Annotated in this window: 38 protein-coding genes and 1 tRNA gene (1 of these 39 running past the window's edge); 10 read left to right on the forward strand and 29 right to left on the reverse strand. The window is 57.0% G+C overall.

What is annotated here, in order from left to right:
- Positions 1–45: 45 nt before the first annotated feature.
- Positions 46–122, forward strand: a tRNA-Asp gene (locus VV869_RS15725).
- Positions 123–329: 207 nt separating this feature from the next.
- On the opposite strand, the gene VV869_RS15730 is transcribed toward VV869_RS15725, so the two are convergent.
- The 15 genes from VV869_RS15730 to hemL form a co-directional block, all read right to left on the reverse strand.
- Positions 330–1,365, reverse strand: a protein-coding gene (locus VV869_RS15730; RefSeq protein WP_443147328.1) for an IS630 family transposase whose coding sequence is annotated in 2 segments (ribosomal slippage) — positions 330–899 and positions 901–1,365 — 1,035 coding nt in all. Because the reading frame shifts where the segments join, the coding sequence is not laid out codon by codon here.
- 230 nt (positions 1,366–1,595) lie between these two features.
- Positions 1,596–3,008, reverse strand: a complete 1,413-nt coding sequence (locus tag VV869_RS15735; protein ID WP_337735872.1) for a phosphoglucomutase/phosphomannomutase family protein — start codon at positions 3,006–3,008, stop codon at positions 1,596–1,598.
- An 85-nt stretch (positions 3,009–3,093) separates the two neighbouring features.
- A complete protein-coding gene (locus VV869_RS15740; RefSeq protein ID WP_337735873.1) occupies positions 3,094–5,499 on the reverse strand; it encodes a GH36-type glycosyl hydrolase domain-containing protein in 2,406 nt (801 codons plus the stop codon).
- A gap of 6 nt (positions 5,500–5,505) precedes the next feature.
- Positions 5,506–7,473: a beta-N-acetylhexosaminidase gene (locus VV869_RS15745; protein ID WP_337735874.1), complete on the reverse strand. Its 1,968-nt coding sequence runs from the start codon at positions 7,471–7,473 to the stop codon at positions 5,506–5,508.
- A 10-nt stretch (positions 7,474–7,483) separates the two neighbouring features.
- The gene (locus VV869_RS15750) at positions 7,484–8,371 is read right to left on the reverse strand and encodes a BadF/BadG/BcrA/BcrD ATPase family protein (protein WP_337735875.1); all 888 of its coding nucleotides are present in this window, start codon (positions 8,369–8,371) and stop codon (positions 7,484–7,486) included.
- Positions 8,364–10,100, reverse strand: a complete 1,737-nt coding sequence (locus VV869_RS15755) for a glycoside hydrolase family 9 protein (protein ID WP_337735876.1) — start codon at positions 10,098–10,100, stop codon at positions 8,364–8,366. Before VV869_RS15755 ends, VV869_RS15750 begins: the two co-directional genes overlap by 8 nt.
- 10 nt (positions 10,101–10,110) lie before the next feature.
- Positions 10,111–11,106 (reverse strand): ABC transporter ATP-binding protein, encoded by a 996-nt coding sequence (locus VV869_RS15760; protein WP_337735877.1) that lies wholly within the window; start codon positions 11,104–11,106, stop codon positions 10,111–10,113.
- A 27-nt stretch (positions 11,107–11,133) separates the two neighbouring features.
- Positions 11,134–12,105, reverse strand: a complete 972-nt coding sequence (locus tag VV869_RS15765) for an ABC transporter ATP-binding protein (RefSeq protein ID WP_337735878.1) — start codon at positions 12,103–12,105, stop codon at positions 11,134–11,136.
- Positions 12,105–13,130: an ABC transporter permease gene (locus VV869_RS15770; RefSeq protein ID WP_337735879.1), complete on the reverse strand. Its 1,026-nt coding sequence runs from the start codon at positions 13,128–13,130 to the stop codon at positions 12,105–12,107. Before VV869_RS15770 ends, VV869_RS15765 begins: the two co-directional genes overlap by 1 nt.
- 2 nt (positions 13,131–13,132) lie before the next feature.
- Positions 13,133–14,119: an ABC transporter permease gene (locus VV869_RS15775; protein ID WP_337735880.1), complete on the reverse strand. Its 987-nt coding sequence runs from the start codon at positions 14,117–14,119 to the stop codon at positions 13,133–13,135.
- A 136-nt stretch (positions 14,120–14,255) separates the two neighbouring features.
- Entirely contained in the window at positions 14,256–15,935 is a 1,680-nt protein-coding gene (locus tag VV869_RS15780; RefSeq protein ID WP_337735881.1) for an ABC transporter substrate-binding protein, read from the reverse strand.
- Between the two features lie 659 nt (positions 15,936–16,594).
- A complete protein-coding gene (locus VV869_RS15785; protein ID WP_337735882.1) occupies positions 16,595–19,990 on the reverse strand; it encodes a hybrid sensor histidine kinase/response regulator in 3,396 nt (1,131 codons plus the stop codon).
- Between the two features lie 325 nt (positions 19,991–20,315).
- A complete protein-coding gene (gene rsmC, locus VV869_RS15790; RefSeq protein ID WP_337735883.1) occupies positions 20,316–21,335 on the reverse strand; it encodes a 16S rRNA (guanine(1207)-N(2))-methyltransferase RsmC in 1,020 nt (339 codons plus the stop codon).
- 135 nt (positions 21,336–21,470) lie between these two features.
- Positions 21,471–22,520, reverse strand: coding sequence for an AI-2E family transporter (locus VV869_RS15795; protein WP_443147331.1), 1,050 nt, complete (start codon positions 22,518–22,520; stop codon positions 21,471–21,473).
- Positions 22,521–22,842: 322 nt separating this feature from the next.
- Complete coding sequence (gene hemL, locus VV869_RS15800; protein WP_337735885.1) at positions 22,843–24,138, reverse strand: glutamate-1-semialdehyde 2,1-aminomutase; 1,296 nt, start codon at positions 24,136–24,138, stop codon at positions 22,843–22,845.
- Positions 24,139–24,387: 249 nt separating this feature from the next.
- On the opposite strand from hemL, the gene clcA reads away from it, so the two are divergent.
- Both clcA and erpA read left to right on the forward strand, forming a co-directional pair.
- On the forward strand, positions 24,388–25,791 hold the full coding sequence (clcA, locus tag VV869_RS15805) for a H(+)/Cl(-) exchange transporter ClcA (RefSeq protein ID WP_337735886.1): 1,404 nt from the start codon (positions 24,388–24,390) through the stop codon (positions 25,789–25,791).
- 60 nt (positions 25,792–25,851) lie between these two features.
- Positions 25,852–26,193 carry an iron-sulfur cluster insertion protein ErpA gene (gene erpA, locus VV869_RS15810; RefSeq protein WP_261600936.1) on the forward strand — a complete coding sequence of 114 codons (342 nt, stop codon included), beginning with the start codon at positions 25,852–25,854 and terminating at the stop codon, positions 26,191–26,193.
- A gap of 284 nt (positions 26,194–26,477) precedes the next feature.
- Here the strand turns inward: erpA and VV869_RS15815 are convergent, their stop codons facing one another.
- Positions 26,478–27,797: a peptidoglycan DD-metalloendopeptidase family protein gene (locus VV869_RS15815; protein WP_337735887.1), complete on the reverse strand. Its 1,320-nt coding sequence runs from the start codon at positions 27,795–27,797 to the stop codon at positions 26,478–26,480.
- A gap of 129 nt (positions 27,798–27,926) precedes the next feature.
- Here VV869_RS15815 and tyrS point away from each other — a divergent pair, with 129 nt between their 5' ends.
- A complete protein-coding gene (tyrS, locus tag VV869_RS15820; RefSeq protein ID WP_337735888.1) occupies positions 27,927–29,114 on the forward strand; it encodes a tyrosine--tRNA ligase in 1,188 nt (395 codons plus the stop codon).
- A 97-nt stretch (positions 29,115–29,211) separates the two neighbouring features.
- On the opposite strand, the gene VV869_RS15825 is transcribed toward tyrS, so the two are convergent.
- From VV869_RS15825 to gltB (VV869_RS15870), 10 genes are all read right to left on the reverse strand, one after another.
- On the reverse strand, positions 29,212–30,195 hold the full coding sequence (locus tag VV869_RS15825) for a questin oxidase family protein (protein WP_337735889.1): 984 nt from the start codon (positions 30,193–30,195) through the stop codon (positions 29,212–29,214).
- Between the two features lie 62 nt (positions 30,196–30,257).
- Entirely contained in the window at positions 30,258–30,674 is a 417-nt protein-coding gene (locus VV869_RS15830) for a VOC family protein (RefSeq protein ID WP_261600933.1), read from the reverse strand.
- A 170-nt stretch (positions 30,675–30,844) separates the two neighbouring features.
- Positions 30,845–31,456 (reverse strand): TRIC cation channel family protein, encoded by a 612-nt coding sequence (locus tag VV869_RS15835; RefSeq protein WP_337735890.1) that lies wholly within the window; start codon positions 31,454–31,456, stop codon positions 30,845–30,847.
- Between the two features lie 132 nt (positions 31,457–31,588).
- Positions 31,589–32,410, reverse strand: coding sequence for a vitamin B12 ABC transporter substrate-binding protein BtuF (gene btuF, locus VV869_RS15840; RefSeq protein ID WP_443147329.1), 822 nt, complete (start codon positions 32,408–32,410; stop codon positions 31,589–31,591).
- Between the two features lie 2 nt (positions 32,411–32,412).
- Positions 32,413–33,369, reverse strand: a complete 957-nt coding sequence (locus VV869_RS15845) for a cobalamin biosynthesis family protein (RefSeq protein ID WP_337735891.1) — start codon at positions 33,367–33,369, stop codon at positions 32,413–32,415.
- Positions 33,369–34,067, reverse strand: a complete 699-nt coding sequence (gene mtnN / locus VV869_RS15850; protein WP_337735892.1) for a 5'-methylthioadenosine/S-adenosylhomocysteine nucleosidase — start codon at positions 34,065–34,067, stop codon at positions 33,369–33,371. The genes VV869_RS15845 and mtnN overlap by 1 nt, the downstream gene beginning before the upstream one ends.
- 121 nt (positions 34,068–34,188) lie before the next feature.
- Positions 34,189–35,601, reverse strand: coding sequence for an FAD-dependent oxidoreductase (locus VV869_RS15855; RefSeq protein ID WP_337735893.1), 1,413 nt, complete (start codon positions 35,599–35,601; stop codon positions 34,189–34,191).
- Positions 35,602–35,614: 13 nt separating this feature from the next.
- Positions 35,615–40,078, reverse strand: coding sequence for a glutamate synthase large subunit (gene gltB / locus VV869_RS15860; RefSeq protein WP_337735894.1), 4,464 nt, complete (start codon positions 40,076–40,078; stop codon positions 35,615–35,617).
- 425 nt (positions 40,079–40,503) lie between these two features.
- Complete coding sequence (locus VV869_RS15865) at positions 40,504–41,976, reverse strand: glutamate synthase subunit beta (RefSeq protein WP_337735895.1); 1,473 nt, start codon at positions 41,974–41,976, stop codon at positions 40,504–40,506.
- Complete coding sequence (gltB, locus tag VV869_RS15870; protein WP_337735896.1) at positions 41,969–46,516, reverse strand: glutamate synthase large subunit; 4,548 nt, start codon at positions 46,514–46,516, stop codon at positions 41,969–41,971. Before gltB (VV869_RS15870) ends, VV869_RS15865 begins: the two co-directional genes overlap by 8 nt.
- Positions 46,517–47,150: 634 nt before the next feature.
- Here gltB (VV869_RS15870) and VV869_RS15875 point away from each other — a divergent pair.
- The 4 genes from VV869_RS15875 (at position 47,151) to VV869_RS15890 (ending at position 53,096) form a co-directional block, all read left to right on the forward strand.
- On the forward strand, positions 47,151–48,083 hold the full coding sequence (locus tag VV869_RS15875) for a TIGR01212 family radical SAM protein (protein ID WP_337735897.1): 933 nt from the start codon (positions 47,151–47,153) through the stop codon (positions 48,081–48,083).
- A gap of 61 nt (positions 48,084–48,144) precedes the next feature.
- Positions 48,145–49,971 carry a GGDEF domain-containing protein gene (locus VV869_RS15880; protein WP_337735898.1) on the forward strand — a complete coding sequence of 609 codons (1,827 nt, stop codon included), beginning with the start codon at positions 48,145–48,147 and terminating at the stop codon, positions 49,969–49,971.
- 128 nt (positions 49,972–50,099) lie between these two features.
- Entirely contained in the window at positions 50,100–52,466 is a 2,367-nt protein-coding gene (arcB, locus tag VV869_RS15885; RefSeq protein WP_337735899.1) for an aerobic respiration two-component sensor histidine kinase ArcB, read from the forward strand.
- A gap of 3 nt (positions 52,467–52,469) precedes the next feature.
- Positions 52,470–53,096, forward strand: a complete 627-nt coding sequence (locus VV869_RS15890) for a hypothetical protein (protein ID WP_337735900.1) — start codon at positions 52,470–52,472, stop codon at positions 53,094–53,096.
- A gap of 107 nt (positions 53,097–53,203) precedes the next feature.
- On the opposite strand, the gene arcA is transcribed toward VV869_RS15890, so the two are convergent.
- Positions 53,204–53,923: a two-component system response regulator ArcA gene (gene arcA / locus VV869_RS15895; RefSeq protein WP_337735901.1), complete on the reverse strand. Its 720-nt coding sequence runs from the start codon at positions 53,921–53,923 to the stop codon at positions 53,204–53,206.
- Between the two features lie 397 nt (positions 53,924–54,320).
- Between arcA and VV869_RS15900 the strand changes: the two genes are divergently transcribed.
- Both VV869_RS15900 and VV869_RS15905 read left to right on the forward strand, forming a co-directional pair.
- Positions 54,321–54,725 carry a DUF3293 domain-containing protein gene (locus VV869_RS15900; RefSeq protein ID WP_337735902.1) on the forward strand — a complete coding sequence of 135 codons (405 nt, stop codon included), beginning with the start codon at positions 54,321–54,323 and terminating at the stop codon, positions 54,723–54,725.
- Positions 54,726–54,761: 36 nt separating this feature from the next.
- On the forward strand, positions 54,762–55,265 hold the full coding sequence (locus VV869_RS15905) for a putative 4-hydroxy-4-methyl-2-oxoglutarate aldolase (protein WP_337735903.1): 504 nt from the start codon (positions 54,762–54,764) through the stop codon (positions 55,263–55,265).
- A 98-nt stretch (positions 55,266–55,363) separates the two neighbouring features.
- Here VV869_RS15905 and VV869_RS15910 read toward each other — a convergent pair whose 3' ends face one another.
- Positions 55,364–55,822 (reverse strand): hypothetical protein, encoded by a 459-nt coding sequence (locus VV869_RS15910; RefSeq protein WP_337735904.1) that lies wholly within the window; start codon positions 55,820–55,822, stop codon positions 55,364–55,366.
- A 160-nt stretch (positions 55,823–55,982) separates the two neighbouring features.
- A protein-coding gene (gene aceK / locus VV869_RS15915) for a bifunctional isocitrate dehydrogenase kinase/phosphatase (protein ID WP_337735905.1) crosses the window boundary here: on the reverse strand, positions 55,983–57,671 show its 3' portion. 27 nt of this gene lie beyond the right edge of the window; only the last 1,689 of its 1,716 coding nucleotides appear in the window; the start codon falls outside the window, past its right edge — the gene reads right to left on this strand; its stop codon occupies positions 55,983–55,985.

Here is a 57,671-nt window from a genome sequence, read left to right on the forward strand (position 1 = left end):
ACTTGATTGAAGCATGAATAGTAAGACTTCGATTAGGTGCCGTGTGGAGCGGTAGTTCAGTTGGTTAGAATACCGGCCTGTCACGCCGGGGGTCGCGGGTTCGAGTCCCGTCCGCTCCGCCACTTTTACTAAGCCCGAGTCGAATGATTCGGGCTTTTTTTACATTTTACGCTCCCGAAAGTGCTACGCACTTTTTCGCGGGCCGGAATGCCGGACCATCGATTCCCGTCCGCTCCGCCACTTATACTAAGCCCAAGCAGAAATGCTTGGGCTTTTTTACGTTTAAAGATAATGTTCGCCCTGCGGTCGAATGATACCATTCTGGAAAATTAACTGGTCAGGTCAATCCATTGCCGCGAGCACATCTTTTTGACTCGCTGGGTGCATTGCAAAAACTGGTTCCATGCCGCACAAACCTTATCCACAATATCGTCATAATCTCTGAAACTTTGATTGGCTAAATAGCGCTGTCTTAACCAACGCCATACCTGCTCTATCGGATTAAGCTCAGGAGAATAGGGCGGCAGTTTGATGATGCTGACATTCTCAATTTGATTCGCCACATCATCAGTATGCCATCCCGCACCATCCATGATCACGACGGCATGCCGGCCTTTTTCAGTCACGCTTGAGATTTGCTTGAGGTGTTCGATCATGATTTCTTTGTTGACCCAAGGGACGACAATCGCTTCACCGATCCCTCGGCTTGGGCAAACAGAACCAAACAAATAGGCGTAATCAAACTGTTGCTGCCGAACAGCTCTCGGCCGTGTTCCGCGCGGTGCCCAAAGCCGTGTCGTTGTATTCTGTTGGCCAAATCTGGCTTCATCCTGGAACCAGACATCCACTTGTTCAAGGCTGAGATGACCCGGGATGTTACGGATCGTTTCCAGTAGGAAGTTTTTTAAAAGCTTCTTGCGTCGCTTGGCATTGCTTAGGATGTTTTGAGCGGGATGTTATCCATGAAAAGCCCAGATGATCGAGCAAATAGTAAATGGAATCAGGGTGATAGTGTTTACCAAACTTCTGGACGATATATGCGTGGATATCGGCCCCCGTGAGTCTGCCGCCTTGCGGGTTATGAGCTTTATCTTTGAGATATTGGCGAAGCTGTTCTTGTTGCTCGGGGGTTAAGAATGCAGGCCTACCTGTTCTTGGTTTCTCTTGAAGTCCTTCGAGGCCTTCTTCGAGAAAGGTGTGAACCCATTTGTTGACACTGGTTCTGCTGACTTTTAGAAACTTGGCAATTTGAGTGCGGGACTGGCCTTCTTTGAAGTGGGCAAGCGCGAGTAATCTCATTTTCATTTGAATGGATTTTTGCTGGCTTGCCCGCTTTTTGAAGTCGATATTCTTGAGGCTATCCATAGCGATTTGACCATTTGAAAGAGAAGCCTCGATTAGAATATATTCTTACTTAGAATGGTATGAGTTGTGTGATGCTCAGGCGCTTGATAAAGAAAAAGGGTAGCCGGGCTACCCTTGACGCAAAAACCTAAAACCAAAGGTTTGCGAAAATAACAGCTAAGCTGCTTCAACAGGACTTCACGATTCCGGCGCCCTGAAGCGGCAGTGGTGCTTCAAGGCGCCATGTTGCTTCAAACGTCCAGAAAACTTTTCAACTGTGCGACCACCTGCTCGGCCTGCTGCTGATCGGCCATTTCGGCAAACAGGCGCAGCAGCGGCTCGGTTCCGGAGAAGCGGGCCAGGGCCCAGCCGCCGTTTTCGAAATAGACCTTGGCGCCGTCGGCATAGCTGACCTTCTCGATGGCATAGCCGAAATCTGGCAGCGCTTTTTCGACATAGATCTTGTCGTACAGGCGCTGGCGCTCTTCCGGCCGGAAATGACAGTCACCTTCTGCGGTGTAGGCGTAGCCGTATTTGTCGTAAATTTCATCGAGCATTTCTGACAGCTTTTTGCCGGTGACGCTGATCATTTCTACCAGCAGGCTCGAGGCGAACACGCCGTCTTTGCCTTTGATATGGCCGCGAATCGTCAGGCCGCCGGAGCTCTCGCCGCCAATCAGGGCGTCATCAGCATCCATCTGGGCGCTGATATGCTTAAAGCCGACCGGCACTTCAAAGCTTTTCTCATGATGGGCTTCGGCGACCTTATCTAGCAGGTGGGTGGTTGCAATGTTGCGCACCACAGAGCCCTTCCAGCCTTTGTATTCCAGCAGGTAGTAATAGAGCAACAGCATGACTTCATTGGGATGAATGAAGTTGCCTTTTTCATCAATAATGCCGAGGCGATCGGCATCGCCGTCGGTCCCGATGCCGATGTCATAACCTTCGTGGGCCACTAAGTGTTTGAGCCGGTACAGGGTCGCGGCACTGGGCGAGGGCATCAGACCGCCAAAGGACGGATTCTGGCCGTCGTTGATCACATCCACATCACAGCGGGCCGTGATCAGTACCGTCTGCAGGGCGTTCTTGGCCACCCCGAACATGGGATCGATCAGCACGCGTAGCCGGGCTGTTTTGATCGCCTCAATGTCGATGAAATTGATGATGCTATCGACAAATTCATTCATCGGGTTGATGAGCTCAATCTGCCCGGTGGCTTTGGCCTGCGCAAAATCCAGATGCCGGATATCCGCATCAGTGAGCCCGGCAATTTGTGTCTCAATTTTCTCGGTGATTATTTCGTCAGCGTCTCGGCCGCCTTCGATAAACACCTTAATGCCGTTGTAGTCGGCCGGGTTGTGCGATGCGGTAATACAGGCCGAATATAGGGCGCCGATCGCCCGGGATTGGAACATCACCACCGGGGTCGGGACATACTTGTCGATAAAGCTGACGACAATGCCGTTTCCGGCCAATACTTCAGAAAACCAGACTGCGGCCTTGTCGGACAGGAAGCGTCGGTCATAGCCGATCACAAAACCCCGGTCGGTGGCTTCTTCTGCGATGATGATATTGGCAACCGCCTGGGCGACACGCCGGACATTGGCCTGGGTAAACTCTTCGCCGATCAGGGCTCGCCAGCCGCCGGTTCCAAATTTGATCATGTGGCACTCCTTTTTCTCTTGCCAAGCCTTGGCTTGAAAGATGGTTTTCAAAAAACGGGGGTGGGCAGCCCACCCCCGATCCGGGTTAGCCCATGATCACCGTGACGGTGTTGACTGAGCCAGCCGGTTGTTCCGGAATCGCGCCGTCAATCGCTTCGCCGTTCAGAGTGACCGAGACAACCCCTTTGCTGACGTGATCCGGGTTTTCGACCTTGATGTTGAAGGTCGCGCCACGCCACTGGCGGCTGACTTCGAAGCCCGGCCAGGCTGTCGGAATACATGGGTCAACCGTCAGACCATTGAAGCCCGTTTGCACGCCCAGAATGAAGTTCGTCACGGCAAAGTATGCCCAGCCAGACGTCCCCGTGAGCCATGGGTGGTTTGCACGGCCATGGTTTTCGTGGTCGCGGCCCATGATGAACTGCACGTAAGAGTAAGGTTCAGCAATACGCTTCTCGATCATGTCATTCTGGTTGTATGGGTTCAGCGCGTCATAGAACTTCATGGCACGGTCGCCACGGCCCAGTTTGGCTTCAGCCACCCAGGCCCATGGGTTTGGATGCGAGAAGATGGCGCCGTTTTCTTTCACGCCTTGGTATACGCGTGTCACGAAGCCGATGTCATCGTTCGGTGTCGCGAAAGATGGCGAGTTCAGGTGCAGACCGTACTCAGAGAACAGGTTTTCATCCACGGCATCCATTGCCTTCTCACCGCGCTCTTGAGACGCCAGGCCAGAGAGCACAGCCAACGTGTTTGACTCAAGGTGCACACGGCCTTCGGTTTGCTGTGCTGTACCGATTTTATCGCCGTCTTTTGTCAGACCCCGGATGTACCAACCGCCTTCGTCATCCCACAGGTGTTGTTCACATGCTTCACGCACGTTCGCTGCCATTTCGGTGTATTTCTCGATATCTGCAGCTTTACCTTTGTGCTTCGCCAGAGCGACGAATTCTTGCAGGGCCCAGAAGTGCAGGAAGGAAACCATCGCAGATTCGCCGCCGCCCAGGTTCAGACAGTCATTCCAGTCAGCGCGTAGACCTTTACAAATACCGGTTTGACCCACGTATTCGGCAGAGAAGTCCAGCGCTGCTTTCATGTGCTCGTAAACGGTCGCATCACCGCCATCTGCATAAGGGATCACTTCATCAAGGAAGCCTTCTTCGCCGGTTTCTTGAATGTAGTTAATGATGGTCGGTACAAGCCAGAGGTGGTCATCAGAACAGGTGTCCTTGATGCCGTGGATCTTGTCTTCGTCACTTGGTGTCGGGACGACGGTGGGTGACTTCGATGGTTTCACGTCGGCTTTCTCTGGATCGAACCAGTCCGGATCGAACAGGTGCAGACCGTAACCGGCTTTCACCTGACCCCGCAGAAGATCAACCAGACGCTTACGGGTCGAGCTTGGGTTCGAGTGAGGGACAGAGATCGCATCCTGAGCAGTATCGCGGTAGCCCAGACCGGTACGGCCACCGACTTCGATGAAGGAGGCAAAGCGAGACCACACCACACAGGTTTCAGCCTGGTACAGGGTCCATGCGTTGATCATGGTGTCCAGACCTTCGTTGGGTGTCTTCACTTGGAACTTGTGACAACGGCTGTCCCAGTGGGCTTTGATCGCCTCGAGCGCCGCATCAACTTCGGCAAAATCCTGATACTTGGCGCGCACCCGGGCGGCTTCGTGCTTGCCGATGCCGAGAATGAAGTTAAAGCGGATCTCTTCGCCCGGCTGGAGGGTAAATTGTTTATGCAGCGAGCCACACTGGTTGTAACAGGTCTGGACCTTGTTGCTGCAGCGGCCTTGCTCGACGGCAAGCGGGTTCGACTCATCCCGGTAAGGGCCGATAAAGGCGTCGCGCTGGCCATCAAAGCTGTCTGGGTCGAAGCTCGAAGCCAGGTAGTAAAAGCCGGTAAAGTCATCAGTGTTGTAATACAGATCGCACAGGATCACTCCGTCTTCGTAGGAAGTCCCGGACGAGTACAGGCTCATTTGGTGGTTCTGGTTGTCTGACTGAATGTGGCTGAACGAGAACTCGACAAACGAGAACGCCGATAGGGTGCGCGGGGTGTCACTGTCGTTCTTGATCACCACGTCCCAGATTTCAGCATCTTCCCCTTTGGGGACAAACAGGGTCTTGCGGGCTGAGATACCGTTATAGTCACACTTGAAGGTGGAGTAAGACAGGCCGTGACGCACTTCATAGGTCGCCTCTTCCAGGCTTTTGGCTACCGGTTGCCAGGAGATGGACCAGTAATCCCCGCTGACGTCATCGCGCAGGTACACGTAGTGGCCCGGACGATCGAAGCTGGCGTTGGCGCGGAATTTGGTGATCCGGTTATATTCCGGCGATTGATAAAAAGAGTAACCGCCTGCGTTGTGCGAAATCACGGTGCAGAACTTTTCGGTTCCCAGATAGTTGGTCCATGGCGCCGGGACGTCTGGGCGGGTGATGACATACTCGCGGTTGTCATTGTCAAAATAGCCGTATTTCATGGTGCATCAGTCCTTTTCATGATTTTTCTTGGCTGCAAGCGGTAACTCACAGCGACGGTAATTAATGCCGATCTGGTCGAGATAGCGAAGCTGTCCGCTGAGTCGGGCTTTGAAGTCTTGCCAGTGGCGCAGTTCCGGCCGGGTCCAGCACAGTTCGGCAATGGCCAGCAGGCGCGGGTAGATCATGTATTCGAACCGGCTTTGGGTGGTGATGTGTTCGGACCATAAGCCGGCCTGGATCCCGAGAATATGCTGGTGGACCGGATCGTCGGCCTCAAGTGAAGCCAGCGGGCGGTAGCTGTAGACGGTGTCTAACGGCAGGCTGCCGGCCCAGTTGGCCCCGGGTTCGTCGGCCGAGAAACCCTGCGCCATATCGAGATAGGTGTACTGGCCGGGCTGCATGACGACGTCGAATCCGGCCCGGGCGCTGGTCAGGCCGGCCTCTTCGCTGCGCCAGGAGAGCACGACGGTCTGCTTGCTGATTTTGTCGCCCTCGGTGGCCTCCTCCCAGCCCATCATGCGTTTGCCGTGGCTGCGCAATACTTCTTCTGCAAACCGCAGGATGTGGCCCTGAAGCTCTAGTCGATCCCGGTAGCCGCATTGTGCCATCAGGGCCTGGCTGGTCGGGCAGTCGCTCCAGGCACCTTCTGGTACTTCATCGCCGCCGATATGAACGTAAGGGCCGGGGAAGAGCTCGCACACTTCCTGGAGCACGGTCTTGAGGAAGGTGTACGTGCCCGGCAATGCCGGCGACAGGACGTTGTCCGGGTAGCACTGCATGCTGCGGTACTTGGAGCGATCTTCAGGATCGACCAGCAACTCCGGCAGCGAGCGGATTGCGGCCCGGCAGTGGCCGGGAATATCGATTTCCGGGATCAGAGTGATCCCCCGATCGCCGGCATAGGCAATCAGCTCCCGGACTTGGGCCTTGGTGTAATAGCCGCCGTAGCGCCGGTTGATGTTGAGAAACTGGGGCTTGAGCGCCTCATTGGGACCGCGCCAGGCGCCGATGTCCGTCAGGGCCGGAAAGGCCTCGATTTCCAGGCGCCAGCCCTCATCATCGGTCAGATGCCAGTGCAGATAATTGAACTTATAGCGCGCCATCTGGTTAATCAGATGCTTGAGACGACGCACCGGGTGAAAATGCCGGGCGCAGTCGACCATCATGCCCCGGTAGTGATAGTTCGGCTGATCGGAAATACTGACCGCAGGCAGCAGGTATGAGGCCTGTACGTGGTGCGCCGGTGTGGTCGGGATCAGTTGCAGCAAGCTGGCCGTGGCATGGGTAAACCCGGCGGCCGAGCCCGCCCGCAGCCAGATCGTGTTCGGCGTGACTTCCAGCAGGTAGGCCCCTTCGGTCAGGGTGTCATCGTGGTAATAGCGGATTTGCCCCTGTGGTGCGACCTGGATGTCTTCGTGCAGCAGGGTCTCCAGCTCACTTTGCAGCCAGCGCGCGCAACCTGCCGCCAGCGCGGTCGGTACTGACAGGGCGACGTCGGCATTGAGCCTGAATTCCCCGTTCAGTCGGATCAGCGAATCCGGCAGGGGAATCAGCGAAATGTCCTTGGCCGGCGGCAGCGGGATCGACAGTTGTTCGACCGGCGGCTCCAGCAGGCTCAGTGAGGTGATTTCGACCGGCAGAGGCTGCACCGGGTGAGCATCCGGCGCCGTATTGATGAAGGCATCCTGGATCCCCTGGTCGTGAAGCAGAAACGGCGTGGTCTCCAGCGCAAATTCGGTATAGAAATGACCATTGGCTGCCAGCGTCTCCGGTTGGGACGGACGCAAGACGCAATAGCTGCCGAGCTGTTCCAGTTGCCCGGCAGACAGGGTTTCAACCGGGATCCAGCGGGCAAAAGTAAAGTGCAGGGACCAGTTTTCCAGCGCCTGATCGCTGAGGTTGTGCAACGTCAGACCAAAACGAGACTGTTGCTCGTGTTGGCTGATCACGGTCAGATCAAGACGATAACTCATGGTTTGTCCTTCATAACGGGTACAGGTTGTGGGGCCCTTTGGCCATGGCCAGCGCCCCATCCATCGCATCACCCTGAGGCTCGGCCAGGCGGGCGGCAAACGGCGGCGCCAGCCAAGGCACAATCCGCTCCCCGATACTACCCATCAGGCACACCTGACCGGCGCCACGGGCAAACAGTGCCGTCAGCAACATTTCGACATCGGCGGCGGTCTGGCGAAGCATCTCAATCCCTAAGGTGTCGCCTTCGGCGGCATGGGCGAAAATAGCCGGTGAGAACTGGCCGTAATCACACGGACGGGCGGTTTTCGACCAGCTGACGATGGCATCCACATCGTGGTTGAAGTGGGCCAACACCTGCTGGGCCAGCGGGGTTTGCGGCACAATGTCGTCGACACTGAGCAGGACTTGCTGGATCAGCCGCAGCCCCATCACAGCACCGCCGCCATGATCGGAAATCGGGAACTCCCGGCCGCCGACCACCTGCTGCGCGCCGTCTTTGAGCAAGATGCCGCAGGAGCCGGTGCCAGCGATCAAAATGGCGCCTTCTTCTCCTTTCCAGGCTCCCAGACAGGCGCCGTAGGCGTCGGTATTTAAGGTGATGGCACCATACGGATGCGGCTGGGCCATAAAGTCATACCAGGCCTCTTTTTGTTCGGCGCCGGCCAGTGCCAGACCAACGGACATGGCGGCAAAATCGGCAGTGGTGAGGCCAGCCTGGGCGGCTGCGGTGGCGATGGCATCCTGAATCGAGCCCATGGCCACGGCACTGCCGAGCATGATATTGGCACTGCCGGTTTTGGCTTCGCCAAGCAGGCGGCCGTCCGGATCACAGATGCGGGCGCGGCAAGAGGTCCCGCCGCCGTCAACCCCGACGTAATAACGGATGGTGTCAGTCATGGTGTCGCTCCTTAAATTGCGTCGTTATGGCCAGCAGATACCAGCCGCCGTGGGGGATCCACTGCTCCCCCCAGCGCCAGTTCTGATCCATGTTTTGATCATGTGGTGCGGGTTTAAAGGCAATATCCCGCTCATTGTCGAATCCTGAGGTGATGCCGTTACAGACCCCGCCTTTGGCGTTGGTGAAGCCCAGTTCCGGCAGGTAGTCCGGGTTGTTGCGGCCGTGGCCGTCCAGCATCGACATATCGAACGGGTTCAGGCCCAGGATCCAGTCGGTCAGCCGGTGCCCGTAGACTTTCAGCGCCACTTTCAGGGCAGGGGCGATAGGCTGGCGCTGAGCCAGATAAGCCATGGCGCTCAGCGAGGCCAGACGGGCGTTCTCCCCCTGCCACCAGTAACCGGTTTCGTTATGGTGGGGAATGAAGAACTGGCTGCATTTCTCGCCATCCACCGGACGGACATACTGGCGCGGGTAGCCAAACGGATTGGTGACCTCGTCGGTAATGCGCAGTTCAAATTCAAGGGCCTGAGTCAACACCTGGCAGAGCCGCTGGTGGTGCTGCGGTGCCGTCTCGATGTCGAGGTACTGCATCAGACTAATGGCAGGCAGGCCGGCTTCGGCGGCATGGAAATATGGGCGGCTGCCGTCCGGCGTGGCTGACCAGAAGTGCTGTTGCTGTGCGTCCGACTGCTGGCGGGCGGCCAGTTTATCGGCCCACTGCCGGGCTTCTTCCAGGTAGCGCTCATCCTGAGTGGCCCGGTACAGCTCTACCGCAGCCAGCAGCGCGCAGTATTCATCAATAATGTTTTCCACGCCGTCATTGAGGTAATGGCGGTTCATCTCGACCAGGTGCCAGTAGCCGTGCTCTGCGGCTGCCAGACACGTGCGGCTCAGCTTGCGCTCGGCCAGACCCAGGCGCTCGGCCGTCGGGGTCAGCAACAGGCGTGCTGCCGCTGCCAATGCCGCGATACTGATGCCGCCGCCCTGACGGAATCCGGCCTGGTAATCGTGCGATTTGATCCCTTTCTGGGTGGCGTAGGCACAGATATCCCGCTTGGCGGTGGATTTGCTCCACTGGTCGAAGACCGTCATGTAAAAGTAGCCGTCCGGGTGCTGCATCCGCAGCAGGAATTCGGCGCCGAAACAGGCTTCTTCGGCCAGTCGGATCAGGGTGATATCAGCAATCCCGCTTTCGCCGTCCAGCAACTCGAAGGCTTTGAGCAGGTTCCAGACCACCATCGGGGTCTGCTGCGGGTTGAAATAGTTACTGTAAGAGAGATGGCTGAGGTATTTGCTGACATCGCCCGAGGCGTCATACCAGCCGCCATGGACATCCACGGTTTGCCCGCTGCCGAGCAGGGGGGCATTGCGATCGGCGCGGTCAAAGATCCCGCCGCAGCGCTGGGATTTAAAATAATGCAGCACATCGCTGAAGGTCCGGGTCAGCAGCAGGCCTTCGGCAATGGTAAACGGCGGGGACACCACATCGGCAAGGCGCACCTGGTACTCGCCGCATTCCGTCCATGCGCTGAAATCAACCGAGTAAGCATGGCCGGTGTGCCATTGGTCGATCGGGCCATCGACCTGGACCGGCATCTCCATCACGGGCTGGCCGTCGGTGCAGCGCAGCAGCTCCGCCGGTGCCAGCGCCAGGTTCGGGGCTGCCAGGACAATCGCCTGCTTGGCACCGAAGCGCTCATAGCCGAGATGGTTGGTGAACAACTGCATGATGGCTCCCTTAGTGTTCGTACAGGTAACAACGGACGAAGTGGTTGTCAGACAATTGGGTGACGCCCGGCAGTTGCTCGCGACACTTGTCCGTGGCGTGGGTGCAGCGGCCCGCAAACGGGCATCCGGTGCTTTCCGGGGTCCAGAGCGGGATCTCCCCTTTGTTGCCCTTGAGCTTTTCGTGGATCGATTTGCTTGGATCCGGGACGGCAGAGATCAGCAACTGGGTATACGGGTGCTGGGGATCATGGATGATTTCCTCGGTATCACCCCATTCCACCATGTGGCCGACGTACATCACGGCCAGATCCTCGGCGATATAACGGGCGGTGGCGATGTCGTGGGTAATGTAGAGCAGCGCCATGTTGCGCTCGAACTTCATCTCTTCCATCAGGTTGAGTACCCCGGCCCGGATCGACACATCCAGCATCGAGGTCGGCTCATCGGCCAGCACCACTTCGGCACCAACCGCGATGTTGCGGGCCAGGTTGACCCGCTGGCGTTGGCCGCCCGAGAGCTGGTGGGGATATTTGGCCGCGGTTTCTTTCGGTGGGATCAGGCCGACCTGCTCCAGCAGGCTGTAGACCCGCTCTTCGAGTTCTTTCTTGTTGCCTTTGCTGACCTTGTTGTGGATCAGCAGCGGCCGGGCAATATGGTGAAAAATGGTATGGGTCGGGTTCAGCGAGCCGAACGGGTCCTGCCAGACCATCTGGATCCCCTGGCGGTACTCCATCAGTTCCTGGCGCTTGGTGATCTCGCTGATATCCCGGCCGTAGTATTCGATGTGGCCGTCGGTCGGGGCGTACATCTTGGCGATCATTTTGGCGGTGGTGGATTTGCCCGAGCCGGATTCTCCCACCACGGCCAGGCCGCGGCTTTTGTACATTTTGAAAGATACGTCGTTGATCGCCCGCATCATGGGTTTTTTCAAAGAGTTGCTGTTGACCTGAAAGTCTTTGATCAGGTTCTTGCCTTCGACAATCGGCTGTCCAACGGGTGCACTCATCTTGGTCTCCTCGATTCTTGTTCTGGTTTAACTGCGTTTGGTGAACAGATGGCAGTTGGAAAAACGGTTCGGCTCGAGCTGGGTCAGCTGAGTCGGCTGACTGAAGCAAGCGTCATGCGCCTTGCTGCAACGGGCCTGGAACCGACACCCTTTCGGCACTTCCAGCAGGTTGAGCGGGTTGCCCGGGATCCCGGTCAATCGGGTTTTCGGTCCGGTCAACGGCGGGAACGAGCTGCCCAGTCCCTCGGTGTACGGGTGGAACGGGGTTTCGAGGATTTGTTTGGATGGTGCCACTTCGACCAGCTCACCCGAGTACATGATCCCGATGCGATCGGAGAACTCGACCATCAGCGAGATGTCGTGGGTAATGAACAGAATGGAGAAGCCAAACTCTTCTTTCAGGGCGTAGATCTTTTGCAGGATCTCGCGCTGGACCACCACATCCAGAGCCGTGGTCGGCTCATCCATGATGATCATTTTCGGGTTCAGGGCCAGGGCGATGGCGATCACCAGGCGCTGGCGCATGCCGCCGGAGAACTGGTGCGGATAATCCTGCAGCCGGCTCGGGTGGATATCGACAATCTCCAGCAGGCCTTCGGCCCGGCGGATCGCCTGCTGACGGGTGAAGTTGGTGTGACGCATAATCACGTCACAAAATTGCTCTTCCATGGTCAGCACCGGGTTGAGCGCATTCATCGCGCTCTGAAACACCATGGAAATCTGGCTCCAGCGGAAGGCGTTGATCTGGGCCTCGCTGAACTGAAGGATGTCGCCATGGCCGTCGAACAGCACTTCCCCGCCGGTGATAAATGCCGGCGGCTTATGCAGGCGCATCAGGGAGAAGGCGACGGTGGATTTACCGCAGCCGGATTCTCCGGCGAGACCGAAGACCTCGCCTTTGCCGATGTCGAAGCTGACGTTGTTGACGGCCCGGACGTCGCCGGCATCCGTGATGTAGTCGACGCACAGGTTGCGAATGGAGATTTGTGGATTGGTCATTATTTTTCTCCCCCTTCAAGGGCCGGCTGTGGAGCTGCAGTTGCCGGTGTTTTGTCTTTATTCTGTTGCGCCAGGTTTTTCCAGCGGCGCATGCCTTTGTGCGAGCGCAGCTGCGGGTTGGCAATTTCATCGACGGCAAAGTTCAGTAGCGCCAGGCCGATGGCGATGAAGGTCAGGGCAATACACGGTGTCAGCAGTTCCCACCAGGCACCGACCAGCATGGACGAAGAAGCCTGGACGTTGTAGAGCATGATGCCCCAGCTGATGGAGTTCGGGTCACCCAGGCCGAGGAAGGACAGGGTTGCCTCGGTCATAATGGCCAGCATGACGGAGCCGATGAAGCTGGCGCCGACAATCGAGATCAGGTTCGGCAGGATTTCCACCATGATGATCCGCCAGGAGGACTCGCCCAGCACTTCAGCGGCTTTGACGAACTCTTTTTCCCGCAGCGACAGGGTTTGTGCCCGGACCACCCGCGCGCCCCAGGCCCAGGAGGTCATTCCGATGACGATGGCGATGGTGAGCGGACCGGCCTGGCCGATAAAGGCAGCAATCACAAACAGCAGTGGCATTTGAGGGATCACCAGCATGATGTTCATGGCCGCCGACAGGATATCGTCGACCCGGCCGCCAAAGTATCCGGCAGAGACGCCCACCACGGTGGCTAAGAAGCAGACCATAAACCCGGCACCGAAGCCGACGGCCAGCGACGTGCGCGCGCCGTACAGAACCTGGGCCCAGATATCCCGACCCATGCGGGTGGTGCCGAGGGCGTGGTCGGCTTTCTTGGACATGCGCAGGGTGCGGCTGCTGTCTGCCAGGTTTTCAGCCACCCAGCCATCAGGGTTGTTTTGCGCGGCTTTCACCACAAACGCCGGGTATTCGTGCGGGTTGCCGATCCGTTTGTCCGGGGCGTGCTTGGCCAGCAGCGGGGCAAACACAGCGGCCAGTACGAACAGCACGATAATGGTGAGCCCGGCCATTGCCTTCGGGTTACTCCGGAGTAGTTTCATCAGGCCTTTCATGGTTATTTCCCTCCTTTGCGCAGACGAGGATCCAGGGCGACAATCAGCAGGTCCGCCAGGAAGTTAAAGAACAGCATAAAGAGGGTCATGATCAGCAGCTGGCCCTGCAGTACCTGGTAATCACGGGCATTGATCGCGTTCAGCAGTACGGTGCCCAGACCCGGATAGTTGAAAATCATCTCAATGATTAGCTGACCGCCAATTGCCATCCCGATGGCCATCGACAAGGCTGTTACACTCGGCAGCATGGCGTTTCGCGCCGCGTATTTGAACACCACCCGGTTCTCGTTCAGGCCTTTGCCTTTGGCCATGGTGATGTAGTCTTCGTTGAGCAGGTTGATCATGTTGTTCCGCATGTTGATCAGGAAGCCGCCAATTTGAATGATGGTGGCACAGAACAGCGGCAGCACCGCGTGGTAGGCGACATCTTTATAGAAAGCCCAGCTGGTCCAGTCCGGCGTCGTCCCTGCGGTATAGGCATAGGTCGACGGGAACCACTTGGCGCCGATGGCAAAGGTATAGAGCACCAGCATCGCGACCACCACCGGCGGGACGGCCTGGATCACCATCATGCCCGGGGAGATAAAGGCATCGTATTTACTGCCGCGTTTCCAGGCAGCGTAGATTCCGAGGGTCGAGCCGATACAGAAGGCCAGGATGACCGCCGTGCCAGCCAGGAACAGGGACCAGCCGACCGCGCCACCTAACAGGGCATTGACGGTTTGCGGGTAGGTCTGGATTGAAATCCCCAGATCCCAGGACAGGATGCTTTTGAGGTAAACCAGATATTGGTAATACAGTGGCCCATCGACGAAGCCCAGCAGCTCTTTCATCGCGGCAATCCGCTCCGGGGTCACCTGCACCGAGGCATTGGCGAACATCATGGTCACCGGGTCGCCCGGCATTGCCCGGGGAATAATAAAGTTGATCGTAATTGCCACCAGCAGGGCAATCAGATAAAAACTCAGTCGTCTCAGAAAAAATCCCATAACTCACACCTTAATCATCCAGCGTATTATCCGACCAGATTTAAGACACACCTTCCCCTGACCAGTGGCCATGTACGACAGGAGGGGGAGGTTGAAGAGGCGGTGCGCAAGGCGCGCACCGCAAATTAAGTAATAATTATGCTTTTGGTTTCAAGTCGAGGACTTGCAGCAGGCGCTCTTGCGTGTTGGTGATTGGCATCGGACGTCCTTTCGGATTCTTCTCGTTCCACCAGCCGGTAAAGCGCGCGGTGTTGTACTGCGACGTGTAGGCGCCGGACATGACCGGAATCGTCACTTGGTTCTCCGCAATAATCTTCTGAACCTTATGGGCAATCTTCAGCTGCTCATTACGATCCGCTGTTTTGTAGAAACCGTTCAGCAGCTTGTCCAGTTCCGCATTGGTCCAGTAGTGCAGCGCGAAGCGCGGCATGCCTTCATTGGACTGGAAGCGTGAGTGGTAACCGCTGTCCCAGTAGGTGTATGGGTCGGCGCCGTGGAAGTAGTTGGTATAAGCAACATCATAGGATGCATCCAGCATCGCCTGGTTGTAGACCGAGAAATCCGGGGTGCTGGCCTTGGCCTGAATCCCAACTTCCTGCAGCATTTCAACACCCAACTGAACGGTATTGTTGAAGTCGGTCCAGCCATTCGGAGACTGAATGGTCAGGCTGATTTGCTTGCCGGTCGGCGTTTCGACAAAGCCGTCGCCATCGGTATCTTTAAAGCCAGCTTTTTTCAGCAGGGCTTTGGCGTTGTCGACGTTGTAGGTCATGAACGGCTTGTACTGGTTGTACACACTATCGTCAGACCAAGCCGCGAAGGCTTTGCCCAGACCTGAAGCGTAGTCGTTCAACACACCGCCGCCGTAGAAGGCGATATCAATGATGGTTTCACGGTCAATGGCCATCGAGAAGGCACGGCGGAAGTCGATATTGTTGATCGCTTCACGGTTGCCGTCTTTTGGCGATTTGTAGTTCAGCATGAACGCCTGGGTTCCACCCGCCGGGTACCAGTATTTGTTATCCGGGCTGGCTGCGGCATAGGTGCTGTCGACATCCGGGATGAACGAGTAAGTCCAGTCAAACTTGCCGCTCAGCACTTGGCCGAGGAACTGATCATTACCGGCGATTTGCGGCAGGCGCAGACAGTCAACTTCCAGGTTGTCGTTATCCCAGTAGTTCGGGTTGCGGCACTGGGTGTACAGTTGCGGGGTGAATGTGTCGATGACGGTAAACGGACCGGTACCGACAGGGTTTTCATTGGTAAAGCGGGTTGGATCGTCAACTTTGCTCCAGACATGCTTAGCGACGACGGACACTTCGTTGATCAGGTAAGGGACGTTTGAGTTGGCTTCGGTGAGGTCAAACACTACCTTGTTGCCCGCAGCTTTGACTGACTTCAGGCGGACGTTGATCCCGGTGCGGTCCAGCTCCGGATGCTTCTTCAGCAGGTTGAAGGTGTATGCCACATCTTCAGCAGTAAAGGGCTTACCGTCAGACCATTTGACGCCTTCGCGGATTTCAAAGGTAACCTGCTTCAGATCGTCAGACATATAGTAGTCTGTCGCCAGACGCATGACCGGCTTGTTCCCCTGGAGCTCATTGAAGACAACCAGTGGCTCATAGATGAAGTCCTGCACGGTATCGAGCTGAGTTTCCAGGAACGGGTTAAAGTTACGAACAAAGGTTGGGAAGAACTTAGGGACCATGGTCAGTTCCGCACGCTCTGACGCGGTGGCGACAGGAGCGGTCAGCATGGTCGACGCTGCAGCAATCACTGCAAGCGAGAGTTTTTTCTTGTTGATATTGGCAAGCATAGCTGTTCCTTACTTGATTGCGCTTAAGTTTCACTTATGGAAAAAATCCCCGTAGGGTGCTTTGAACCTACTCCGCAATGGCAGGGTACTGCGCCGCAGCGAATGGCCTTGTAGGCTCTCAGTGCCTTAAGGAAACCCCTGATTGACAGTTCCGTCAATCTGCTATCCCGTTAAAAACGTTAAAATAAGTCGGCTCCCTGTCAAATCCGTTAAAAAAATACTGTCAGTATCATCAGTAAGGCGTGCCACCTGTGCGCTACTTCGCATTTGAGGTGCGATAGATTGCTGTGTTTTGTGAGTGGTTACTATCTTTCATTTCCTTTGTATAAAAGAACTCTTTGTGATTTGAATACGGTGTGTGATGTAACGCATGGTACCTCGGACAGGTTATTTCCCGGCGGAAATTTTATGGTGGGATTTGTTGTGATTGGCTTCTCAGAATCTGAAACAGACACGGCTTTCTCGCGCTTGGGCCGCAGGTTTAGCGGTGATTGTGCTTTTTTTGAGCGGGTTTTCTGTGCTTTATCGGGGAGAAACCCGGAGCTGTTCCGTTGGGGGTTCGGCTTAATTATCAGGCTTAAAAAATGGTTTTCCGGCTTGGCGAAAGCCCCCGGGAACGGGGGCTGCGGATACGATAGGTAGGGGGTTGGAGGGCCGGATCAGGCGCTCAGGAGCAGTTGGAGCTGCTCTTTCATCTGCTCAAGCTGATGGCGCTCTGCAGTGGTTGTCGACGTGCCATGGCAGCGCTCCAGAACGAAGTCGATGGTGTTCAGCACAGTGCGCCAGCGCGGCGATTTGGGCAGGGTTTCCTGGTGCAGGTATTTGTCCAGCGTTCGGGTCTGCAGCGTACTGCGGTCGAGATAGACTCGCCACAGACCGCTTTCTTCAGCCAATTCGAACTTGGTTTTTTGCGTCGCATCTTCCCAGTACCGGAGCGTGGCCTTCATGGTTTCGACCAGCAGGGCACGAATGGTCTCGGCTTTCTCCTGCTCTTTGCCGTCCAGGCGATCGGCCAGATGGGTAAACTCCTCACCCAGCTCGCGCAGTTGCTGCAGGTTACTGCGATCACCATCGGCGGCAAAGCCGCAGATCACTTCAATGGCATTTTCCAGCATTTCAATGCGCTGCCGGGTTGTGGGGCCGTGGTGATCGATAATCAGCATCCGTTGCAGACCGGAACTTTCCGGCAGATGAATGACATCGGTTTCAAATCCCGTTATGGCCTCGCCGCAGCGGAATAACAGGTGGCCGTGGTAATGGTGGTTGGTGTTGATCTCTTCCGGCAGATGGGTCGCCAGAAAATCATCAATGCAATGGCGCTCGAGTTGCTCCGGAGCCCGCTGCAGCAGTTTCCCGGCAGCACTGTTGGCATAGCGGATCCGACCGTCCTGGCGGACACACAGAATGGCCTCCCGGGTTGATTCGAGCAGGCCCAGCAGGCGGCTCTGGGCTTCCAGCAGGCCGGCCTCCACGGCCTCCCGGCGTTGAATTTCCTGCTCCAGCGCCTGATTTTTCTGGCGCTGGATTTCCGTCTTCCCGGCCTGAAGGTGGGCGTGGATGCGGGCGACGAGTTCTTCTTTGTTGAATGGCTTGGTCAGGTAGTCGTTGGCGCCGGATTCAAAGCCCTTGATCCGATCCTGAACCTGTCCCAGAGCCGACAGCATGATGATCGGCAGCTCAATGAGCGAATGGTGTTGCCGCAGCTGGTGGCACACTTCATAGCCGGACATTTCCGGCATCATGATGTCGAGCAGGATCAGGGCCGGCTGTTCGGTGTCGACCAGCGTCATGGCCTCACGTCCGTTGTCGGCAGTGAGAACCCGGTAGCCTTCCAGGCGCAGGAAATTATTGAGGATCTGCAGGTTGACCGGCTCGTCATCGACGACCAGTAACAATTCGCCATCCGGGTTTTCCGGCAAATCCTGGCTGTCGCAGCTGGCCGTTTCCAGGGCGGGGAGCTGGAAATGCTTGCCGGCGCTGGCCTGGCGGCTGTCGACGATATCGGTTTCCGAGGCGAGATTGAGGGTAAAGCTGAACGTTGCCCCGACCATCGGTTGGCTGCTGACATAGAGCCGACCGCCCATCAGTTCGATGAGCTGGCGACTGATGGACAAGCCGAGCCCGGCGCCCTGGCGGTACTGGCCGGATTGGGTATTGGCCTGGATCAGCGGCTCGAAGATATGCTCGAGTTGTTCCGGCGGGATCCCCTGGCCGGTGTCGATCACCTGGATCCGGACCTGGTGATCCAGCACTGTGGCGGACAGGATGATTTTGCCTTCTGAGGTGTACTTGATGGCATTGCCGACCAGATTATACAGCACTTGTTCGAGCCGTTGCTCATCTCCCAGCACCAGCGGCAAGTCATTGGGGATCTGGTTGATGATCCGGATCGGCTTGCTGCCGAGCAGGTGACTCGAAAGCTCCAGCACCAGGCGGACGGCAGATGCCAGATCGACTGCTTGCTTCTCGAGATCCAGATCGCCGTAACGCATTTTGTGGTAGTCGAGCAGATCATCGACCAGGTTGGTCAGGCGCTGGCCGCTGTTGATAACCATCTCCAGCTGGCGGCGCTGGGCGGGTTGGATCGGGCCACTGGCACCAGCCAGCAGGGATTCGGCAATCCCGACCATCCCGTGCAGCGGGGTGCGCAGTTCGTGGGAGGTGGTCGCCAGGAACTCATCTTTGAGTTTATCGGCGGTCTGGAGCTCATCATTTTGCTGGCGGATCACCTGCAGGTTATGTTCCAGCTCGGTATTTTGCTCCCGGATCAGGGTGATTTTTTCTCGGATCGAACGCTGCATGCGGGCAAAACTCACGGCCAGGCGGCCGATTTCATCCCCGCGCTCGGTACTGCTGATGGTCTGGTCCATGTCCCCGGCTGAGACTTGCTCTGCGGCCCAGGTCAGGCGCAGCAGCGGGGCGGTGATAGAGTTCGACAGCCAGTGCGAGGCGATGATCACCAGCGCGATGGCGGTGAGCATCGCCCCGGCAAAGATTTTCTCCAACTGATGAACCCGGGCAAAGGCTTCTTCTTCCGGCAGTTCAATCACCAGGGCCCAGGTGTTGCCCAGTACATCCACCGGGGCGAATGCGCTGAGCACCGGGATTTGGTTGAAGTTTAAAAAGCTGCCTACACCGCGCTCGCCATTGAGGGCCTGATCGATACTCGGGCTCGACAGGTCACTCGGCTGAGACGGGCTGCCCGGCAGACGGGCGTGATGATCGCTGCCTACTAACAGAGTCTGGACATGGCTGGCGTGGGTGCCGGTGTCGGTGATCAACCCACTGATGGACTGGTTGTTGAGCCGGAAGAAGACATAGCTGTGCAGATAGCCCTGCTGGATGATTGGGGCGGCAAACCAGGCCGCGTGTTCGCCGTCGGCACTGGCCGTGCTGAAGTCGGTAAAGACCACCGGTACTTGCTCTGGCTCACGCTGGGCCTGGCGGGTTTTATCTCGGATGGTGGTGAAGGTCTGGTGCAGCGCCGGGTATGGCGAGGCGTCCGACGCCAGGTTCAGACTGAACCGGTCCGGATTACTGGCTGAGTAGACGATGTTGCCGTCGAGATCGACCAGGAGGATATCGGTAAAGTCCGAGCGTTTGAGATATTCTGCGTAGGCCCAGTTATAGCGCTTGTACATCAGCCGGTAACGTTCGTGGCCGACATAGTTGCCGCTGTAGCTGCTGTTGTCGGTTTTGGCGGTCAGGGTCTCGGTAAAATAGCGGCGGTTGCCGACGCCTCTGATCAGGGTGTCGATATCACCCAGTTGGTGATAGGCGCCGACCAGACCGTAAAAACGACCGCCGCTGGCATTGGCCAGCTCTGAGCGGGCGAAGCTCTGGACTTCAGACTCGCGGGCGGCAAAGTAGCTGTTGAGCTGCTTTTGCTTGTTTTCCAACAGCGAGGCCAGATGGTTGGTGCTTTGCTCGATCAGATCATTGGTATGGGAGTTGAGGAAAAAGAGAGCTGACAGGGTCAACGGGGTAATACTGAGAACGAGAAAGGCCAGCATAAGGGTATGCTGAAGTCGTTTAAAACGGGCTGTTTTCTGCATGCCTGTGCCTGAAATTCACCTGATAGATACGAGACGAAGCGCGCGAAACGTGTCGCAACTTTCGTCAAAACTGAGGTTATCTGCGGCTGTTTTGACGTATTTGTCGCGGATGCCGAACACGGGCGACTTGAAAGAACAGCCAGATCCCCCCGTTATACTGAGTTTTTTTGAGTGTTCAAGGAAGTGGCGCAGGAAGCGTGTTCTGTAACACAGATTTGACAAAGTTAACGATGGGATGAGCCGTTTTTGTCCGAACTTTGCCATAAATGACGTTTTTTACAGCGGTAGGCATGAGAGGGCTGAGTATCAGCTCAGCCCCACGTGATTATTTTTTTGCAGCGTAAATATTGAATTTGTTGGTGCTGGCCAGGGTGTCGCAGTGACCCAGGCTGGCTTCGATCAGCGGCGGATATCGCAGGAAGCTGTTGGCCACAATAATCATCTGGCCATTCGGCGTCAGGTAGTTCGGCGCTTCGGCGATGAAGGTTTCCGTCGCGGCATAGAAGGTTTTCAGCCCGGCATGGAACGGCGGGTTGCTGATCAGATAATCATACGGCCCGCTTAGCGCAGCGTAGACGTCTGTCGGGGTAAAGGTTGCCTCGAGCTGGTTGACCCGGAAGGTTTCGCGGGCTGATTCAATCGCCAGGGCACTGACATCACACAGCTCCAGGTCGATGGCCGGGTTGCGGGTTTTCATCACCGCGCCGATGACCCCGGCACCACAGCCGAAGTCCAGCACTTTGCCGCTCAGCGGCGGCAGGGTTTCGAGCAGCAGCTCGGAGCCCCGGTCAAACTCGCCGTGGCTGAATACCCCCGGCAGCGAGCGAATGGTTAGCGCGGTGCCGGCGACATTGACATCATAGCTGCGGAACCAGTCACTCAGGGTGAATTCGCCTGGTGCCTTTTCACAACGGCCCCAGTAGAAACTGCAGCGCCGTGCGGAATCATATTTGTTCAGGCTGCCCAGCGACTGGAATAGCTTCTCGGCGCTGCGTACGCCACTGCGGTTCTCGCCCACGATACACACTTCCGTGCCCGGACCGAATTTGCTCAGCACCATAGTGAGCAGGTACTCGGCTTCAGCCTTGGCTTTGGGCCAGTACATCAGGACCATGTCGCACTGGATGTCGGCAGTCAGCTCGGCACCGAAATAGGCATCGATCTGGCTGTGGCGCTGCATCTGGCGGTAGTAGCCGTAGTGGGTGGTAAATACTGCCACAGCGCTGGCCACTTGGGTCAGTTCAAGCGGGAAGGTATCGGCAAGCTCGCCGATCACAAGCACGTTGCGGTTCTCAAAAAACTCAAGCTGGCGGGCAACCACCTGGCTTGCAGCAGTATAGGACATAGTGGCCTCAATATTGTGTAACTGGGGTAAGGGCGCGAATTGTTCCACAAATTATCATGGAATAAAAGATGAACAGCGCCGCGGGCGGCGCTGTTGAAGAGCTCAGATTGTTGAGCGGTAAGGGGACTCGCCGGCTCAGTGCTTGTCCTGGTGAGCCAGGAAGTCGTGAAATTCCACTTCGTAGAGCTTGAACAGTACCAGGGTGACGGCAAAGATGACCGGGCCGTAGATCAGGCCAATCAGGCCGAACAGGTGCAGGCCGCCGAGGATGGAGAGGAAGATCAACAGGGTGTTCATACCGGAGTTGCCCTGCATCAGCAATGGACGAAGGAAATTGTCGATCGAGCCGACTACGATGACGCCCCAGCCCACCAGGAACAGGCTCCACTGCCACTGGCCGACCAGCAACAGATAGAGCGCTGCCGGTAGCCAGATCAGGGCAGTGCCGACCACCGGAATGAAGGAGGCGAAGGCCATCATCGAGCCCCAGAACAATCCCGGGAAACCGGCGATCCACATGGCAAAGCCACCGGCGAACCCCTGCGCCAGGGCGGTCAGGAAAGAGCCCAGTACCGCTGATTTGGCAACTTGTTCGACTTCGCTCAGGACGGCGTCTTCCTGGCTGCGCGACAATGGGATCACGTGGCGCAGCGCCGTGACCATTTTTTTATGATCCCGCAGCAGGAAAAACAGCACAAACAGCATCAGCATGAAGCTGAGGACGAAGTTGGTGGCATCGCCCAGCAAACGGGCACTGATGTTGAGCAACTGGGCACCGAACTTGGAGGCGGCGGCCGCCACTTTCTGGAGGATGGCCTGGGCATCAAGGGGCTCGAACGGTGAGTATTCTTCAATCAGCGCCAGCGCTTTGACCGTCACCGGGTGCGATAAGACCTCTTTGGCGCCGCCGGAAGTCAGCCATTGATAACTCTCTTTTGAGAAGGTCGAGCCTTGCTGGATGATCGAGGTAAAGACGACCAACACCGGGATCACGATGATCACCGTGAGCAGGGTGCACGAGAGCATCGCGGCGGCATTGGGATGAGTCGGCAGTTTCCGCTCCACCCGGGTGTGCAGCGGGTAGTACAGCAGGGAAATAATAAAGGCCATCACGATAGGGCCGAGATAGGGTTCGATCAGCCGATAGCTGGCGTAGGCCGCCAGGGCCAGGGCAGCGATGAGCATCCAGTGGCGGGACTCAGCTCTGAACGGGGTAGACACGATGGCAATCCTTCCTGTTATGAATACGGAACCAGTTGTATGATTGCATTCGTGCTTCGGAGTGGCAATCTTTTGTAAATTAAATCTTTTTGAGAGGTGCAGGCGATGGGATGCTGCGATTGCGGATCGAAAACCAACAAAAAACGGCGGGTGCATCCGGCGCTGTGGGTGGTGCTGATCCTGGCCGGGCTGGCCATATACTACTGGCAGTAGTGTCAGCGCGGGGCGTGAACAACAACGCCGCCCGGAGGCGGCGTTTTGTCGGTGTGATTAACCGGGAGGTGGATCAGGCCGCTTCTTGGGCCAGGACGGCAAACGCGTAATCCGCCGCTTCCAGCGTGGCGTCAATTTCTTTGTCGCCGTGCGCCAGTGAAGTAAAGCAGGCTTCATAAGCAGATGGTGCCAGGTAAACGCCTTTTTCCAGCATCAGGTTAAAGAAGCGCTTGAAGCGTTCGATGTCGCACTTGGTGACATCGCTGAAAGTGGTCACGCTTGGCTGGTCCGTAAAGAAGAAGCCGAACATCGCCCCGACCTGGTTGGTTTGCAGGGCAATACCGTGTTTCTCTGCCAGGGCCTTGAAGCCGTCCGCCAGACGCTTGGTGGTATTGGCCAGGCGCTTTTCGTTGCCTTCCTGAGTCAGCACGCTCAGACATGCATGGCCGGCTGCCATGGCAACCGGGTTGCCGGACAGGGTCCCTGCCTGGTATACCGGGCCGGTTGGCGCGACATATTCCATCACTTCACGACGGCCGCCAAAGGCACCGACCGGCATACCGCCGCCAATGACTTTACCCAGCGTGGTCAGATCCGGTTTGATGTTGTAGTAGCCTTGCGCGCCGCCTTCAGAGACACGGAAGCCGGTCATGACTTCATCCAGGATCAGCAGGGCGCCGAACTCATCACAGATCTCGCGCAGGCCTTCCAGGAAGCCCGGGACCGGTGGGATACAGTTCATGTTCCCGGCCACAGGTTCAACGATGATACAGGCGATGTCCTGCGGGTGGGCGGCAAAGGCTTCGCGCACAGAATCTAAATCGTTATAAGTGCAAGTCAGGGTGTGCTTGGCGAAATCTGCCGGAACCCCCGGAGAGCTTGGCTGACCCAGCGTCAGGGCGCCGGAGCCGGCTTTGACCAGCAGGCAGTCGGCGTGGCCGTGGTAACAGCCTTCGAACTTGACGATTTTGTCGCGGTTGGTAAAGCCGCGCGCCAGGCGGATGGCGCTCATGGTGGCTTCGGTCCCGGAGCTGACCATACGGACCATTTCCATCGATGGCACCAGTTTGGAGACCAGCTCAGCCATGATCACTTCCATTTCAGTCGGCGCGCCGAAGCTCAGGCCCTGCTGGGCCGCGCTGATCACGGCATCGCGGATCGCGACATGGTTGTGACCCAGGATCATCGGACCCCATGAGCCGACATAGTCGATATAGGCTTTGCCGTCAGCATCAAAGATGTAGGCACCGTCGGCGCGTTCAATAAATAGCGGGCTGCCGCCGACACCGGCAAAGGCGCGGACGGGAGAGTTCACACCGCCAGGAATCGTCTTTTGTGCTTGGGCAAATAGATCTGCTGACTTGCTCATTGTGCTGTCCTGTTTTCCATTGTGATCGGATTTGAATGCCCGGCATTGTACCTAATCTTCCGGGAACTTGGCGAATGAATTCCCGGATTGTGAGCCGCTAAGACGTTGGGCCGGATGCCAGTACAAATGGAAAGCTAGTTTGCAACATTGATGATGTGAAACTGTGACCGGCTCGGATATTCTTTTGCGATACGTTGATCCCTTCCTGCTGCCCTGTCCGGGCAACCTGTGCAACATAACGGCTGATTCATGACTGATAACACCCAAAGCGCTTCGGTGCCCGAACCCCTGCAGCCCAGCGGGCTGGTGCGGCGCTTTCTTGCGCGCGATAAAACCCCGGTTTCTGTGCTGTTTCTTTCTGCGTTGGTGGGGCTGGCTGCTGGCTTGATGGCGACTCTGTTTGAGATTGCCGTCCACTGGGTATCGGGCCAGCGCACGGCTTGGTTGCGGGATGTGCTCAGCAGTACTCTGCCGCTGTGGCTGGCAGCATTTTTGATCAGCGCCGCCTTGGCATGGGTCGGCTACTGGCTGGTGCAGCGGTTCGCGCCGGAGGCTGCCGGTTCGGGGATCCCTGAAATTGAAGGTGCGATGGATGATATTCGGCCGGTGCGCTGGTGGCGGGTGCTGCCGGTGAAGTTTATCGGCGGATTAGGGGCGCTGGGCTCGGGCATGGTGCTGGGCCGGGAAGGCCCGTCGGTGCAGATGGGGGGTAACCTTGGCCGGATGGTGGCCGATCTGTTCCGGCTCAAAGATCATGAAGGCCAGCATGCCCTGCTGGCCGCCGGGGCCGCCGGTGGATTGGCAGCGGCATTCAATGCTCCGCTGGCGGGGATCATGTTTGTGGTCGAAGAGATGCGGCCCCAGTTCCGCTACAGCCTGATCTCAATTAAATGCGTGCTGATCTCTGCCGTCGTGGCCAATATTGTGTTTCGCAGCCTCCAGGGACAGGCTGCGGTGATCACCATGCCGCAGTATGCCGCGCCGGAGCTGAATGCGTTGTGGCTGTTTTTACTGCTCGGCATGGCGTTCGGGATCTTCGGCGTGGTGTTCAATCGCCTGGTGACGCTGGCGCAGGACGGGTTTAACCGGCTCTACCGCGGGCGACGCGGCCGTCCTGTCGTGATTGGCAGCCTGCTGGGCGGTTGTTTTGGTCTGATGCTGCTGTATTTGCCGGAACTGACCGGGGGCGGGATTGCCCTGATCCCGAGTGCCACCCGGGGGGATTACAGCATGCACCTGTTGCTACTGCTGTTTCTCGGCCGGGTGGTGACCACCCTGTTGTGCTTTGGCTCGGGTGCGCCGGGAGGAATTTTTGCCCCGATGCTGGCGCTCGGGACCCTGTTCGGGACCGCGTTCGGCGTATTGGCCCAGCAGTGTTTTCCGGATTTGGCGCTGGAGCCGGGGATGTTTGCGATTGCCGGGATGGGGGCGCTGTTTGCCGCGACGGTACGGGCGCCGATCACCGGGATCCTGCTGGTGATAGAGATGACCAACAACTACCATTTGATCTTGCCGCTGATTATTACCACCTTAGGGGCGACCATGCTGGCCCAGGTGCTCGGGGGACGGCCGATCTACTCGCAACTACTGCACCGCAAGATGGCGCAGGAAAAAATCGCGCAAAGGGACGGGCACACGGTGGTCAATACTTGAACGCATCAGTCAGGTATTAGATAATCAGGTTAACTCCCGTATCTGTTTGAGAGGTTTTTAATGAGCGATGCCAATTTGCCGCTGAATTTTTCTGATGTTGCAGCGAATAAAGTCAAAGCGCTAATCGCCGAGGAAGAAAACCCGGAACTGAAACTGCGTGTGTACATCACAGGTGGCGGATGTAGCGGTTTCCAGTATGGCTTCACGTTCGATGAAAAAGTGAATGAAGGCGACACCACCATCGAGAACAGTGGTGTAACCCTGGTAGTCGACCCAATGAGCCTGCAGTACCTGATCGGCGGAACCGTCGATTACACTGAAGGTCTGGAAGGTTCGCGCTTTTTCATCGACAACCCGAATGCCACCACCACGTGTGGCTGCGGCGCGTCTTTCAGCGTGTAATGCTTTTCGGCATGTCGTGCTTTTCAGCCAGTCATGCCGGAGTCGTTTGTCATACCAAGGTACTGATGTCATACCGAGGCGCCAATCTAGTACCAAGGTTCCAATGTAGTACCAAGGTTCCAGTGTAGTACCAAGGTTCTTATGCAGTACCAAGGTGCCAGTGTCATACCAAGGTGCAATGCAGTACTAAGATATGGCGAGCCCGGCTCCGGCTGCGCTGGCGAACATAAAAAACCGTCCCCTTTACAGGTGACGGTTTTTTTTTGCGCGTCCTGCCGCAGTGCTTAACTACGGTTGGTGACCAGTGTGCTGTTATCGGCCAGGAACTGGCTGAACTGGGAGAGCTGTCCCAGCCGCTCGGCAGCAAACTTCTTAAATTGGGTGCGCTCGGCCCCTTTCAGCGACTGCGCTTCCGGCAGCTGGACAGTACGCGGGTTCTTGTGCACTCCGTTCACCAGAAACTCATAATGTAGGTGCGGGCCGGTGACGCGGCCGGTGCCGCCCAGGGTGCCGACGGTTTGTCCTTGCTTGACCCGCTCACCGGTTTTGACCTTGCGCTTGGTCATGTGCAGGTATTTGGTGATATAGGTCGAGCTGTGGCGAATGAACACGTAGTTGCCGTTAAACTTGTTATAGCCGGACTTCATGACCACGCCGTCCCCGGCGGCCCAAATTGGGGTGCCTACCGGCGCGACATAGTCGGTGCCCCGGTGCGCTTTCACTTTCCCGGTCACCGGGTGCAGGCGGCTCGGGTTGAAATTGGAGCTGACATAGCGGAAGTTGATCGGGGAGCGCAGGAAGGCTTTACGCATAGCACGGCCGTCGGCGTCGTAGTAGTTACCGTCTTTACTGCGTACGGCGGTAAAGGTTTCCCCCAGGTTGGTGAAGGTGGCGGCCAGGATGTTGCCGCGGCCGATCAGCTCGCCTTCGACAAACTGCTCTTCAAATAGTACCGAGAAGCTGTCGCCTTGACGGATATCCAGGGCAAAGTCGACGTCCCAGCCGAATATCCCGGCCAGCTCCATAATCTGGTTCGGGGTCAGGCCAGCCTGCTCGGCGGCATTCCAGAAACTGGACGTAATGATGGCCTGGGCGAAGTTGACCCGGATGTCGATGGCTTTGCTCTCGGTGCGGGAGTGGTAACTGTCTCCGGCTCGGGTGATCACCAGCGTCTCGGTCGCGTTTTTCGGCTGAAGGAGCTGAACCAATTGATTATTTTCATCAAAGCCGAATTTGAGAACGTCGCCGGGACGCAGGTGGGACAGGGTTTTGGTGCCTTCATCGGCATTGACGACCTGAAACAGGGCGCGGGGGGAGAGGCCGACCTGGTCGAACACGACGGCCAGGCTTTCACCGGATTTGACGGTGTGATTTTTCCACTTTAACTCCGGCACCACCGGCTTTTCATCTTCCGCCATCGGTCGGAGTTGGTTGGCGTTGACATCGATATCGAGCGGGTAAAGTTTGCCCACTTCAAACTTTCGCTCCGGATGGCCTTGGTGTTCTGTGCCCGGAACCAGGAGCAGCACGACCACCAGCGCGCTCAGCGCGGTGATCAGAATCTGGTGCATCCTTGGCAGACGGCGAAGTTTCGATACTAGCATGAATTGTTATTTTTTTACGAAAAGGGAAAAATAAGACAACAGCAAGTTTAACTGGTTTCAAAAAACATCTCTATTCAAGTAAGATGGTCAATTATCACTTTTTTGCCAATTCTGTGGGAGCGAACAAGAATGGCCAGCATTGAAAAAGCCCTAGCTGAGATCAAGCGCGGTGTCGATGAACTGATTCCGGAAGAAGAGCTGATTGCCAAGTTAAAAGAGAACCGTCCATTACGTATTAAACTGGGTGCTGACCCAACGGCTCCGGATATTCACCTTGGCCATACGGTGATTCTTAATAAGCTGCGTACATTTCAGGAGCTGGGCCACGATGTGACCTTCCTGATTGGTGATTTCACCGGGATGGTTGGTGATCCGACCGGGAAAAACACCACGCGCCCACCGCTGACTCGCGAAGACGTGCTGCGTAATGCAGAAACGTACAAAGAGCAGGTGTTTAAGATCCTGGATCCGGCAAAAACCAAGATTGAATTTAACTCGAGCTGGCTGTCTGACTTGGGCGCTGAAGGGATGATCCGCCTGGCGGCCAACCAGACGGTTGCGCGGATGCTGGAACGTGACGACTTCAAAAAGCGTTACAACGAAGGCCGTCCGATTGCGATTCACGAGTTTATGTATCCGCTGCTGCAGGGCTATGACTCGGTTGCGATGGAAACTGATGTTGAGCTGGGCGGGACCGACCAGAAATTCAACCTGTTGATGGGCCGTGAGCTGCAAAAAGCCAATGGTCAGAAGCCGCAGGTTGTGCTGACGCTGCCGCTGTTGGTAGGCCTGGACGGCGTGAAGAAAATGTCCAAGTCGGCGAACAACTACATCGGGATTGCGGAGTCACCAAGCGAAATGTTCGGTAAGATCATGTCGATTTCTGACGATCTGATGTGGAACTACTACGAGCTGCTGTCTTTCCGCCCGCTGGAAGAAATCGACCAGTTCAAAACTGATATTGCCAATGGGAAGAATCCGCGTGATATCAAGATCCTGCTGGCCAAAGAAATTATTGCCCGCTTCCACTCTGAGGCGGAGGCTGATGCCGCGGAGCAGGAATTCATCAACCGTTTCCAGAAAGGCGCGATGCCCGATGAGATGGCGGAGTTCGAATTCGAAGCCGGGATGGCCATTACGAACCTGCTGAAAGAAGCGGGTCTGGTGAACTCAACATCGGATGCGATGCGCATGATTCGTCAGGGCGCAGCCAAGATGGACGGCGATAAAATTGAAGATACCAAGCTGGTTCCGGCGGCAGGGACTGCCGTGTACCAGGTCGGTAAACGTAAATTTGCCCGGGTGACCCTGAAGTAATTCAGCCCATATCCCATCAAGCAATTTCAAAAGGCGCCCAGGCGCCTTTTTTCATGCCCGTAGTTCGGGGAAGCACAAAGGGCGTACTGTCTGGCGGCTAAGGGGCTTCCTTTGCCAGTCGCATCTTGATGGCTGCCGGATATTCCGGCCATGGAAAGTGTTGATAGAGATAGCTGGCGCTGTAGATCAGCTTGATGGTGTGATCGTCGCGACTAAGGCAACTCTGTGCATGCCACTGCTCCCACTCGAGTGTCGGTGGGGCGTGTTGGCTTACGGGGCGCTGGGCCGTGCGGGCAACGCACATAGCGGCAATATAGGCCTGCCAGTAATAGCGCAGGGCCAACTCGGGATCGTCGAGATAAGGTAAGAGCTGATGCAGGGCCTGAAAGCCGGTTACGCCGTGCAGCAGGACGAAATTGTCTGAAGCGAGGTAGGAGCGGATGGTGATCCGGGTAACCTGCTCGAACGTGAGGGCCGCAGGGATCGCCGCGAGCTGCTGATAGGCCGGGATGTGGCTTAGTTCGTTGACCCGATCGACGATGATCCCGGGCTGAAAGGTGTAGTTGGCAAATTGCTGCTGGGCGAGATGAAGTTGTTGTTCGGCATCGTATGCATCGGTTTGCTGCAGCGGGCCCAAGGCTTGATATTCACTGGCCCAGTACGCCAGCGCCAGTGCCACTTCTTCGTTATCTTGCAGGGCGGCCGCATAGCTCAGGCGGATCACGCCATGAAATGCGGCGGTGATCAGTCCCGGCAGGAGCTGCGCCAGCGCTTCACGCACGGTTGGCTCGAGCCCCCGCTGGCGGATTTGCCGGCGATAGCGGGATAAAAAGCGACCGAAATCGGCCGGGTTGCCCAGTCGTGGGGTTTGGGCATCTGCGTCGTTGACCGGGCGCAGCGGACTCAACTGCCCCGCATAGTGGTGGTAAAACGCGGTAAGTTGCTCATCTGACGCGCCCTGGTAGGCGAGCGCAGTAAGCGCCATCGGCAAATGGTTGGACAGGCCATTGCCGTAGACGGGATCGAACTGCTGTCCCTGGTGGATCAGGTGCAAGCAGGTCTTCGAGACGGGATGAAACATGGTTTTTCCTCGTTGGCAGCCCCCGAAGTTTCCGGGGACGTTGTGACAACAGCCGATCATGATTACAGGCGATAATCGTTGCGCTCGCTCGGATTTTCACTGAGATATTCAATAAACTCCCATTCAATCCCGTTGGGATCCCAAAAGTAGATCCGCTTGCGCCAGGGATGGTCTGTTGCGAGCTCATTTTCCTGATATCCCGCCGCCAGAAGCCGCGCTCTGACCCCGTCCACATCTTCGGTGACCAGGCCGATATGGTTGATGCCGCTGTCCCGGTAGGGGGCGCGATCAGTGTCGGTACGGTCCGTGACTCCCTGGAGTGCGAGATAACTGGTTTCGGTGCCGATATGGCACCACGGGTATGTATCGGTTTGTCCACGATGGCGCACTTGGAAAGCGGGCAGGGCGGTTTGCAGAAACGCGATGGTCTGGTCAATATCGGTCACGGTGAGATTGGCATGTTCGACGTAGGGGATCATGGTGCCTCCGGGTTATTAGTAATGTTTTTTGCTTACTAATAACCATAACTGTCATTTTTTATAAATAAAGTTTTTTGTTTATTTAAATTGAGTAAGGAAAAAGAAAACCGCCAAGGTTGGCGGTTTTGATGGCGTTGAATGCAACGCTGAGCAACGTTTTGCGAGTCAGATCAGTTTCGGGGCGCAAACGTCGGCAGGGATAAATGCCAGCGAATGGCGGCCAGTCGGATTGTCAGGGTCGTCGCGATCCCGGCCAGGGTGGCAATATTCACATCAGCGTTGAGTTGCAAGGCCGTGGTATGAACAATACCGCCCAGAATACAGGCCGTTGCATAGACTTCGGTACGCAGCACCATCGGGATTTCACGCGCCAGCACATCCCGGATCACCCCGCCGCCACAACCGGTCATCACGCCCATGATGACCGCAACCATCGGAGTCGCGCCAAAGCGCAGGGCTTTCTCGACGCCGATGGCAACAAACACCGCCAGACCGATGGCATCGGCAACCGGGAGGAAGTACCAGGGCATTTGCCGGGGCTTGCGGATGGCGATAATGGCCACCAGACAGGTGATGAAGATCACCCAGAGATAATTGGTATCGGTGATCCAGAATACCGGAGTGGCCCCCAGCGCCATATCACGGATGGTGCCGCCGCCAATGGCGGTCACGCTGGCCAGCACAACAATGCCGAACGGATCCATCCGCAACCGGCCCGCCAGTAACACGCCGGAAATGGCAAAAATGGCGGTGCCGAACATATCAAGAAGGTAGATAAGCATGTCTGTCCCTAAGCGCTGCGAAGTCAGAATAAAAATCGGCTGAGATTGTACGGCGAAATGTAAATGGTACAACTTACTGCGCGTGCTTTGTGACCTTATTCACAGGGAATTGCGTCGGCACGGGTCCGATGGCTACGGCTTGTCTTGCCGTACCTGCTCGAGATAGCGACAAACCTGCTCTACTGCCTGAATCGTGCGCGGGGTTGGCCGGTTAAGCCAGTCGGCTTCCAGGTTGTAAATATGCTGGTGATTAACTGCCGGGAGCTTGCCGTCCCACTTCTGCCACAGACCGGTTTGGGTACCGGCGTGGGGCGTGCCGAAAATCACTTCCGGCTGACGGACGACGACTTGCTCTTCGGAGACTTGCGGGTAGGCGGCTTTGCTGTCTGCAAAAATATTTTCGCCGCCGCAGTGGTTGAAGACCTGACTGGGCCAGTTGTTACCGGCCACGGTGATCATCGGGGACGCACTGAGCTGGTAGAAATAACGCACCGGCCGTTGCTGGCGATAGCGGGCATCCAGCTGTTGCAGCTTTTCCCTGAACGTAGCGGCGGCCTGGTGGGCTTGCGTGGGCACGGCGGCATATTGACCGAGCGTTTCGAGAGTCTGCGGAATGTCTTCCAGCGCTTTGGGATTGGAGTAAAAGACGTTCAGTCCCAACTGCTCCAGCTTGGCCATTTCGCGGGGCGGATTGCCCCCTTGCCAGGCCAGAATTAAATCCGGCTTCAGGGCAATAATGCGCTCGAGTTTGATCCCCCGGTAATTGGCAACGCGCTCGAGGGATTTGGCTGCTTCCGGATAGTCGCTGTAGTCACTGGCGGCGACCAGCTTGTCACCCAGCCCGGCGGCATACGCCAGCTCGGTGGTGTGCGGCGAGAGGCTGATCACCCGCTCGACGGGCGCGGCCAACAGGCTGGTCGGCAACAGTAGCAAGAGATTAACAATCAGGCGCACGATCAGGCGACTCCTTGCATGAGAATGAGCAGACTGCTCTGAATGATGACCCAGGCAATCAGCCGGCGGTTTACCATCAGGTTGATTTGACTCAGGTGCAGGGCTGCCGGAGCGATGGGGCCACCGAGGCGCGGGCGCTCTATTTTCCGGCTGTTATAGATAGCCGGGCCACCCAGGGACAGCGAGAGCTTATGGCCGGTGGCGGCCAGCAGCCAGCCGGGGCCGGGCAATAGCCAGTTTTCTCCTTGCTGGCGGATCCCCTGCAGGGCGGTTTTGCCGTTATGACCGATACAGATCAACAGGGCAAACAGGCGCAGCGGAATAATATCGAGCACCGCCAGAATCCGCACGGCCGGTAAACCAAAGGTGTGGTACTCGGCGCGGCTGGGCGACCAGGTGCGCGCCAGACTGACTGCCAGGCGGTACATCAGGGCCCCGATCCCGCCGGTGAGGGCGAACCAGAACAGCACCCCGGCGACCAGGCGGCCATAGGCCATCAGCTGGGTTTCTGCCCCGGCCTTGCCCAGACCGAGCAGTGAGAGGTTGCGGGTTTCGCGATTGAGCGGTGATTCGAGTAACTGCCGGCAATAGGCTTTGTCTTCGCGGCTGTAGGCGCGGATAAAACGCTTGCTAAATTTCAGGGTGTTGCGCCAATCCAGTGCCAGCCACAACAGGATCAGCTGATAGATACTTTCAATCCACACCAGCTGATCCACGGCGATCAGCAGGACCAGCACGGTGAGCCACATCAGCAGCCAAGCCAGGCTGCCGGCGAGCAGTTGTTGCTGGCGGGATTCATCCGGATGGTTGACCCGCTCGGCAATTCGCTGCGCGATCAACGGCCAGAATTGCAATGGATGCAGCGCCCCCGGGATCGGGAGCAGCCATTGCATCACCAGGGCGCCCCACAAGACCAGCAGGGCGTGATGGGTATTCAGAACCGCCAGCAGCTCGTTCATTACTGATTCAGCAGCTCCACCATCTTGCTGACCATGGCTGATGAGCTTTTCGCGGCCAGCGGCAGGAACTCTTCGAAGCTCATTGGTGATTCTTTGTCGGCGACATCAGAAATGGCACGCACCACGACAAACGGTACGTCGAACTGGTGACAGGCCTGGGCAATGGCCGCGGCTTCCATTTCAACCGCCACCACGCTTGGGAAGTGATCACGAATGAAGGTTTGTTTCTCGGTAGAGCAAACGAAGGCATCCCCGGTGCAGATCAGGCCGCGGACTGCGTGCGTGTCGCCCAGCGCAGCAAGTGCCTGCTCGGCAACATCCATCAGTTTGGCGTCTGAGATGAACGCGGCTGGCTGTTGCGCCATCTGACCGATTTCGTAACCAAAGGCTGTCACATCGGCATCGTGGTAGCGTACTTCAGTCGAGATCACTACATCACCGACATTCAGGGTGCGGTCGAAGCCACCGGCTGAGCCGGTATTGAGGACGACATCCGGCTGGAAGATTTCAAGCAGCACCGCGGTCCCTACAGCAGCAGCGACTTTACCAATGCCTGATTGCAGCAAGACGACGTCGGCACCGTTCAGGGTTCCGGTATAGAAAGTACAGCCCGCTTTGGTGTGGGTTTCGCAGTGGGTCAGTTGTGCTTTCAGGATGGCGACTTCTTGTTCCATCGCACCAATAATGCCGATCTTCATGGATTCGTTCTCATCTAAGTCAATTGAAGCTCCCGGACGGGAGTCAGAATGGGCAAATTGTACCAAATAAAAAACGGGAATGGCACTGACGGCCATTCCCGCTGTCGTTCAGCGCGGCGGGTTAAACGTCGAGGTAATCGAGGATCCCTTCCGCAGCCTTACGGCCTTCGTCGATGGCCGTGACCACCAGATCCGAGCCTCGGACGGCGTCGCCGCCAGCGAAGATTTTGGCATTGCTGGTCTGGAAGGCAAATGCGCCTGCCTGTGGCGCCTTGATCCGTCCCCACTGATCCAGTTCAACATCATGGGCGGCCAGCCACGGCATAGCGTGAGGCTGGAAACCAAAGGCCATGATCACCGCATCGGCCGACAGCACATGCTCGCTGCCTTCGACCGGCTCCGGACGGCGTCGTCCGGCATCATCGGGCTCACCGAGGGCGGTTTTCACCACTCTGACGCCGCTGACCCGGCCGTGCTCGTTCAGCTCAATGCCAAGCGGCTGGAGGTTGAACATGAACTTCACGCCTTCTTCGCGGGCATTTTTGACTTCCCGCTTGGAGCCCGGCATGTTGGCCTCGTCCCGGCGATAGGCACAGATCACGTTTTTCGCGCCCTGACGGATCGAGGTGCGGACACAGTCCATGGCGGTATCACCGCCGCCGAGGACCACGACTTTTTGATTGCGCATGTCGATAAATTCAGGGCTGTCCTCCAGTTCCATCACCCGATAGGTATTGGAGATCAGAAACGGCAGCGCATCGTAGACGCCCGGGGCATCTTCGTTGGCCAGACCCGCACGCATGTTTTTGTAGGTGCCGACGCCGAGGAAGACCGCATCATACTCTTCAAGCAACTGGGCCATCTCGATATCTTTGCCGACTTCGGTATTGAGGCGGAACTCAACGCCCATGTCGGTGAAGATCCTGCGGCGGTTGATCATCACCTCTTTTTCCAGCTTGAACGACGGGATGCCAAAGGTCAGCAGGCCGCCGATTTCCGGGTAGCGGTCAAACACCACGGGTTTGACGCCGTTGCGGACCAGGATGTCGGCACAGGAAAGGCCCGCCGGTCCGGCACCGATGATGGCGACTTTCTTGTCGGTCCATTCGACGGCAGACATATCCGGCTTCCAGCCCATCTCGAACGCCTTGTCGGTAATGTATTTCTCGACATTACCGATGGTGACGGCGCCAAAATCCTCATTAAGGGTACAGGCCCCTTCACACAGCCGATCCTGCGGGCAGACCCGGCCGCAGACTTCCGGCAGGGTGTTGGTTTGGTGCGACAGCTCCACGGCTTCAATGATCCGGCCTTCATTGGCCAGTTTCAGCCACTGCGGAATGTAGTTGTGGACCGGGCACTTCCATTCGCAGTACGGATTGCCGCAACCGAGGCAGCGGTCGGCCTGAGCTCCGGCCTGCTGCTGGGTAAACGGCTCGTAGATTTCGACAAATTCAATCTTACGAATGTTGAGCGGTTTTTTCGCCGGATCCACACGCGCGACATCAATGAACTGGTAAATGTTCTGGCTCATACGGCTTCCCTCCTTATTGAGCTTGAACGCGCAGCTCTGCGGCAGAGCGGCTTTGGTGACCCAAGAGGGTATTTACGTCGGCAGACTTCGGCTTGGCCAGGTAGAACCGTGGGATCCACTGGTCAAAATCGGCCAGGATTTCCTGTGCCCGGCTCGATCCGGTTTCTTCTAGATGGCTGGCGATCAGCCCGCGCAGGTGCTCCTGGTGGATCTTGAGTCCGTCCAGCGGCAGCGCCTCAATCAGCTCCGGGTTGACCCGACCGGCAAAGTCGCCGTTTTCATCCAGAATATAGGCAAAGCCACCGGTCATCCCGGCACCGAAGTTGACCCCGGTTTTGCCGAGGATGGCCACGATCCCGCCGGTCATATATTCACAGGCATTGTCCCCTGCGCCTTCGACCACTGCGATGGTGCCCGAGTTACGCACCGCAAACCGCTCTCCGGCGGTGCCGGCAGCGAAGAATTTCCCGCCGGTTGCACCATACAGACAGGTGTTGCCGACAATGGTGGCCTGATTGGATTTGAAGGCCGAGCCGACGGGCGGACGGATGCTGATTTTCCCGCCGGTCATGCCTTTCCCGACGTAGTCATTGGCATCCCCGGTCAGCAGCAGATTCAGGCCGCCGGCATTCCAGACCCCGAACGACTGACCGGCGGTGCCGGACAGGTGGATATTGATCGGCTGGCCGGCCATGCCCTGATTGCCGTAGCGCAGGGCAATTTCGCCGGACAAGCGGGCACCAATCGAACGGTCGGTGTTGCGGATCTCAAAGTAGAGATCGGCGCCGCTGCGGCTTTCAATCGCGGGGAGCGCGGCTTCAAGCAGGGCATTGCTGAGTTCAGCCTGATCAAACGGGGTATTCGGCTCGCTGCAATAGAGCGTTTTCCCTGCAACCGGCGTCGGCGCATGCAGCAGACCGTCGAGCACCAGCTTGCTTTGCTTGGCGGTATGACCTTCCAGCACGGTCAGCAGATCGGTCCGGCCGATCAGGTCGGTCAGCTTCTCCACGCCCAATTGGGCCAGCAGCTCCCGCACTTCCTGGCCGAGGCCGATGAAGTAGTTCATTACCTGCTCCGGCAGGCCTTTGAAGAAGTCGCGGCGCAGCTTCTCATCCTGAGTGGCCACCCCGGTGGCGCAGTTGTTGAGGTGACAGATCCGTAGGTATTTACAGCCCAGAGCGACCATCGGCGCGGTGCCGAAACCGAAGCTTTCCGCCCCCAGGATCGCCGCTTTGACTACATCCAATCCGGTTTTCAGACCGCCGTCGACCTGCAGGCGGATCTTATGGCGCAGGCCGTTGGCGACCAGCGCCTGCTGGGTTTCTGCCAGACCCAGCTCCCACGGACTGCCGGCATATTTGACCGAGGTCAGCGGGCTGGCCCCGGTGCCGCCGTCGTAGCCGGAAATGGTGATCAGATCGGCGTAGGCTTTGGCGACCCCGGTGGCAATGGTGCCGACCCCGGGCTCGGAAACCAGCTTGACCGAAATCATGGCTTTCGGGTTGACCTGCTTGAGATCGAAGATCAACTGGGCCAGATCTTCAATCGAGTAGATGTCGTGGTGCGGCGGTGGTGAAATCAATGTCACGCCCGGCACCGCATAACGTAGCTTGGCAATCTCCGTGGTCACTTTGTGGCCCGGCAGCTGACCGCCCTCACCGGGCTTGGCACCCTGAGCCACTTTGATCTGCAGCACATCGGCATTGACCAGATAGTGCGGGGTGACCCCGAAGCGGCCGGAGGCGACCTGTTTGATCCGCGAGTTGCGCTCGGTGTTGAACCGGCGCGGATCTTCACCGCCTTCACCGGAGTTGGAGAAACCGCCGAGACGGTTCATGGCAATGGCCAGTGCTTCGTGCGCTTCCGGACTCAGGGCGCCGATGGACATCGCCGCGGAATCAAAGCGCTGATACAGCTCGGTGGCTGCTTCCACGCAGTCGATATCCAGCGGATTGTCTGAAGTTTTGAGCTGAAGCAGGTCGCGGATCGCCGCAACCGGACGCTCGTTAACCTCTTTGGCAAAGGCCAGATAATCCTGATAGTTCCCGGTTTTGACCGCTTTTTGCAAAGTGCCGACAACATCCGGGTTGTAGGCGTGGAATTCCCCGCCATGGACGTACTTGAGCAGGCCGCCGTTTTCGATCGGCTTGCGCTTGAGCCAGGCTCGCCGGGACAGGTTGAACAGGTCCTGCTGGAAGTCGCCAAAGTCGGCACCGGCGATGCGGCTTGAGACGCCACGAAAACAGAGATCCACCACGTCTTTGCTCAGGCCGACGGCTTCAAACAGGGTTGAGCAGCGGTAAGAGGCAATGGTGGAGATCCCCATTTTTGACATGATCTTGTACAGCCCTTTGTTCATCCCGTCGCGGTAGTTCACCATGACTTCGCGGTACGGTTTGCTGATAGCGCCGCTGTCGACCAGCTTGCCCAGCGACTCATAGGCCAGGTACGGGTAGATGGCCGTCGCACCGAAGCCGAGCAACACCGCAAACTGGTGCGGATCGCGGGCCGTGGCGGTTTCGGCAACGATGTTGGCGTCACAGCGCAGATTGGCCTCGACCAGTCGGGTCTGGACCGCACCGACGGCCATGGCGGCCGGGATCGGCAGCTTGTCCGGATTGATCCCGCGGTCGGAAAGTACCACCAGTACGGTGCCGCTCTCGACCAGGCGCTGGGCCTGATCGCAGACATCGACAATCGCCTGCTTGAGATCTTTCTCGCGCGGATCGTAGTTAATGTCGATGATGCTGTTGCGGTAGTACTGGTTGTCCAGCTCCAGCAACTGCACCAGATCGGAATACAGCAGGATCGGCGATTTGAACGCCACGCGGTGGGCGTGGCCGTCGGTTTCGCAAAAGACGTTCATTTCCCGGCCGATACAGGTTGCCAGCGACATTACGTGTTTTTCCCGCAGCGGGTCAATCGGCGGGTTGGTGACCTGAGCAAACATCTGGCGGAAGTAGTCGGTCACCGAGCGCTCTTTGGAGGACAGCACCGCCATCGGGGCGTCATCGCCCATGGAGCCGGTCGCTTCCTGGCCGTTTTCACCGACCACGCGCAGCACTTGGTCCAGCTCTTCGTTGCTGATCCCGAACAGTTTCTGGTAGGTGTTGAGTTCCTGATCGTCCAGCGAGCGGCTGCCGACCTGATCGTCGCCCAGCTCTTCGAACGGCACCAGGCGTTTGACATGGCTGTCCATCCACTCCTTGTACGGGTGGCGGCCCATGAGATCATTATCAATATCGGCAGAATGCCAGATCTTGCCGAACTTGGTGTCGATCACCAGCAATTCGCCTGGTCCGACGCGGCCTTTCTCGGCCACTTCATCCGGGGCGTAGTCCCAGATCCCGACTTCCGACGCCAGGGTGATCAGCTTGTCTTTGGTGATCACATAGCGCGCCGGGCGCAGGCCGTTGCGATCGAGGTTACAGGCGGCGTAACGGCCGTCGGACATTACGATCCCCGCCGGGCCGTCCCATGGCTCCATGTGCATGGTGTTGAAATCGTAGAAGGCACGCAGGGCCGGATCCATATCCGGGTGGTTCTGCCAGGCCGGCGGCACCAGCATCCGCATGGCGCGGAACAGATCCATCCCGCCGGACAGGAACAGCTCCAGCATGTTATCTAAGCTCGACGAGTCGGAGCCGGTTTCGTTGACGAACGGCGCTGCGTTTTGCAGATCCGGCAGCAGCGGGGAGGAGAACTTATACGCCCGCGCCCGCGCCCACTGGCGGTTCCCGGCGATGGTGTTGATTTCCCCGTTGTGCGCCAGATAGCGGAACGGTTGGGCCAGCGGCCAGCGTGGCTGGGTGTTGGTGGAAAACCGCTGGTGGAACAAACAAATGGAAGATTCCAGACGAATATCGCCCAGATCCCGGTAAAACTTCGGCAGGTCGGCCGGCATACACAGGCCTTTATAGACGGTGACCTGAGTCGACAGACTACAGATATAAAAATCCGGATCGCTGTCGATGCGTTTTTCAATCCGGCGACGGGCCATATAGAGGCGGCGATCGACATCGCGAGGCTTCCAGCCTGCCGGGGCGTTGACAAACACCTGCTCGATTTGCGGCAGGGATTCGGTGGCGATCGGGCCCAGCACGGCCGGGTTGACCGGGACTTCGCGCCAGCTGACGATCGACAGGGTTTCTTTGGCCAGCTCTTCGTTGACGATAGTCCGGGCCTGCTCGGCCTTGACTGGATCCTGACTGAGGAAAATCATCCCGACGGCATATTCACGGGCCAGCTTCCAGCCCGCTTCTTCAGCGACGGTGCGAAAGTAACTGTCCGGCTTTTTCATCAGTAAGCCACAGCCGTCACCGGTTTTGCCGTCCGCGGCAATCCCGCCACGGTGGGTCATACGATCCAATGCGGATATGGCTGTTCGGACGAGTTTATGGCTGGTTTCGCCTTCAATATGGGCGATTAAACCAAAGCCACAGTTATCCTTTTCCAGCGTTGGGTCATACAGTGTCATTGCAACTCTCCCTTGCTTCTGCCCGCTCCGGGCAGTCTTACTGCATATTTATGGCGATCTCCCTGATCGCCATCTGTGCTTCCAGCATCCTTTGAAGTTAACGATATTTTACAAAAAGGTCAAATTCATATCACAGGAGCAGTAAAATCTCGTATCTATGAGTAAGTCGTGATGTAACATATTGGAATACATTTGTTTTTACTTTTTCTGCAACAATAAATTCACATTTTAGTGCGGGGAAAACGGGCTGGGAACTGTCTGAAAAGTTAGAACTTTCTTGCTCACGTTCGGGGGCAATAGGTGGGCTATACCAAATAAGGATTCACCAGGTTCAGGCAAAGCCTGCTCGGGAATCCTGATGCATTCGGTAACAAAAAGCCGGCTCATGAGAGCCGGCTTGGTTTTCAGGATAATACTGAATGGAATCAGGCTTCAGACAGCATAAGTGAATCGGATTTGGCCTCCAGATTGGAATTACCCATCAGGAAAGCATCGATTTCACGGGCACATTCACGGCCTTCGTTGATACAACGGACCACCAGAGACTGACCGGTCCGCATATCCCCGGCAGCAAACACGCCCTTCTGGTTGGTGGCAAAGCCTTGGGTGGCGACATTACCGCGCTCATCCAAGGCAATATCCAGTTGCGCCAGCACGCCGTTCGGCTCCGGATGCAAAAAGCCCATCGCCAGGAATGCCAGATCGCATGGAATGATCCGCTCCGAGCCCGGGACTTCCTCAAAGCCCGGCCGTTCACCCGGCTTGGCTTCGAGCCACTGGATATCGGCAATGCGCAGCGCCTTGAGGTTGCCCGCTTCATCACCGATAAATTCCTTAGTCAGAATATTCCAGTGCCGCTCACAGCCTTCCTCGTGGGAGGTCGACGTGCGCAGGATCATCGGATAGGCCGGCCACGGCTGATTGGCCGGGCGATGCTCTGGCGGCATCGGCATGATTTCGACTTGGGTGATACTGGCCGCGCCATGACGGTTCGAGGTGCCGACGCAGTCCGAGCCGGTATCCCCGCCGCCGATCACCACTACATGCTTGTCTTTGGCATGGATTTCTTCGGTTTTCAGATCCATGTTGTTGGCGCGGCGGTTGTTCTGAGCCAGGAACTCCATGGCATAGTGGGCGCCTTTGAGCTCGCGGCCCGGGATCGGCAGATCCCGAGGAACCGTGGAGCCGCCGGTCAGCAGCACCACATCAAACTCCTGGCGCAGCTGCTGGGCATTGATGTCGACCCCGATATGGGCGTTGACTTCAAATTTGATCCCGGCCTCAGCCATTAGGTTGATTTTGCGGTCAATGATATCCATACCAAGCTTGAAATCCGGGATCCCGAACCGCAGCAGACCACCGACTTTTTCATCGCGCTCAAACACGGTCACGCTGTGACCGGCGCTGTTGAGCTGCTCTGCCGCTGCCAGGCCGGACGGACCGCTGCCGATAATGGCGACGGTCTTGCCGGTGCGTTTTCTCGGTGTTTTCGGTTTGGCGTACCCTTCGCGGTACGCCGTTTCGACAATGGTTCTCTCGATGTTACAGATGGTGATCGGATCCTGGTTGATGCCGAGCACACAGCTGCTCTCACACGGCGCCGGACACACCCGACCGGTAAACTCCGGGAAGTTATTGGTCGAGCTTAGGATATGCCAGGCTTCTTCCCAGCTGTCGCGATAGACCGCATCATTAAACTCCGGAATGATGTTGCCGATCGGACAACCGTTGTGGCAGAACGGTACCCCGCAATCCATGCAGCGCGACGCCTGCGTGTTGATTTTGTCCCCGAACTCGTTGTTGAGGACAAACTCCTTGTTGTCCTGAATCCGGACGCTCGGATCCACTTTCTTTGGCAACTCACGGCCAAATTCTAAAAATCCAGTCGGCTTACCCATCGACGGCCTCCAATACTTCCTTGTTCTCTGCTTCTGCTTTGCGCTGCTGTAGGACGGCTTTGTAGTCCCGCGGCATTACCTTGACCATCCGGGCCAGGTTCCCCTCGAAGTTATCGAGGAAAGTTTGAGCCACTGTACTGCCGGTATAGTCGATATGTTTGGTCAGCATCTCGCGCAGCAGGATCTTGTCTTCGTCTTCAATCGGATCGAGATCGACCAGCTCTGGATTGAGCTTGGTTGCAAAGTCTTCGAACTGATCCCAGACGTAGGCGACACCACCGCTCATCCCGGCGGCAAAGTTGCGTCCGGTCTGGCCGAGGATCACCGCGATCCCGCCGGTCATGTACTCACAGCCATGATCGCCAACCCCTTCGACCACCACCTTGGCGCCGGAGTTACGAACGCAGAAGCGCTCACCGGCCATGCCGCGGATATAGGACTCCCCGGAGGTCGCGCCGTAGAAGCAGACGTTCCCGACCACGATGTTGTCTTCCGGAATGATGTCGGTCCGGCGGTCCGGGTAGAGCGCCAGGGTGCCGCCGGACAGGCCTTTACCCCAGTAGTCGTTGGCATCCCCTTCCACTTCAAAGGCCACGCCTTTGGCGAGGAACGCCCCGAAGCTCTGGCCGGCGGAGCCGTTGAACTTGACCTTCATCGGCTGTGGTAAGCCTTGGTCTTTGTAAATCTTGGAGATTTCGTTCGACAGCATGGTCCCGGTACTGCGGTCGGTATTGATGATGTCAAACGTGGCTTCCACCGCCTTGCCTTCATACAGGGCTGGCGCTGCCGTTTCAATCAGGCGGCGATCCAGGATGGTCTCCAGCGCGTGGTCTTGCTCACGTTGCTGATAGACGCCGTCTTCTTCCCGGGCAGGCTCGATGTGCAGCACCGGGCTGAGATCCAGATTCTGGTACTTCCAGTGGCCGATGTTGTCGCGGATCTTCAGTTTCTGGGACTGGCCGACCATCTCATCAATGGTGCGGAAGCCCAGTTCTGCCATGATTTCACGCAGACCTTGCGCCATGTAGTGGAAGAAGGTCACGACATCTTCCACCCGGCCGTCGAAACGCTCGCGCAGCGTCTTGTTCTGGGTCGCAATCCCGACCGGACAGGTGTTCTTGTGACACTTACGCATCATGATACAACCTTCCACCACCAGGGCGGCGGTCGCGATGCCCCATTCCTCGGCACCGAGCAGGGTCGCCACGGCGAGGTCGCGCGGAGTCTTCATCTGGCCGTCCGACTGGACCACGATGCGGTTGCGCAGGCCGTTTTTCAGCAGGGTCTGGTGGGTTTCGGCCAGGCCCAGTTCCCAAGGCAGACCGGTATGACGGATCGAGGACATCGGAGAGGCCCCGGTGCCGCCGTCGAACCCGGCGATCAGCACCACGTCTGCTTTGGCCTTGGCCACACCGGAGGCAATGGTGCCGACCCCGGCTTCCGAGACCAGCTTGACGTTCACCCGACCGGCGCGGTTGGCGTTTTTCAAGTCAAAGATCAACTGCGCCAGATCCTCGATCGAGTAAATATCGTGGTGCGGCGGTGGCGAGATCAGACCGACGCCCGGGGTAGAGTGACGGGTTGCGCCAATCCAGTCATCGACTTTATCGCCCGGCAGCTGACCGCCTTCGCCCGGCTTAGCCCCCTGAGCCATTTTGATTTGCAGCTCATCGGCGTTGGTCAGGTAATAGGAGGTCACGCCGAAACGGCCGGAAGCGACCTGTTTGATCGCCGAGCGCTCCCAGTCACCGTTGGCTTTTTTCTCGAAGCGGGTCGGATCTTCGCCGCCTTCGCCGGAATTCGACTTGGCACCGATTCGGTTCATCGCCACAGCCAGGGTGGAGTGGGCTTCGTACGAGATCGAGCCGAAACTCATTGCCCCGGTAGCAAAGCGTTTGAGGATGTTCTCGACCGGCTCGACGTCATCGAGCGGGATGGCCCCGGCCGGATTTTTGATAAAGTCCAGCTGGCTGCGCAGCGTCGCGGCATCATCGCCCTGATCGTCTACCGCTTTGGCGTATTGCTTAAACTGGCCGTAGTCCTTGTTGCGGGTCGACTGTTGCAGCAACGAAATGGTTTCCGGGTTGAACAGGTGCTTCTCGCCACGCTGTTTCCACTGGTACACCCCGCCGACATCCAGCATCTGGATCGGGATTTCACGGGTCGGGTAGCCGACCCGGTGACGGATCAGCACTTCTTTGGCGATGTCGTCAATGGTCAGGCCTTCGATGCGCGACACGGTGCCGGTGAAGTATTTGTCGACCACCGATTTGCTGATCCCCAGCGCTTCGAAAATCTGTGCGCCGTGGTAGGACTGCAGGGTGGAGATCCCCATCTTGGAGAAAATCTTCAGCAGGCCGCCGTTGATCCCTTTGCGATAGTTGTTGAACAACTCATCGACTGACAGCGCCGGATCCAGCTTGCGGGTGCGCTGCAGATCAACCAGGGTTTCGGTCACCAGGTACGGGTTGACGGCATTGGCACCGTAGCCGACCAACGTCGCAAAGTGGTGGGTCTCGCGGGCATCCCCGGTTTCGACCACGATGTCACACTTGGCGCGCAGGCCTTTGCGGATCAGATGGTGGTGCACCGCGCCGACCGCCAGCATCGCCGGAATGGCCGCATGGTTGGAATTCACCGCGCGGTCGGTCAGGATGATGATCGAATAGCCGTCGATCACCGCATCTTCCGAATACTGGCAAATCCGCTTCAGGGCACGTTCAAGTTTACCGGGCTCGCCGCTGGCGCGGAACACGATATCCAGCGTCTTGGCCTGCAGGTGCTCGTTATCGATCGCGCGCAGTTTTTCCAGTTCGGCATTGCTCAGCACCGGTGATTCCAGCTCAACTTTCTGGCAGTGCTCCGGCGTTTCGCTCAGCAGGTTCTGATCTTTGCCGAGGTAGGTATTGAGCGACATCACCATCCGCTCACGGATCGGGTCGATCGGCGGGTTGGTGACCTGGGCAAACAGTTGCTTGAAGTAGTTCGACAGATGCTGCGACTGGTGCGACAGCACAGCCAGCGGCCAGTCGGCCCCCATGGCGCTGAGCGGCTCATAGCCGGTTTTGGCCAGCGGCACGAGGATATCATTGACTTCTTCCGAGCTGATCCCGAAGGCTTGCTGGTGGTGCAGCAGACGCTCCGGCGTCGGCTGATGATGCATGTTGTCAGCATCCGGTAGCGATTTCAGGCTCAGCAGGTTGTCCTGCACCCATTGCTCGTACGGCTGGGCGGAGGCAATGGTGTCTTTGACTTCTTCATCAGAGATGATGCGGCCCTGCTCCAGGTCGGCCACGAAGATCCGGCCCGGTTGCAGGCGACCGCGGAACTGGATGTTCTCCGGCGCGATCTCCACCACGCCGGATTCGGACGCCATGATCAGGAAGTCGTCTTTGGTCACGGTATAGCGTGACGGGCGCAGGCCGTTGCGATCCAGGGTCGCGCCGACCTGGACACCATCGGTAAAGCAGACCGAGGCCGGGCCGTCCCATGGCTCCATCAGGTTGGCGTGGTACTGGTAGAACGCCCGGCGCTTGGGATCCAGATTTTTGTTTTCCTGCCACGCTTCCGGGATCAGCATCATCAGTGCGTGTGGCAGGCTGCGGCCGGAGAGCACCAGCAGTTCCAGCGCCATGTCAAAGTTGGCGGAATCGGAACTGCCTTCCTGACAGATCGGCAGCAGCATGTCGATTTCCTGCTGGGTAAACAGGTCCGATTCGAGGATCGCCTCGCGGGCTTTCATCCAGTTCAGGTTGCCGCGCACAGTGTTGATTTCACCGTTGTGGGCGATGTAACGGAAAGGCTGTGCCAGGCGCCATTTCGGGAAGGTATTGGTTGAAAAGCGGGAGTGAACCAGCGCCAGGGCCGTCACCATCGCCGGGTTCTGCAGATCAAGGAAGTACTGCGGGACTTGCTCGGTAGTGAGCTGACCCTTGTAGACAAGCGTCTTGTAAGACAGCGAGTTGATGTAGAAGTCGTCGCCGATGTTGGCAATGCTTTCGAGGCAGACCCGCACGGTGTAGTTTCGCAGCACGTACAGCTTGCGCTCCAGTGCTGCAGGTTCTAGCCCGGGGCCACCGGTGACAAACACGTGTTCGAACTGCGGTTCGGTGCTGAGCGGATCGGCACCGATCATGGAATTGTCGACCGGCAGCACCCGGTAGCCGATAATTTCCAGGTCCAGGCGCTTGGCGTTGCGCTCGAGAATATCGCGGCATTGCTGGCGTTTGTATTCGTCTTTCGGAAACAGGACGACACCCACCCCGTACTGGTCAAAGGCCGGCAGGCGGATCCCGAGCTTGACGGTTTCCTCCAGCAGGAATTCATGGGGCTTTTGCAGCAAAATACCGGCACCGTCACCGCTGCACGGATCACATCCCTGGCCACCCCGGTGTTCCATTCGGGCCAGCATCTCCAGCGCCTGGGTGACAATCTGATGGGATTTGCGGTTTTTGAGATGGGCGACAAAGCCGATACCACAGGCATCGTGCTCGAGTTCAGGCACGTACAGTCCCTGAGCCTTCTGCGCTTGATCTGTCATAGATACTTCCTTCCAGTTTCAACAGGCCTCAATCCAGAAGCCCGAGTTATCCCTAATCTGTGTTGTGACATTGCTGGGGATAAAAGGACGGCTTGTCCTGCCCGGGCAATGTGTGTTTGCTGTGGGATGATGTTTCAAATCAATAGCAAACTTAATGCTGTAGCACCTCTGTCCTGGTTAGCAAAAGTGCTACGGCTGCACTGGTGATGTGACAGAAATCACTAAAAAGTAGGGTGATTTCGTCATTTTTATTGTTCATAAATTGCGCACAGCTGTAACTATCCTACATTTTTGATTGATTAATTACCAACAATTATTGAAGGGCTGTCTGCATAAAATTGCCGGGGTGGTGAATGGGTAGCGATTGTAATCGGTTGTTTATTCGATAATGCCTCTCATTTTGAATATTGCCGATAAAACCCCCAAGTGGAGCAGTCATTTATGCCGGTAAATTTGTTGCAGTAGGGTTTCATTTTGTTGTTTTTTAATTACACGCCCTTTGAATGCTACAGTGAAATGCTGCCAGTAGTTCTTTTTATTGCTTTGGCGCGATGCTTTTATTGTTTTGGCACAAATTTCCGGCTGTTTTTTGGTGCTAACCTGCGCGGCTCTCATTTATGACTCGGGGAATGCCATGCAACTGCATGAACTCGTCAATACGTTCGGGCAGGATTTACAGCGCCGATACGGGGAAAAGGTCCATAAGCTGACGTTGCACGGCGGATTCAGTTGTCCGAACCGGGACGGCACGATTGGGCGGGGCGGCTGTACCTTTTGTAACGTTGCGTCCTTTGCCGATGAGCAGGCCAGGTTCCTGCCGATCCGTGAGCAGCTCAGGGCGCGGGCGGGGGAAGTGCACCGGGCGAATCGCTACCTGGCGTATTTTCAGGCCTATACCAGTACCTATGCCGAAGTGCAGGCCTTGAAAGCGATGTATGAGGAGGCGCTAACGGCGGCGGATATCGTCGGCCTGTGCGTCGGGACCCGGCCGGACTGCGTGCCGCCGGCTGTACTGGCGCTCTTGGCCGAGTATCAGCGCCAGGGCTATGAAATTTGGCTTGAACTGGGGCTGCAAACGGCCCACGACCACACCCTGAAGCGCATCAATCGTGGTCACGATTTTGCCTGCTACGCCCGGGTTGCCGAGCAGGCACGGGCGCTGGGGCTGAAGGTCTGTACCCATTTGATTGTCGGGCTGCCGGGGGAAGGCGAGGCCGAGTGTCTGGAGACATTGCGCCGGGTGGTGGCGGCCGGCGTTGATGGCATCAAGTTGCATCCGCTACATATTGTCAGCGGCAGCACGATGGCCAAGGCCTGGCAAGCCGGCCGGATGAGTGAGATCAGCCTGGCGGACTACGTCGACATTGCGTGTGCAATGATCCGCAATACCCCGGCGAATGTGGTGTATCACCGGGTGTCGGCCAATGCCCGCAAACCGACCTTGCTGGCACCGGACTGGTGTGAGAATCGCTGGCTGGCGATGACGGAAATCAGTCGGCAGCTGACCCGGGACGGGGCACAAGGCAGCGCGCTGGACCAACCATTTATTGCCCGGTCAGCGCTATAGCAGCTGTACAAAATATGTTAGATTACCGACTCATTTTTTCGCCACGATAGAAAAATCAAGCATGTTGCGTTTTGTTCGTCGCCCGGCCGGGTTGGCTGCTCTTTCCATGTTCCCGGTGGCCGGGCAGGCTGCCGAGACAGCCGACCGGGTCGCTCATCCGGTGTTGCTGTCGGTCCTGATCGTGACCGGGGCGGTGGTTGGCTGCGGGTTGCTGGTGATGATGCTGCTGCACCTGGATTCGGCGTCGTTCCGGCGGTTACACCGCATTTTGACCGATTTACCGCTGGCGGTGGCGATTATCCGGCGCAAAGACGGCGTTTTGCTCTATGCCAACAAACGCTGCTGTGAGCTGATTGGGGTTCGTAAACTGGGCAGCCGTTATCTCTATCCGGATGATATCAGCGCCGAGATGCTGTGCGATTTCCTCCGGCCGCTGCCGTACCGTCACGGTTTCCAGAATGCCCCCGAGGCGCTGCAACTCAAACCCGGATTTACCTTATCCCTCGCGGTGACCGGGCAGCCGATCCGCTTTAAATGGCAGGCGGCCTGGCTGCTGTACTTATCACAACCGCCCCAGCAACCGGCATCGTCTGCCTTGCTCGAACAGGAGCAGCGTATTTTCCAGCAGGTGCTGAACTCCTTATCCGAGCTGGTGTATTACCAGGATCGCAGCGGCCAGATCATCGGCACCAACAAAGCCTTCAACCGTTTCTGGCGCGGCCGGTTTTCCGAAGGAGTGATGGACGATGAGAATATGGCGGCATCCCTGCATCCGTTGCATACCTGGACCACGGCGCCGGACGGGGCCAGCCGGTTGCTGGAAACCAATAAAACCCAGCTGATTGATGATCACGGCGAGGTGATTGGCACGCTGTCGATCAGCCACGATGTGACGGACTGGCATGATATGCAAGAGAGTCTGAAGCAGGAGATCGAGAAGCGGGAGATCACCGAGCAAGCCCTGGCCCAGCGCAGCTCGTTGCTCAACACGATTTTTGAAGCCAGCTCGGATCCGATTGGCCTGTACAACGAGCACGGCATTTATGTCGGCTGTAATGAGCCGTTTGCCCGCGCGCTGGGCTTTACCCAGGCGACCTTGCTCGGTAAGTCGGCGGCGGATGTGCTGGAGCCGGACAAATGGGAAGAGTTTCAGGAAAGTGACCGCCAGGTGCTGCGGGAAGGTAAAACGGTCAAAACCGATGACTATGTTATTCTCGAAGACGGCACGCCGATTTGGTACGAGATGGTGAAAACCCCATATCGGGACCCGACGGACGGCGTGCCCGGGGTGCTGGTGATGGCCCGGGATGTGACGGAGCGGCGGATGGCCGAGCAGCAGCTGGCGGATGCGATTATGGAGCTGCAGGAAATGAGTTTTGTCGACAGCCTCACCAAGGTGGCCAACCGGCGCTACTTTGACGAGCAGCTGCGTAAACTCTGGCACGGCCATATCCGGGAGCAAAAGCCGCTGACCCTGATTTTGTGTGATATCGACAGCTTCAAGGCGTTCAACGATAACTATGGTCACCAGCAGGGTGACTACGCGCTGCGGGAGGTCGCCAAGGTGTTCCGTGACGTGATCCGGCGCGAAACCGATGAAGTGGCCCGCTACGGCGGTGAGGAGTTTGCCTTCCTGCTGCCCAATACCAATCCGGAAGGCGGGTTGGTGGTGGCTGAGAAGGTCCATCGGCAACTGGCGGCGCAGGGCATTGTTCATGCCTATTCGGATGTGGACGACAAGCTGACCGTCAGCCTGGGGATTGCCACGGTGACGCCGTTGCCGACCCAGGACTACGGGGATTTGGTCGAAATGGCCGATATCGCGCTTTATAAAGCCAAGGCGGCCGGGCGAAACTGTACCATGGTGATGACCGATAGCGATCGCTGAACCGGGCCAATCCGGAAATGAAACAAGCCTGCTTCGCGCAGGCTTTGTTATATCTGTGGGACATCTCCTTTGGTTCTGGCCCCGGGATGATTATCATAAGCGTAGCCTTTTATGAGCAGGAATAATTCATGAAACAAATCAAGGTGCTGGCTCAGTTCTATGTCGACTTGCTGGTCAAGCTCGGAATCGTGCGCTTCAGCCTGTTGCTGGCTCTGGCGCTGGTCGCCCTGGCGGTGGTGGTGCAGGTCGGGGTGACGCTGGTGCTTCAGGGGGAAGTACTCAACATCGATATTGTCCGCTCGGTGTTTTTCGGGCTGCTGATCACCCCGTGGGCGGTCTATTTTCTGTCGGTGGTGGTGGACCAACTGGAGGACTCGCGTCAGCGGTTGTCGAAGCTGGTCACCAAGCTCGAAGAGATGCGCTCGCGCGACATGCAGCTCAATAAGCAGTTGCAGGAGAATATCACCCAGCTGAACCAGGAAATTGAAGAGCGGAAAAAAGCAGAGGAAGCGCGCGAAGAAGCGATGCTGGATCTCGAAAACGAGGTTTACCAGCGGGAAAATGCGCAGCTGGAGCTGGCGGAGCAGAGTGCGCTGCTCAAATCCTTCCTCGATGCCTCGCCGGATCTGATCTACTACCGTAACGAGAAAGGCCAGTTCTCCGGCTGTAACCGGGCGATGGAAGAGCTGACCAACCGGACCGAGAAACAGCTGGTCGGCCTGACCCCGTGGGATGTCTACAGCGAAGATATTGCCCGCAAAATCGTCGAAACCGATCAGCAGGTCTTTAACCAGAATGTGTCGCTGACCTATGAGCAGTGGCTGGAATATCCCGATGGCCGCAAGGCGGTATTTGAGCTGCGTAAGGTGCCGTTCTATAGCCGCGAGGGGCGGCGACTGGGCCTGATGGGCTTTGGCCGAGATATTACCGAGCGCAAGCAGTATCAGGATGCCCAGGAGAAAGCCAGCCGGGATAAAACCGCCTTTATCTCAACCATCAGCCATGAGCTGCGAACACCGCTGAACGGGATTGTCGGCCTGAGCCGGATGCTGCTCGAGACCCGGCTCAATCAAGAGCAACGCGGCTACATGCGCACTATCTATGTCAGTGCGATCACCCTGGGCAACATTTTCAACGACATTATCGATATGGATAAGTCCGATCGTCGCCGTCTGGAACTGCTGCCCAAACCGCTGGATTTTTCCGAGTTCGTCGAAGAGATGGGCAATATCTCGGGGCTGATGGCCGAGCAGAAAGGCTTGCGCTTCGACCTGGAACAACTGACAGATCTGCCGGCCTGTATCGAGACCGACGGGACCCGGCTGCGCCAGGTGTTGTGGAACCTGATCAGCAATGCCACCAAATTCACCAAAGAAGGCGGGGTGGTGCTGTCGATCAGCAGTGAGGTGATCGACGAGCAGGCCCATATTACCTTCGAGGTCGAAGACAGCGGCATTGGGATCCCATCCGACGAGCTGGATAAGATTTTCGCCATGTATTATCAGGTCAAAGATGACAGTGACAACCTGCATGCGGTCGGGACCGGGATCGGCCTGGCGGTGTCCCGCCAGCTGGTGCAGATGATGGGCGGGGATATCACGGTGTCGTCGGAAGTCGGCGAGGGCAGTACCTTTACCGTGACGATCTGCGCGCCGCTGGTCGAGAAACGCGAGCCGGAAGAGTCGCTGCCGGCACCCTCACCGATGAGTTTGAATATCTTCATGGTGGAAGATATCGAGCTCAATATCACGGTGGCCAAGGCGCTGCTGGAGAGCCTGGGACACGAGGTGACGATCGCCATGCGTGGGGATGAGGCGCTGGAGAAATTTAACCCGGACGATTACGACCTGGTGCTGCTGGATATTCAACTGCCGGATATGTCCGGGTTTGATATCGCCCGCCAGCTGCGTGAGCGCTATGACCATCTGCCGGCGCTGGTGGCGCTGACGGCCAATGTGATCAAAGACAAGGAAGAATACCTGGAGAAAGGGATGGATGATGCCCTGAGCAAGCCGCTGAGTGTGAAGGCGATTACCAGTGTGATTGAGCGTCTGGTGCTGACCTGCCCGCTGGATGAGGACGAAGAGGAAACGGAGGACGAAGTGGCATCGGATAATCCTACTCAGCTGAGTGATGAGAAGATCACTCAGTTACTGGATCTGGAAATGCTGAGTTCGTATGTGGAGATCGTCGGGACGCAGCCGGTGTATGACAGCATCGCGATGTTCGAGCAGAAAATGCTGGAGTACATTGAGATCCTGGACTCGAATATGACCGCCCGGGATCAGGACGGGATCAAGTTCGAAGCCCATAAAATTAAAGGCGCAGCGGGCTCAATTGGCCTCAAGCACATTCAGCAGGTGGCGCAGAAGGCGCAGTCTCCGGAATTGCCGGCGTGGTGGGAAAATATCAGTGACTGGGTCGACGAAATTAAAGATGACTACCAAAATGATCTTAAGGTGCTGAAGGGCTGGTTAGCTCGACAGGAGAAGTAACCCATGAAACGACAGGTGATGCTGGCCCTGGTGATGAGCCTAGGGCTGGCCGCTTGTAGTGAGCCGGAGTCCCCGAGCACTCGGCCCGAATCTGCGCAGGACGGCCAGTCGGTCGTGCCTGGGGAAAAGGGCCCGGATGGTGAGCGTGCGGATGAGGCTGCAACGGCAGCCGGAGAGGGAGCGGCAGCGGATCGCCGCGCCTCCGAACCGCCTTTGCCGGCGGATCTGTGGCGCAGTGCCCCAAGCGAAGCCACCCTCGGGGATACCGTGGTAATGCTCGACAGTCGTTTATGGTTGCGGCGCCTGCCGGTGATCGGTGCCGACGGCACCGCGCCATCGGATATGGTGCATGCCTCCGTGAAGCTGCAAACCAAGGAGATGCATCAGATCCCAAAAGGGCTGGAGATCCAGCGGGTGTTACTGATGCAGGGCGATCAGCAGTGGCTGGCCAAAGAGAATCTGGATATCCGGGCGGAAGGTGAACTGACCCTGGAAGTCAGCCTGTATGAAGGGCCGGAGTGGTTGCCGGGCAGTGCGGTTGATATTGCAGTGCTGCTGACCTACAAGGGCGAGGAAATTCGCCTGATCCAGCATGGGGTGATCATCGGCCCGCTGCGCACCGGCGACTAAGCCGAGCCAGTCCCGTGGATCTGCGAAGAACCCAAATGTGAAGAACCAAAAAATAAGGCTCCGTACGGAGCCTTATTTGATGTTGAATACGACAGCGGTCGCGACGATTATTCTTCGCCCAGATCGCCGCAGAAACGGTAGCCTTCACCGTGAATGGTGGCAATGATCTCCGGGGTATCCGCCACGGATTCAAAGTGTTTCCGGATACGACGGATCGTCACGTCTACCGTCCGGTCATGCGGCTTCAGCTCGCGGCCGGTCATTTTCTTCAGTAGTTCGGCACGGGTCTGGATCTTACCCGGATTTTCGCAGAAGTGCAGCAGGGCACGGAACTCAGAGCGCGGCAGCTTGAACTGATCGCCATTCGGGCTGACCAGTGAGCGGCTGTTGATCTCCAGTGACCAACCGTTGAATTCGTAACGCTCGACCAAGCGTTTGTCTTCGGTCGGCAGACCCTGGTTCATGGCACGAGTCAGCAGGTTACGGGCACGAATGGTCAGTTCACGTGGGTTGAATGGCTTGGTGATGTAATCATCGGCGCCGATTTCCAGTCCCAGGATCTTGTCCACTTCGTTGTCACGGCCGGTCAGGAACATCAGGGCCATGTCGCCTTGCTCACGCAATTCGCGCGCCAGCAGCAGGCCGTTTTTGCCCGGCAGGTTGATATCCATGATCACCAGGTGAACATGGTGCTCAGACAGCATTTGGTGCATTTCATCGCCGTCGTTGGCCTCAAAAACCGTATAACCCTCTGCTTCGAAAATGCTTTTCAGGGTATTACGTGTTACGTGCTCGTCTTCTACAATTAGAATGTGAGGGGTTTGCATTGGCAGTACCTAAATCTCTAAAAACGGAATCTGGTCAAAATCTGAATAGTTAAATTCTATAAAAAAAATTCACAGACAGGCAAAGTATTGGGCAAAACACCGGGTACTTCGCTAATAGAGTTGCCTGTTTGGTACGCCATCCGTAATCCAGCAATATATTCTTTATGGGAATCGCTGAAAAAGCCCTGAAACACAGGGGCATTGGCTACAATTTCCGTGGGATGGCGACGATTGTATGCACTTAACAGCTCGATAACAATATTCTCGTTTTGTTTCGTTGCTGCTTTTCAGTGCTTCCTTGATATATATCAAACAGACTGAATTGTATTACGATTAGTCAGTTTGTTTAACATGTACTACAAAATTATCCGCCGCACTTACTAAGGGGAGCGCCATCATGTGTGAACACATCTCGCTTTGGTGTTGCTACCAGACCATTCAATTTAAAGCTGGGCAACGCCCCGTTTACCCCTGTTTTGCAATTCTAACAGCATTTAACCCCGGAAGCATTGTTCTTCACTCGGCGGAAAACTTAAAACGGAACACATTCCTGAAAAATGAACTCCGCCACGAAGTAAATGGGCTTCAAATGCTCGAATGCAGCGCGCCGGACGGCACCTGGCTGGAGCCGAGCTTTGCCGCGCCGGTATCGCGGGCGCGGGCTGCCCAGTTGGCACGTCGCTGGGGCCAGCATGCTTTTTACTGGGTTGAACACGGGGAATTGTATCTTGAGCCGGTACAGCTCGACGGTGTCACAACAATAAAACTGGGTGATTTTAAAGACTTTTTCTACACTGAGTAAAGGAGAGCGCCGGCAAGAATAATCAAGGAGTCCAAGATGTTAGATTTACTACCCGATTTATGCGATCACTACGAACAGGATGTTCGCTGGTTACCGCTGACACTGCAGGATTACGGCGGGCGCAGCCTGTTTTATGGCGAGGTCGTGACCTTGCGCTGCTTTGAAGACAATAGCTTGGTGCGAGATATCGTCTCGGAGGATGGCCGGGGGAAGGTCTTGTTTATTGACGGCCATGGCTCGTGTCGGTTTGCGTTGCTGGGCGATCAACTGGCGCTGCTGGCTCAGAAACATCATTGGGAAGGGGTGATTGTGAACGGTGCGGTGCGGGATGTCGCCACCCTGGCGACCATTGATATTGGTATCAAGGCGCTGGGTCCCTGTCCGTTTAAAACCGAAAAAAGGCAGACCGGCGATCGGAATGTCACCCTGGCGGTAGCCCATACCCTGGTTTATCCGGGGGATATGCTTTATGCCGATCGTAACGGCATTCTCCTCAGTAAAACCGCGCTGGATTTGTCGCCTTTTGGGGCAGAAACATAAACACAGTTTTTCCAATTCTCGGTGAATATAAACGCGCCCAATAGCCCGTTTTTATTGATTGATGCCTGTTTTTTCCACAGTCGGGGACGGGAACGGGGCTAAAAGCGAAACCCGATCCCGATCTGGTAGATTTGCTCCAGGGATTCATAATCAACCGTGGCATGGAGATTGACCCGGTCAATGACTTCATACTGGCTGGAGACTTCAACCCCCACCACCGTCTCTTCATTGACGGATTCGGAAGTGACGGCACTTTGTAAGCTGAGTCTGGGCGAGAAATTGTATTTGACACCGGAGAGCAGGCCGCGGGTCGCGCCCTGAAATTCGTTGCCGCTTTTGAGGCGGGTGCTGAGGTAGAGTTCGGTCTTTTTTCCCACCGCATACGCATAGCCGCTGTCGATCTGCCACAGATCAAACTGCTCGACGCTTTTGGACTGGGACGAGATGAACCATCCGGATCCCTCATTGGCGGGGATCGGATCCCAGTGATTGTTTTCCGCGGCTGCGGTCGGCAGTGCCACTGCCAGCAAGGCCATTGTGAACCAGAATCGTGTCATGGTTTCACCCTCCTTGTGCCTGCTTCGTTATGATTATTTACTTGCACTTTTTTGCGTACATTCAATCTTAGGCCAGAATGCTTAAATTAGAAACGGCCAATTGACATCAATGTGATATGTCGCAGGGTGCAATGTGCTGGTTGGATCCCCCGAAGATCAATTATTTCCGTAACCTGTGCACTTCGTCGTACGGGAAGACGTCCTCATACTGGCCATTGGCGATATTGCGCTGGAGTTGCTGCCAGTACTCGGCCTCGAACAGATCGCTGTGCAGCTCTTCAAACAGGGCGCGTACGGTGGGGTTGATCAGCAAAAACGTCCGGAACTCTTCCGGAAACACATCGTTGGGGCCGACGCTGTACCAGGGTTCGGCCGCCAGCTCATCCTCCGGATAGCGGGGTGGCGGAATTTTGCGAAAATTCATTTCGCTCATATAGCTGATTTCATCGTAATCGTAGAACACCACGCGCTTGTGGCGGGTGACGCCGAAGTTTTTAAACAGCATGTCGCCGGGAAATATATTGGCGGCTGCCAGTTGCTTGATTGCCTTGCCGTATTCATCTACCGCATGGCGTAAATCCGCGTCATCGGCCTGCTCGATATAGAGATTGAACGGGATCATCCGCCGCTCGGTGTAGAGATGGTCAATCATGACGGTCTCGTCGGTCACCTTGATGATCGACGGGGCGACGGCCAGCAGCTCTTCCAGCAGCTCTTCACTGAATCGGCGTCGATCGAACGAAAAATGGCGGTATTCCTGGGTGTCGGCCATCCGGCCGACCCGGTCATGCTCTTTAACCAGCTTGTATTTCTCGCGCACCACGGCGTGGCTGATGGCTTTCTGCGGGGCAAATTTATCTTTGATAATTTTGAATACAAACCCGTAGGAGGGCAGGGTAAACACCGACATCACCATCCCTTTGATCCCCGGGGCGGGAACGAACTGATCGTCGGAGTGGGCCAGGTGGTGTAAAAATTCGCGGTACAGCTCGGTTTTGCCGTGCTTCTGACAGCCGATCGCCGTATAGAGCTCGGCTTTGGTTTTCTTGGGCATCAACTCGGCCAGAAAACGGACCAGCGCAGCAGGGGCCGGGGCATAGACCATGAAATACGAGCGGGCAAAACCAAAGATAATGCTGACCTGATCGACATGGCACAGACAGGCATCAATGTAGAGCTGGCGGTTGCGGTTAGTCAGCACCGGCAGGACCAGTGGTACCGCGTGCTGTTCGGTGAGGTAGATCCGGCCGATCAGGTAGGCGGCTTTGTTGCGGTAAAATGGCTCGCGGATCATCTCAATGGTCGGATGGCTGCCGAGGGCGCTGCCCAGCTCCTGGTGGAGTTTATCGACAATCAACGCAATATCCCGCTGTTTGTCTTCCCACGGCAAGGTGAACGGGGTGTCGTCGAGCATACGCTCCAGCGCGTGGAAGAGGCCGTTGCCGTTGTGATAGGTCCGGGTCAGGGAAGTAGGGTAGGTGGCAATCCGCCCTTCTTGCGAACTATGCACAAACAGTTTGTCCCGGTTGATATTGCGGTGTTCGAAAATACGGCAGTAGACCGAATTAAAAAAACTTTCGGCAATGTCATAGCGGGGGTAGTCGAGCAACAGATCCTCGTAGGCGGATTTGACCGCCATCAGAAAGGCGCGGTTGGCGTAGCGCTTTCCGAGCATGATCTGGATTTGTTTGGTGACCAGGCCGACATGGTGATCGTAAAAGCTGATCCGTTTTTTCAGCGCCTGGTGTCCGGCCTGCCAACTTTGGCTTTCAAAGCGATCCTGTGCCCCGGCCGTCACATCGAGAAAGCGGCCGTACATGGCATCAAAACCTTGCAAAATTGTGTGGGC

The sequence above is a fragment of the Photobacterium sp. MCCC 1A19761 genome (assembly GCF_037389125.1).
Taxonomy (GTDB): domain Bacteria; phylum Pseudomonadota; class Gammaproteobacteria; order Enterobacterales; family Vibrionaceae; genus Photobacterium.

What these genes read in the sequence shown, in the direction of transcription:
- VV869_RS15785 (WP_337735882.1), bottom strand. Translation starts at nt 19,990, where the DNA reads ATGCAGAAAACAGCCCGTTTTAAACGACTTCAGCATACCCTTATGCTG.
- VV869_RS15745 (WP_337735874.1), bottom strand. Translation starts at nt 7,473, where the DNA reads ATGAGTTATCGTCTTGATCTGACCGTGATCAGCCAACACGAGCAACAG.
- VV869_RS15795 (WP_443147331.1), bottom strand. Translation starts at nt 22,520, where the DNA reads ATGCTCATCGCTGCCCTGGCCCTGGCGGCCTACGCCAGCTATCGGCTG.
- VV869_RS15760 (WP_337735877.1), bottom strand. Translation starts at nt 11,106, where the DNA reads ATGAGTGCACCCGTTGGACAGCCGATTGTCGAAGGCAAGAACCTGATC.
- VV869_RS15875 (WP_337735897.1), top strand. Translation starts at nt 47,151, where the DNA reads ATGCAACTGCATGAACTCGTCAATACGTTCGGGCAGGATTTACAGCGC.
- VV869_RS15770 (WP_337735879.1), bottom strand. Translation starts at nt 13,130, where the DNA reads ATGAAAGGCCTGATGAAACTACTCCGGAGTAACCCGAAGGCAATGGCC.
- clcA (WP_337735886.1), top strand. Translation starts at nt 24,388, where the DNA reads ATGACTGATAACACCCAAAGCGCTTCGGTGCCCGAACCCCTGCAGCCC.
- VV869_RS15775 (WP_337735880.1), bottom strand. Translation starts at nt 14,119, where the DNA reads ATGGGATTTTTTCTGAGACGACTGAGTTTTTATCTGATTGCCCTGCTG.
- VV869_RS15815 (WP_337735887.1), bottom strand. Translation starts at nt 27,797, where the DNA reads ATGCTAGTATCGAAACTTCGCCGTCTGCCAAGGATGCACCAGATTCTG.
- VV869_RS15765 (WP_337735878.1), bottom strand. Translation starts at nt 12,105, where the DNA reads ATGACCAATCCACAAATCTCCATTCGCAACCTGTGCGTCGACTACATC.
- rsmC (WP_337735883.1), bottom strand. Translation starts at nt 21,335, where the DNA reads ATGTCCTATACTGCTGCAAGCCAGGTGGTTGCCCGCCAGCTTGAGTTT.
- arcB (WP_337735899.1), top strand. Translation starts at nt 50,100, where the DNA reads ATGAAACAAATCAAGGTGCTGGCTCAGTTCTATGTCGACTTGCTGGTC.
- arcA (WP_337735901.1), bottom strand. Translation starts at nt 53,923, where the DNA reads ATGCAAACCCCTCACATTCTAATTGTAGAAGACGAGCACGTAACACGT.
- gltB (WP_337735894.1), bottom strand. Translation starts at nt 40,078, where the DNA reads ATGACACTGTATGACCCAACGCTGGAAAAGGATAACTGTGGCTTTGGT.
- hemL (WP_337735885.1), bottom strand. Translation starts at nt 24,138, where the DNA reads ATGAGCAAGTCAGCAGATCTATTTGCCCAAGCACAAAAGACGATTCCT.
- gltB (WP_337735896.1), bottom strand. Translation starts at nt 46,516, where the DNA reads ATGACAGATCAAGCGCAGAAGGCTCAGGGACTGTACGTGCCTGAACTC.
- VV869_RS15830 (WP_261600933.1), bottom strand. Translation starts at nt 30,674, where the DNA reads ATGATCCCCTACGTCGAACATGCCAATCTCACCGTGACCGATATTGAC.
- VV869_RS15755 (WP_337735876.1), bottom strand. Translation starts at nt 10,100, where the DNA reads ATGCAGTTGTTCACCAACCATCTCGGCTATGAGCGCTTCGGTGCCAAG.
- VV869_RS15900 (WP_337735902.1), top strand. Translation starts at nt 54,321, where the DNA reads ATGTGTGAACACATCTCGCTTTGGTGTTGCTACCAGACCATTCAATTT.
- VV869_RS15910 (WP_337735904.1), bottom strand. Translation starts at nt 55,822, where the DNA reads ATGACACGATTCTGGTTCACAATGGCCTTGCTGGCAGTGGCACTGCCG.
- VV869_RS15735 (WP_337735872.1), bottom strand. Translation starts at nt 3,008, where the DNA reads ATGATCAAATTTGGAACCGGCGGCTGGCGAGCCCTGATCGGCGAAGAG.
- VV869_RS15865 (WP_337735895.1), bottom strand. Translation starts at nt 41,976, where the DNA reads ATGGGTAAGCCGACTGGATTTTTAGAATTTGGCCGTGAGTTGCCAAAG.
- VV869_RS15905 (WP_337735903.1), top strand. Translation starts at nt 54,762, where the DNA reads ATGTTAGATTTACTACCCGATTTATGCGATCACTACGAACAGGATGTT.
- VV869_RS15845 (WP_337735891.1), bottom strand. Translation starts at nt 33,369, where the DNA reads ATGAACGAGCTGCTGGCGGTTCTGAATACCCATCACGCCCTGCTGGTC.
- VV869_RS15740 (WP_337735873.1), bottom strand. Translation starts at nt 5,499, where the DNA reads ATGAAATACGGCTATTTTGACAATGACAACCGCGAGTATGTCATCACC.
- VV869_RS15835 (WP_337735890.1), bottom strand. Translation starts at nt 31,456, where the DNA reads ATGCTTATCTACCTTCTTGATATGTTCGGCACCGCCATTTTTGCCATT.
- VV869_RS15855 (WP_337735893.1), bottom strand. Translation starts at nt 35,601, where the DNA reads ATGAGCCAGAACATTTACCAGTTCATTGATGTCGCGCGTGTGGATCCG.
- VV869_RS15890 (WP_337735900.1), top strand. Translation starts at nt 52,470, where the DNA reads ATGAAACGACAGGTGATGCTGGCCCTGGTGATGAGCCTAGGGCTGGCC.
- VV869_RS15750 (WP_337735875.1), bottom strand. Translation starts at nt 8,371, where the DNA reads ATGACTGACACCATCCGTTATTACGTCGGGGTTGACGGCGGCGGGACC.
- tyrS (WP_337735888.1), top strand. Translation starts at nt 27,927, where the DNA reads ATGGCCAGCATTGAAAAAGCCCTAGCTGAGATCAAGCGCGGTGTCGAT.
- erpA (WP_261600936.1), top strand. Translation starts at nt 25,852, where the DNA reads ATGAGCGATGCCAATTTGCCGCTGAATTTTTCTGATGTTGCAGCGAAT.
- VV869_RS15780 (WP_337735881.1), bottom strand. Translation starts at nt 15,935, where the DNA reads ATGCTTGCCAATATCAACAAGAAAAAACTCTCGCTTGCAGTGATTGCT.
- VV869_RS15880 (WP_337735898.1), top strand. Translation starts at nt 48,145, where the DNA reads ATGTTGCGTTTTGTTCGTCGCCCGGCCGGGTTGGCTGCTCTTTCCATG.
- mtnN (WP_337735892.1), bottom strand. Translation starts at nt 34,067, where the DNA reads ATGAAGATCGGCATTATTGGTGCGATGGAACAAGAAGTCGCCATCCTG.
- VV869_RS15825 (WP_337735889.1), bottom strand. Translation starts at nt 30,195, where the DNA reads ATGTTTCATCCCGTCTCGAAGACCTGCTTGCACCTGATCCACCAGGGA.